Annotated in this window: 53 protein-coding genes, 1 tRNA gene and 2 pseudogenes (1 of these 56 only partly in view); 25 read left to right on the forward strand and 31 right to left on the reverse strand. The window is 63.2% G+C overall.

Annotated features, from left to right (window positions below):
- Window positions 1–273: 273 nt before the first annotated feature.
- Window positions 274–642 carry a hypothetical protein gene (locus P9217_RS03995; RefSeq protein ID WP_067320909.1) on the reverse strand — a complete coding sequence of 123 codons (369 nt, stop codon included), beginning with the start codon at window positions 640–642 and terminating at the stop codon, window positions 274–276.
- Between the two features lie 120 nt (window positions 643–762).
- Between P9217_RS03995 and P9217_RS04000 the strand changes: the two genes are divergently transcribed.
- Complete coding sequence (locus P9217_RS04000; RefSeq protein ID WP_278086612.1) at window positions 763–2862, forward strand: S9 family peptidase; 2100 nt, start codon at window positions 763–765, stop codon at window positions 2860–2862.
- Window positions 2863–2962: 100 nt separating this feature from the next.
- Window positions 2963–3352, forward strand: coding sequence for an SET domain-containing protein-lysine N-methyltransferase (locus P9217_RS04005; protein ID WP_066998147.1), 390 nt, complete (start codon window positions 2963–2965; stop codon window positions 3350–3352).
- 25 nt (window positions 3353–3377) lie between these two features.
- On the opposite strand, the gene P9217_RS04010 is transcribed toward P9217_RS04005, so the two are convergent.
- From P9217_RS04010 to P9217_RS04030, 5 genes are all read right to left on the reverse strand, one after another.
- Window positions 3378–5975: an AMP-binding protein gene (locus P9217_RS04010; RefSeq protein ID WP_278086611.1), complete on the reverse strand. Its 2598-nt coding sequence runs from the start codon at window positions 5973–5975 to the stop codon at window positions 3378–3380.
- Window positions 5976–6106: 131 nt separating this feature from the next.
- Window positions 6107–7051: a cytochrome c gene (locus P9217_RS04015; protein ID WP_278086610.1), complete on the reverse strand. Its 945-nt coding sequence runs from the start codon at window positions 7049–7051 to the stop codon at window positions 6107–6109.
- 9 nt (window positions 7052–7060) lie between these two features.
- A complete protein-coding gene (locus P9217_RS04020) occupies window positions 7061–7498 on the reverse strand; it encodes a cytochrome c (RefSeq protein ID WP_067320896.1) in 438 nt (145 codons plus the stop codon).
- Window positions 7499–7658: 160 nt separating this feature from the next.
- Entirely contained in the window at window positions 7659–8261 is a 603-nt protein-coding gene (locus P9217_RS04025) for a superoxide dismutase (protein WP_066997682.1), read from the reverse strand.
- Between the two features lie 106 nt (window positions 8262–8367).
- Entirely contained in the window at window positions 8368–9246 is an 879-nt protein-coding gene (locus P9217_RS04030) for a branched-chain amino acid aminotransferase (protein WP_095800175.1), read from the reverse strand.
- A 251-nt stretch (window positions 9247–9497) separates the two neighbouring features.
- Here P9217_RS04030 and P9217_RS04035 point away from each other — a divergent pair, with 251 nt between their 5' ends.
- Both P9217_RS04035 and P9217_RS04040 read left to right on the forward strand, forming a co-directional pair.
- Window positions 9498–10160 (forward strand): haloacid dehalogenase type II, encoded by a 663-nt coding sequence (locus P9217_RS04035; RefSeq protein WP_067320889.1) that lies wholly within the window; start codon window positions 9498–9500, stop codon window positions 10158–10160.
- Between the two features lie 172 nt (window positions 10161–10332).
- Entirely contained in the window at window positions 10333–11151 is an 819-nt protein-coding gene (locus P9217_RS04040; protein ID WP_127215443.1) for a L,D-transpeptidase, read from the forward strand.
- 11 nt (window positions 11152–11162) lie between these two features.
- Here P9217_RS04040 and P9217_RS04045 read toward each other — a convergent pair.
- Window positions 11163–12590, reverse strand: a pseudogene (locus tag P9217_RS04045) (PLP-dependent aminotransferase family protein).
- Between the two features lie 77 nt (window positions 12591–12667).
- On the opposite strand from P9217_RS04045, the gene P9217_RS04050 reads away from it, so the two are divergent.
- Window positions 12668–13291, forward strand: a complete 624-nt coding sequence (locus P9217_RS04050) for an FMN-binding negative transcriptional regulator (RefSeq protein ID WP_278086609.1) — start codon at window positions 12668–12670, stop codon at window positions 13289–13291.
- 34 nt (window positions 13292–13325) lie between these two features.
- Entirely contained in the window at window positions 13326–13976 is a 651-nt protein-coding gene (locus P9217_RS04055; protein WP_127241929.1) for a LysE family translocator, read from the forward strand.
- Between the two features lie 21 nt (window positions 13977–13997).
- Here the strand turns inward: P9217_RS04055 and P9217_RS04060 are convergent, their stop codons facing one another.
- Window positions 13998–15521: a helicase HerA-like C-terminal domain-containing protein gene (locus P9217_RS04060; RefSeq protein WP_095800180.1), complete on the reverse strand. Its 1524-nt coding sequence runs from the start codon at window positions 15519–15521 to the stop codon at window positions 13998–14000.
- Window positions 15522–15789: 268 nt separating this feature from the next.
- On the opposite strand from P9217_RS04060, the gene P9217_RS04065 reads away from it, so the two are divergent.
- From P9217_RS04065 to P9217_RS04080, 4 genes are all read left to right on the forward strand, one after another.
- Window positions 15790–17232 carry a methylmalonyl-CoA mutase family protein gene (locus tag P9217_RS04065; protein ID WP_278086608.1) on the forward strand — a complete coding sequence of 481 codons (1443 nt, stop codon included), beginning with the start codon at window positions 15790–15792 and terminating at the stop codon, window positions 17230–17232.
- A complete protein-coding gene (gene scpA / locus P9217_RS04070) occupies window positions 17229–19352 on the forward strand; it encodes a methylmalonyl-CoA mutase (RefSeq protein WP_278086607.1) in 2124 nt (707 codons plus the stop codon). Before P9217_RS04065 ends, scpA begins: the two co-directional genes overlap by 4 nt.
- Window positions 19353–19572: 220 nt before the next feature.
- Window positions 19573–19791 (forward strand): AbrB/MazE/SpoVT family DNA-binding domain-containing protein, encoded by a 219-nt coding sequence (locus P9217_RS04075; protein ID WP_278086954.1) that lies wholly within the window; start codon window positions 19573–19575, stop codon window positions 19789–19791.
- Window positions 19788–20174 carry a type II toxin-antitoxin system death-on-curing family toxin gene (locus P9217_RS04080; RefSeq protein WP_278086606.1) on the forward strand — a complete coding sequence of 129 codons (387 nt, stop codon included), beginning with the start codon at window positions 19788–19790 and terminating at the stop codon, window positions 20172–20174. Before P9217_RS04075 ends, P9217_RS04080 begins: the two co-directional genes overlap by 4 nt.
- Here the strand turns inward: P9217_RS04080 and greA are convergent.
- Entirely contained in the window at window positions 20171–20653 is a 483-nt protein-coding gene (gene greA, locus P9217_RS04085) for a transcription elongation factor GreA (protein ID WP_066997710.1), read from the reverse strand. The genes P9217_RS04080 and greA overlap by 4 nt on opposite strands.
- A 106-nt stretch (window positions 20654–20759) precedes the next feature.
- Here greA and P9217_RS04090 point away from each other — a divergent pair, with 106 nt between their 5' ends.
- Window positions 20760–22136, forward strand: coding sequence for a TIGR03808 family TAT-translocated repetitive protein (locus tag P9217_RS04090; RefSeq protein ID WP_127240179.1), 1377 nt, complete (start codon window positions 20760–20762; stop codon window positions 22134–22136).
- Here the strand turns inward: P9217_RS04090 and P9217_RS04095 are convergent.
- Together P9217_RS04095 and P9217_RS04100 are read right to left on the reverse strand one after the other, a co-directional pair.
- Window positions 22133–23137, reverse strand: a complete 1005-nt coding sequence (locus tag P9217_RS04095; protein WP_278055079.1) for an asparaginase — start codon at window positions 23135–23137, stop codon at window positions 22133–22135. The genes P9217_RS04090 and P9217_RS04095 overlap by 4 nt on opposite strands.
- Window positions 23138–23188: 51 nt before the next feature.
- Complete coding sequence (locus tag P9217_RS04100; protein WP_278086605.1) at window positions 23189–24355, reverse strand: acetyl-CoA acetyltransferase; 1167 nt, start codon at window positions 24353–24355, stop codon at window positions 23189–23191.
- A 188-nt stretch (window positions 24356–24543) separates the two neighbouring features.
- Between P9217_RS04100 and betI the strand changes: the two genes are divergently transcribed.
- The 5 genes from betI to betB are packed head-to-tail and all read left to right on the forward strand — an operon-like array spanning window position 24544 to window position 30824.
- Window positions 24544–25134 (forward strand): transcriptional regulator BetI, encoded by a 591-nt coding sequence (gene betI / locus P9217_RS04105; RefSeq protein WP_095800185.1) that lies wholly within the window; start codon window positions 24544–24546, stop codon window positions 25132–25134.
- A complete protein-coding gene (gene betC, locus P9217_RS04110) occupies window positions 25131–26660 on the forward strand; it encodes a choline-sulfatase (RefSeq protein WP_278086604.1) in 1530 nt (509 codons plus the stop codon). The genes betI and betC overlap by 4 nt, the downstream gene beginning before the upstream one ends.
- Entirely contained in the window at window positions 26657–27661 is a 1005-nt protein-coding gene (locus tag P9217_RS04115; protein ID WP_278086603.1) for a threonine/serine dehydratase, read from the forward strand. Before betC ends, P9217_RS04115 begins: the two co-directional genes overlap by 4 nt.
- A complete protein-coding gene (gene betA, locus P9217_RS04120) occupies window positions 27654–29306 on the forward strand; it encodes a choline dehydrogenase (RefSeq protein ID WP_278086602.1) in 1653 nt (550 codons plus the stop codon). The genes P9217_RS04115 and betA overlap by 8 nt, the downstream gene beginning before the upstream one ends.
- 54 nt (window positions 29307–29360) lie before the next feature.
- On the forward strand, window positions 29361–30824 hold the full coding sequence (gene betB, locus P9217_RS04125; RefSeq protein ID WP_278086601.1) for a betaine-aldehyde dehydrogenase: 1464 nt from the start codon (window positions 29361–29363) through the stop codon (window positions 30822–30824).
- A gap of 24 nt (window positions 30825–30848) precedes the next feature.
- Here the strand turns inward: betB and P9217_RS04130 are convergent, their stop codons facing one another.
- The 3 genes and pseudogenes from P9217_RS04130 to P9217_RS04140 form a co-directional block, all read right to left on the reverse strand.
- Window positions 30849–31499 carry a hypothetical protein gene (locus P9217_RS04130; RefSeq protein ID WP_127335512.1) on the reverse strand — a complete coding sequence of 217 codons (651 nt, stop codon included), beginning with the start codon at window positions 31497–31499 and terminating at the stop codon, window positions 30849–30851.
- A gap of 3 nt (window positions 31500–31502) precedes the next feature.
- Window positions 31503–33739: pseudogene (locus tag P9217_RS04135) on the reverse strand (AGE family epimerase/isomerase).
- Between the two features lie 10 nt (window positions 33740–33749).
- Window positions 33750–35270, reverse strand: a complete 1521-nt coding sequence (locus P9217_RS04140) for a phosphomannomutase/phosphoglucomutase (RefSeq protein WP_278086600.1) — start codon at window positions 35268–35270, stop codon at window positions 33750–33752.
- A gap of 200 nt (window positions 35271–35470) precedes the next feature.
- Here P9217_RS04140 and P9217_RS04145 point away from each other — a divergent pair.
- Window positions 35471–35547 (forward strand) — tRNA-Pro (locus P9217_RS04145).
- A gap of 99 nt (window positions 35548–35646) precedes the next feature.
- Here the strand turns inward: P9217_RS04145 and P9217_RS04150 are convergent.
- On the reverse strand, window positions 35647–35832 hold the full coding sequence (locus P9217_RS04150; protein WP_278086599.1) for a hypothetical protein: 186 nt from the start codon (window positions 35830–35832) through the stop codon (window positions 35647–35649).
- Window positions 35833–37001: 1169 nt separating this feature from the next.
- Here P9217_RS04150 and P9217_RS04155 point away from each other — a divergent pair.
- Window positions 37002–39659 (forward strand): RTX toxin, encoded by a 2658-nt coding sequence (locus P9217_RS04155; RefSeq protein ID WP_278088268.1) that lies wholly within the window; start codon window positions 37002–37004, stop codon window positions 39657–39659.
- A 17-nt stretch (window positions 39660–39676) separates the two neighbouring features.
- Here P9217_RS04155 and P9217_RS04160 read toward each other — a convergent pair whose 3' ends face one another.
- Entirely contained in the window at window positions 39677–39817 is a 141-nt protein-coding gene (locus P9217_RS04160; protein WP_278086597.1) for a hypothetical protein, read from the reverse strand.
- A 162-nt stretch (window positions 39818–39979) separates the two neighbouring features.
- Between P9217_RS04160 and P9217_RS04165 the strand changes: the two genes are divergently transcribed.
- Window positions 39980–40225 (forward strand): hypothetical protein, encoded by a 246-nt coding sequence (locus P9217_RS04165; RefSeq protein WP_278086596.1) that lies wholly within the window; start codon window positions 39980–39982, stop codon window positions 40223–40225.
- 646 nt (window positions 40226–40871) lie between these two features.
- The gene (locus P9217_RS04170) at window positions 40872–41204 is read left to right on the forward strand and encodes a hypothetical protein (RefSeq protein ID WP_278086595.1); all 333 of its coding nucleotides are present in this window, start codon (window positions 40872–40874) and stop codon (window positions 41202–41204) included.
- Window positions 41205–41648: 444 nt separating this feature from the next.
- Here the strand turns inward: P9217_RS04170 and P9217_RS04175 are convergent, their stop codons facing one another.
- Entirely contained in the window at window positions 41649–41870 is a 222-nt protein-coding gene (locus tag P9217_RS04175) for a hypothetical protein (RefSeq protein ID WP_278086594.1), read from the reverse strand.
- A 389-nt stretch (window positions 41871–42259) separates the two neighbouring features.
- Here P9217_RS04175 and P9217_RS04180 point away from each other — a divergent pair, with 389 nt between their 5' ends.
- Together P9217_RS04180 and P9217_RS04185 are read left to right on the forward strand one after the other, a co-directional pair.
- Window positions 42260–43459 (forward strand): pilus assembly protein TadG-related protein, encoded by a 1200-nt coding sequence (locus P9217_RS04180; protein WP_278088269.1) that lies wholly within the window; start codon window positions 42260–42262, stop codon window positions 43457–43459.
- A gap of 233 nt (window positions 43460–43692) precedes the next feature.
- Window positions 43693–43992: a helix-turn-helix transcriptional regulator gene (locus P9217_RS04185; RefSeq protein ID WP_278086592.1), complete on the forward strand. Its 300-nt coding sequence runs from the start codon at window positions 43693–43695 to the stop codon at window positions 43990–43992.
- Between the two features lie 579 nt (window positions 43993–44571).
- Here P9217_RS04185 and P9217_RS04190 read toward each other — a convergent pair.
- From P9217_RS04190 to P9217_RS04200, 3 genes are all read right to left on the reverse strand, one after another.
- Entirely contained in the window at window positions 44572–44952 is a 381-nt protein-coding gene (locus tag P9217_RS04190; RefSeq protein ID WP_278086591.1) for a cytochrome c family protein, read from the reverse strand.
- A gap of 69 nt (window positions 44953–45021) precedes the next feature.
- Window positions 45022–46062 carry an RNA ligase family protein gene (locus tag P9217_RS04195; RefSeq protein WP_278086590.1) on the reverse strand — a complete coding sequence of 347 codons (1041 nt, stop codon included), beginning with the start codon at window positions 46060–46062 and terminating at the stop codon, window positions 45022–45024.
- Between the two features lie 254 nt (window positions 46063–46316).
- Entirely contained in the window at window positions 46317–46520 is a 204-nt protein-coding gene (locus P9217_RS04200; protein ID WP_278056265.1) for a hypothetical protein, read from the reverse strand.
- A 621-nt stretch (window positions 46521–47141) separates the two neighbouring features.
- Between P9217_RS04200 and P9217_RS04205 the strand changes: the two genes are divergently transcribed.
- Both P9217_RS04205 and P9217_RS04210 read left to right on the forward strand, forming a co-directional pair.
- Window positions 47142–47345 carry a hypothetical protein gene (locus tag P9217_RS04205; RefSeq protein ID WP_278086589.1) on the forward strand — a complete coding sequence of 68 codons (204 nt, stop codon included), beginning with the start codon at window positions 47142–47144 and terminating at the stop codon, window positions 47343–47345.
- An 82-nt stretch (window positions 47346–47427) separates the two neighbouring features.
- Window positions 47428–47697 carry a hypothetical protein gene (locus tag P9217_RS04210; protein ID WP_278086588.1) on the forward strand — a complete coding sequence of 90 codons (270 nt, stop codon included), beginning with the start codon at window positions 47428–47430 and terminating at the stop codon, window positions 47695–47697.
- Window positions 47698–47716: 19 nt separating this feature from the next.
- Here P9217_RS04210 and P9217_RS04215 read toward each other — a convergent pair whose 3' ends face one another.
- The 3 genes from P9217_RS04215 to P9217_RS04225 form a co-directional block, all read right to left on the reverse strand.
- Window positions 47717–48127 (reverse strand): hypothetical protein, encoded by a 411-nt coding sequence (locus P9217_RS04215; RefSeq protein ID WP_278086587.1) that lies wholly within the window; start codon window positions 48125–48127, stop codon window positions 47717–47719.
- Window positions 48128–48306: 179 nt separating this feature from the next.
- Window positions 48307–48600, reverse strand: coding sequence for a hypothetical protein (locus tag P9217_RS04220; protein ID WP_278086586.1), 294 nt, complete (start codon window positions 48598–48600; stop codon window positions 48307–48309).
- Between the two features lie 116 nt (window positions 48601–48716).
- A complete protein-coding gene (locus tag P9217_RS04225) occupies window positions 48717–49565 on the reverse strand; it encodes a glycoside hydrolase family 108 protein (RefSeq protein WP_278086585.1) in 849 nt (282 codons plus the stop codon).
- A 69-nt stretch (window positions 49566–49634) separates the two neighbouring features.
- Here P9217_RS04225 and P9217_RS04230 point away from each other — a divergent pair, with 69 nt between their 5' ends.
- Window positions 49635–49880, forward strand: coding sequence for a hypothetical protein (locus tag P9217_RS04230; protein WP_278086584.1), 246 nt, complete (start codon window positions 49635–49637; stop codon window positions 49878–49880).
- On the opposite strand, the gene P9217_RS04235 is transcribed toward P9217_RS04230, so the two are convergent.
- The 8 genes from P9217_RS04235 to P9217_RS04270 all read right to left on the reverse strand — a co-directional run.
- The gene (locus P9217_RS04235) at window positions 49877–50893 is read right to left on the reverse strand and encodes a contractile injection system protein, VgrG/Pvc8 family (RefSeq protein WP_278086583.1); all 1017 of its coding nucleotides are present in this window, start codon (window positions 50891–50893) and stop codon (window positions 49877–49879) included. The genes P9217_RS04230 and P9217_RS04235 overlap by 4 nt on opposite strands.
- Window positions 50890–51120 carry a tail protein X gene (locus P9217_RS04240; protein WP_278086582.1) on the reverse strand — a complete coding sequence of 77 codons (231 nt, stop codon included), beginning with the start codon at window positions 51118–51120 and terminating at the stop codon, window positions 50890–50892. Before P9217_RS04240 ends, P9217_RS04235 begins: the two co-directional genes overlap by 4 nt.
- Before the next feature lie 29 nt (window positions 51121–51149).
- Window positions 51150–51539 carry a response regulator gene (locus P9217_RS04245; protein WP_278086581.1) on the reverse strand — a complete coding sequence of 130 codons (390 nt, stop codon included), beginning with the start codon at window positions 51537–51539 and terminating at the stop codon, window positions 51150–51152.
- 78 nt (window positions 51540–51617) lie between these two features.
- A complete protein-coding gene (locus P9217_RS04250; RefSeq protein ID WP_278056248.1) occupies window positions 51618–52037 on the reverse strand; it encodes a phage tail protein in 420 nt (139 codons plus the stop codon).
- A complete protein-coding gene (locus P9217_RS04255; RefSeq protein ID WP_278086580.1) occupies window positions 52037–53989 on the reverse strand; it encodes a phage tail tape measure protein in 1953 nt (650 codons plus the stop codon). The genes P9217_RS04250 and P9217_RS04255 overlap by 1 nt, the downstream gene beginning before the upstream one ends.
- On the reverse strand, window positions 53989–54375 hold the full coding sequence (locus tag P9217_RS04260; protein ID WP_278086579.1) for a phage tail assembly protein: 387 nt from the start codon (window positions 54373–54375) through the stop codon (window positions 53989–53991). Before P9217_RS04260 ends, P9217_RS04255 begins: the two co-directional genes overlap by 1 nt.
- Window positions 54375–54908 (reverse strand): phage major tail tube protein, encoded by a 534-nt coding sequence (locus tag P9217_RS04265; RefSeq protein WP_278086578.1) that lies wholly within the window; start codon window positions 54906–54908, stop codon window positions 54375–54377. The genes P9217_RS04260 and P9217_RS04265 overlap by 1 nt, the downstream gene beginning before the upstream one ends.
- A gap of 60 nt (window positions 54909–54968) precedes the next feature.
- Window positions 54969–56196: the 3' portion of a phage tail protein gene (locus P9217_RS04270; protein ID WP_278086577.1), read on the reverse strand. 305 nt of this gene lie beyond the right edge of the window; only the last 1228 of its 1533 coding nucleotides appear in the window; its start codon lies beyond the right edge, outside the window — the gene reads right to left on this strand; the stop codon is at window positions 54969–54971.

Genomic DNA, 56196 nt, shown 5'->3' on the forward strand with positions numbered 1-56196 from the left:
TCACCTACTGAATTATATTCGGCGATATTCATCAAATATTGCCGATTCAGCTTCAAAAATTCGTGTGCCGTGTAACTTAGCGAGATTTTTCTGGCCGGACCAGTGCAGCCTGACGTGGCGCCAAGCACGCTTTTACACCTCTGGTCGCGTCAAAACAGGTTCTTTATGCTTGGCTAAACTAATGTTTGGCCGCCCGGTGAGCGAAGAATCCTATGGATCATGGCGCGGACATTCATCCTCGCGTCGAACAGCCAAGTCGCCTCGACGAACCTCTCAGTGGGGTTTGATGTACTTGCCGTAGACCCAGCTGGTAACAAAATGACCGTTCTGCGCCGGATCGTGCCAGACCTCGCACCAGCGGTAGCGGATCGCCTGCCGCTGCTTCCAGTGCGGTTGGCCGGCAATGTCGAGCAGATCTATCCCGCCCGTGCAACGGCCGGTCATCTGCAAGACGGTGCCATTCGGATAGGCCGCCTGTCTTTGCGATGTGTTTGACGGATACTTGCGCGCGTTGAGCGTGTCGCCGAACGGCACGCCAGCCACTTGCCAGGCCGCGAACACGGTTGCATGAGACTGGCCGGAAAAGGCCAGGACCGCCGAAGCGACAGCGAAAGCCACGGCGGCTCGAACATAGGATTTCATCTTTTCCCCTTTCGACTTACTTTGTGTAGACCACCTTGAACCCCGCCCTTTGAACCGCTGCTGAGCGACGCGTTCATTCGCCATTCAAGCAAATTTCAGGCAATTCCACAGCGAGACGCAATGACCAGAACCTCCGTCTTCCCGACCGCCATCCCGCCGCGGCCCGAGAAACGCCCCATCTTCGACGTTCATCACGGCATCACCCGCACCGACGACTACGCCTGGATGCGGGCCGCCAACTGGCAGGCGATGTTCAGGGACCCTGCACTGCTCGACGGCGCGATCCGCGCTCATCTCGAGGCCGAGAATGCCTACCAGGCAACGCTGATGGCCGACACGGCCGAGCTGCGCCGCAAATTGTTCGCCGAGATGAAGGGGCGCATCAAGGAGGACGACTCCACCGTGCCGATGAAGGACGGTCCCTACGCCTATGGCTCGTCGTTCAAGCTCGGCGGCGAGCAACCGCGCTACTTCCGCACGCCGCGTGATGGCGGCATTGAGGAGATCCTGCTCGACGGCGATGCGGAAGCCGAAGGCAAGCCCTATTTCCGTCTTGGCGGATTCGACCATTCGGCTGACCATCGCAAGCTGCTCTGGGCTTTCGACGACAAGGGCTCGGAGTTCTTCGCGCTGCGCGTGCGGGACATCGCCAGCGGAAAGGAACTCACCGATCAGATTCCGGATACAGGTGGCGGCGGCGTGTGGAATGCCGGAGACGACGGCTTTTTCTACACCCGCCTCGACGACAGCCACCGCCCGTCAAAAGTGTTCTTCCACGCGCTTGGCGACAATCCGGAGAACGATCGGCTGATTTACGAAGAGACGGATGCCGGCTTCTTCATGGACGTCAGCGGCACGCGTTCCAACGACTGGATCATGATCGGCATCAACGATCATGAAACCTCCGAATACCGGCTTCTGCGCGCCGACGAGCCGTTCGCCGAGCCGAAGCTGGTGGCGGCGCGCGAGACCGGCCTGCAATATGACCTGGAGGAAGGTGGTGACGTCTTTTTCATCCTCACCAATGCCGACGGCGCCAAGGACTTCAAGATCATGACCGCGCCGGTCGAAGATCCGGTGCAGGCCAACTGGAAGGAACTGGTGCCGCACGAGCCCGGCCGGCTGATCCTGTCGGTGCTCGGCTTCAGGCACCACATGGTCAGGCTGGAACGCAAGGAGGGCCTGCCGCGCATCGTGGTGCGCGATCGGGCAAACGGCGAGGAGCACCTCATTGCCTTCGACGAGGAGGCCTTCTCGCTCGGCCTTTCCGGCTCCTACGAATACGACACCGAAGTCATGCGCTTCACCTATTCGTCGATGACGACACCGGCACAGGTGTTCGACTACAACATGCGCAGCCGCGAGCGCGTTCTCTTGAAGACGCAGGAGGTGCCATCGGGCCACGATCCGGAGCATTATGTCACGCGCCGGCTGATGGCGCCGGCTGCCGACGGCGAGCTGGTGCCGATCTCGCTGATCCACCATCGCGACACGCCGCTTGATGGGTCGGCGCCCTGCCTGCTCTACGGCTACGGCTCCTATGGCATCACGGTTCCCGCCGCATTCAACACCAATTGCCTGTCGCTGGTCGACCGCGGCTTCGTCTACGCCATTGCCCATGTGCGCGGCGGCAAGGACAAGGGCTACGGCTGGTATGACGACGGCAAGCGTCGGCACAAGATGAACACCTTCACCGATTTCATCGCCTCAGCGCGCCATCTCGTGGCCGAGCGCTACACGTCGCACGATCGCATCGTCGCGCAGGGCGGCTCGGCCGGCGGCATGCTGATGGGGGCGATCGCCAACATGGCACCCGAAAGCTTCGGCGCCATCGTCGCCGAGGTGCCGTTCGTCGACGTGCTCACCACCATGCTCGACGCCAGCCTGCCGCTGACGCCGCCGGAATGGCCCGAATGGGGCAATCCGATCGCCTCGGCCGAGGACTACGAGACGATCGCTGCCTATTCGCCCTACGACAATGTCGCGGCGCTCGACTATCCGCCGATCCTGGCGCTGGCAGGTCTGACCGACCCACGCGTCACTTATTGGGAGCCGGCCAAATGGGTGGCGCGGCTGCGCGACCGCAAGGCGGGCGACAATCCGGTGCTGTTCAAGATCAACATGGAGTCCGGCCATGCCGGCGCCTCGGGCCGGTTCTCGCGCCTGGAGGAGATCGCGTATATCTACGCCTTTGCGTTGAAAGTGACCGGCAAGGCCTGATTTTTCCCTCGCAATCGCGAGCACCTCGCGCTACGCAATGCGCCTCGTTTTTGGTCGCGGCCGGTTCGGGCCGCGCCATCCGTCATTCGCAGGGTTCGTCATGCTGCTCGTCGACGTCTATCTCGACAAATCGCCCATCCAGGGCATCGGTGTCTTCGCCAAACACCGCATTCCAAAGGGCACGTTGATCTGGAAGCTCGATCCAAGATTCGACCGCCGCATTTCGGTCGACACCTATGAGAACGAAAGCGGCCCGGTGAAGTCCTACCTCGATCGGTACTCCTATCCGGACAGGCGCGACCGGAATTATATCGTCTTCGAGGCGGACGATGCGCGCTACATGAACCATGCCGACGAGCCGAACTGCGACGTCTCCTCGCCGGAGGAAACCTACGCGCTGCGCGACATCGCGCCCGGCGAGGAACTGACCTGCGACTACAACCACTTCTTCGAAAACGGCTTCGATTTTTTGGGCGACCGCCACGCGTAATCGGAGCGACCGCGGTCGAAGCGTCTCACGCCGAGAGCAATTCCGGCAAGCGCTCCATGGCCAATCTGCCGCGCAGGTGTCGAATGGCGGCCAAGGTTTTGCCGGCGATGACGCCTAAAGCGGCGCCGCCGGCGATCGCAAGCAGTTGGAAGCCTGGAGCCGGCAGCCAGCCTGCGACAGGTGCCATCAAAAGCTCCGGGACGAAGCGATGGACCAAGTAGATCGGGAAAGCCGCGACGGCGACCTGCGTAACCGCCCGCCCCACCCCAGCAGGCAGGCGAACACGCGGCAGGTAAAGAAGAGCCGAGAGCGCCGCGAAGATCGTCAAATACTTGACCGTCGTCCCCAGCCAGACCGACTCCCAAAAGGCTAGATACCCCAATACGGCAGTGGCAAATGCGGTCACGAGGAGTTTTCTGGCGGGAGTGTCGGCCAAACCGGCGCACCAGCCGAAGACCGCAAGGTGGAAGACCCAGTAGATCGCGAAGATCTGGCGGCTGCCTAAGTCCACGAACAATGGAACTGCAAAGCGCGCAGCGGCGGCAAACGCCAATAGTCCGATCGAGAAGGCAAAGGGTCGAGCCTGGGCGAGCTTGCGTAGAACCGGAACGGCAAAGGCGAGGGCGAAGACAAACAGCGTCTGCGCATAGGCCTCGATGAACCAGTAGAGATACGGGATCATCTCGTGACGTTCCGGTTCGGCATAGCCGAAGTTGCCGGTAAGGGTCATCGAGGCCCAAGGGATCGCCTGCCAGGCGAGGGAGTAAGCGGCGACTATGAGAAAATAAGGGATCAGGACGCTAATCGCAGGTTTCAGCGCGTGCCGGATCCGACCGGCAAGCAAATGGACCGACTGAAAACGCGCAAGGCTGTAGCCGACAAGCAGCATCATGATGCCGGAGCCGCCCGGGATAGGCCACAGCGTCTCGTGATGCACGACCACCAGCAGGATGGCGAAGGCCCTCAGCACGATATCGACAGGCGTCTCGTTTGCCTGGTCCCGCATGAAAGACCGTTTCGCCGTATGAAGATTTGTCAGGTCTCCAACGCTTAGCCGTTCCCAGCCGTCAGGCAGTTCCAAGCCGAGCCGTTCGAGTTCCAGAGCCAATTGCAAAAAGCGAAGGGAATCTCCGCCGAGGGAGACAAAGCTGTCAGCGCGGCCGACCGGAAGCGGATAGAACACGCGGGCATAGGCTCCAGGCACGCCGCCACGTTCGGAGCGGATTTCCGCCCGTCCCAGCAACATCTCGCGTTGCAGGCAGCTATAGTCGATCTTGCCCGAGGCTAGCCTGGGAAAGTCGCCGCGCGTCGAAACTCGAACCAGATTGGCGGGCAAGCGGCTGACTTCGGCCAGGATACGCTGTGCCCTGCCTGCCGAGCCGGGGCCGGTCACATAGGCCTGTAGGCCTCGATCGTCGCCGAGCACCGCGGCCGCAATGCCCGCCCGCTCCAGGGCCTGCTCCATGATATCGAAGCCGATCCTGAGGCCGGCAATCTTGGAAAAGCGGCTCTTGCGCCCGACGATGCGGAAGAAACCTTGCTCGTCCTGGACGGCAATATCGCCGGTGTTCAGTGTCTCGACCTCAGCCCCGCGCGCCAGATCACAACGCTGCTCGGCGTAACCCATCATGACGTTCGGGCCGCGATAGACAAGTTCTCCCGGGATGCCCGAGCGGCTGACCGGCTCCCCCTTGTCGTCGACAAGGCCGAGGCTGCCGCCTGGGATCGCGACGCCGATCCGCTCCTCCCGGTCGGACAGGCTCTCCGGCGGCACGAAAGCGATACGCGCCGTCGCCTCGGTTTGACCATACATGACGAAGAAACGCCCGCCCACGGCGCGCAAATGATCCCTGTACAGGCGGATGACGTCGGGGCTGAGCTGTCCACCCGCCACCGTCATCATGCGCAAACCCTTGAGCTTAGCGTCGCGGAAACGCATCCGTTCCAGGAGTTCGTAGGAATACGGGACGCCGGACAGATTGGTGCAGCCACCGTCGGCGATTATCTGGAGGAAATCGCCGTCCATGGCGGAAACACCGGGGAAGAGGATGCTGCCGCCGGCAATCAGATGCGAATTGAGAACCGACAGTCCGTAGGAATAATGCAGCGGCAGCATGAGAGCGGCCCGGTCGGCGGACAAGAGTTCGAGATAGGTCGTTATCGCGCGCGCATTGGCTTCGAGATTGGCATAGGAGAGCCTGACCGCCTTGGCGGCGCCCGAGCTGCCGGACGTCATCAGCAGCAGCGCGAGATCGGGATGCAGCGGCTCAATGTCCCTCGCGGGCCAAGCTTCCTTCACGAGACGCCAGCGGCCATCGGCTCGGCGATAGGTGAAATCCGGCTGGAAGGCCGCCAGGAAGTCGTCCCAGACCCTTTTGTCGCAAGGCGGCAGCATGGCCACCGCATGACCCGCCCGCAGGGCTCCAAGATAGGCGACGACCGCATGCTCGGAGGGTTCCGCTGAGATAGCGACGAGCTGCTTTCCCTCATCCCCCAGCCGTGTGGCGAAGTGCTGCGCAAGGTCGTCGAGCTCCGCATAAGACAGGCTGCGCCCATCGGCGAAGAGAAGTGCTGCGCGCTGCTCGCCACAGGCGAATTCAGACACAAGGTCGAGAGAGTGCATGGGCAAGGCTTCGGTCCGCCTGGAAACTGGCCGAAGCGCGTATGATACATGACTATTAAAGTCAACTAATATGGACTTGAGACATCACAGGCAGATCGCATCGATGGTGTCGCGCAGCCGATATGCATCGGTCAGCTCGCCGGCTTGCGCGCCGGATAGCCGTTGGGATGCGGCGGGACGGCCTTCAGATAGGCCGCGATCGCGGCGCGGTCATCGGCCGTCAACTGAGCTATGTTGCGCTGCACGTCGACCATGGCACCGCCGACGGAATCGAAATCCGGCGTGAAGCCGGTTTCGAGATAGTTGGCGATGTCGGCCTCCGACCAGTCCTTCGTGCCGCCCTGCGGGGTGATATTGGGCACCACGCCCGAGCCCTCGGCGGCCACGGCTCCCGCCAGCCATTCGGCCTTCTTGACGCCGCCGGCAAAGTCGCGCGGCGTGTGGCATTCGCCGCAATGCCCGGGGCCCTCGACCAGATAGCGGCCGGCCAGCACCTTGTCGGGCGCGCCCCCGGGCAAGGCAATGACCGGTTCAGGGCTGACATAGAGCCGCTTCCAAAGACCAATGCCGCGACGGATGTTGAAGGGGAAGGAGAGTTTGTGGCCGGGCGCCTTGCCGGCGACCGCCGGCAGCGTCTTCATAAAAGCATAGAGGTCGGCGATATCGGCCGGCTTCATGCGAGCATAAGAGGCATAAGGGAAGGCCGGATAAAAATGCTCGCCGGAGGGCGAAACGCCTTTCAGCATCGCATTGGCGAAGTCCTCCTCGCTCCAGGCGCCGATGCCGTCCTTTTGATCCTGCGAGATGTTGGGCGGTACGAAGGTGCCGAACGGCGTCTTCAGCTCCAGCCCGCCGGCAAGCTCCAGGCGGGCATCACCCTTGGATCCCGGTTTGGCGTGGCAGGATGTGCAGCCGCCAGCAAAGAAGATGCGCTTGCCTTTCGCAGCATCACCGGGGCCAAGCTGCGCGACCGTCGCGGCATCAAGCCTGACGGGCGCTGACAACGCCCAGCCGGCGACCGCGCCGGCGCCGCCCAGCACGATGACAGCGCCGACGAGCTTCTTCAGCCACGCCATATCAGGCGATCAGCCCTTCTTGATCCTGTAGGTCTCATGACAGGTGCCGCAGTCGCCGCCGATGGTGTTGAGCTGCGCCTTGAGCGCATCGACATCGGCCGGCGGCGAAGCCACTGCCGCCTTGACGTCGGCCAGGAACTTGTCCCCGGCCGCCTTGAAGCCTGGCATGTCTTCCCAGATCTTCGGCGCCGCCGTGGTGTCGCCCTTGTCGCTGCCGGCCGGGAAAAGTTTCTCGGCATCGAATTTTTCGGCGTTCGCCTCCAGCGCCTTTAGCGCCGTCAGCACAGCGGCGGCGTCGAAAGCCTCCTCGCCTTTGACGACCTTGGACAACTGGCCGGCGAGCTTGCCGCGTTCCTTCATCAGGGCCTGGCGATCCTTGATCGGGTCGGCATAAGCGGCCGAGCCGGCAAAAGCGAGCAAAGAGATGGCGATGACAAGCTTTCTCATTCAATTGGCTCCATGGTGAAGAGAGTTCGCGACTAGACGTTAACGGGCGATGCAGTGGAATTATTCCCTCCGCGCCGCAACGATTTTCTTGACTGGAATTGCCCTCCTGCGCCGGCAAAAGAAAAGCCCCGGTCATGCCGGGGCTTTTCGGAAGGGTCGATCAAGCTTTCGCCTTCTCGTAGAGTTCCAGGACATAATCCCAGTTGATCAGGCTGTCGACGAAGGCTTCGAGATATTTCGGCCGCGCGTTGCGGTAGTCGATGTAATAGGAGTGCTCCCACACGTCGACGCCGAGGATCGGCGAAGCGCCATGAACCAGCGGGTTCTCGCCATTGGGGGTCTTCGAGATCGCGAGCTTGCCGTCCTTGACCGAAAGCCATGCCCAGCCGGAGCCGAACTGGGTCGTGCCGGCGGCGACGAAGTCCGCCTTGAACTTGTCGTAGCCGCCGAGATCGGCATCGACGGCCTTCTGCAGCGCGCCCGGCAGCTTGTTGCCGCCGCCGCCCTTCTTCATCCATTTCCAGAAATGGATATGGTTGTAGTGCTGGGCGGCATTGTTGAAGAGCCCGGCATTCTTGCCGAAGGACTGTTTCACGACCTCTTCGACCGACAGGTCGCCCATTCCGGCCTCGGCGGCCAGCTTGTTGCCGTTGTCGACATAGGCTTTGTGGTGCTTGTCGTGGTGATACTCCAGCGTCTCCTTCGACATGTAAGGCTGCAAGGCCTCGTAGTCGTAGGGCAAAGCGGGCAACTCAAAAGCCATGGATGGTACTCCCTCAGGAAAAGTCCGGTGAAACTACCGGACTAAGATAGGTCTGGAATGGGTTGGGACAACTCCGGAACGAAGCGCCGAACGCCTTTTTATCCGCTCAGGCGGCGGAAGTCGAATGCGCCCAATCCCAATAGAGCTCGCGCGCCTTCTTGGCGACCGGTCCAGGCTGAATGCTACGGTCCTCGATGCGCGTGATCGGCACCACCTTCGAATGGTTGCCGGTCGAGAAGATCTCGTCCGCCTCGAGGAAATCGCGGATCGACAGCGTCTTCTCGGTGGTCCTGAAACCATAGTCGCCGAGCAGGTTGATCGTGCGCGAGCGGGTGATGCCGGAGAGGAAGGTGCCGTTCGCGGCGGGCGTCATCACATGGCCGTCCTTGACCAGGAAGATGTTGGAGGTGCCAGTCTCGGCGACATTGCCCAGCATATCGAGCACCAGCGCGTTGTCGAAGCCGCGCATCTTGGCCTCGAGGATGGCGCGGCCGTTGTTGGGATAGAGGCAGCCTGCCTTGGCGTTGGTCGGCATGGTCTCGATCGTCGGCCGCCGGAACGGCGAGACGCCGATCGAAAAGCCCGAAGGCGGAATCATCGGCGCTTCGTAGAGGCAGAGACAGAAGCGGGTCGAGGACGGGTCGGCCGGCACGCCCATATAGCCGCCATGCTCGGCCCAGTACATCGGCCTGATATAGACGGCGGTCTTGCCGTCGAATTTCTTCAGGCCGTCCCATGTCAGCCCGACGATCTGCTCCGTCGTCATGGAAGGCTTCAGGCCGAGCGCGATCGCCGAGGCGTTGACGCGCGCGGCGTGACGATCGAGATCGGGCGCCACGCCTTCGAACCAGCGGGCGCCGTCGAAGACGCTGGTGCCCAGCCACATGGCGTGGCTGCGCGGTCCCAGAATGGCAACATTGCCCTCGTACCAGTCGCCGTCCACATAGGTCCATGTCGCGGACTGCGCCGCCGCCGCCAGTGTCATCGTTTGCCGTCCGTATGGATGAGTTCCGGCCTCCATAGGACGACGCTTTGACGGCCGGCGTCAACCGACATCGGAAAAAATCCTTGAGGCCAGAGGCACTTAAAGCACGGCGCACGGAAAGGGATGGGCCATGTGTGTTGGGTTTTTGTGTTATGCGATCCTTTCCGAAAACCGCTGCCCACTTTTGGGCGACATGCATTAACCGCAATCAGCGCTTGCGCGGCAGGGCCGGGCGCCGCAAAACTCTTCCTATGCACCATGCAGCCTATGTCTTCGACGCCTATGGCACGTTGTTCGACGTGCACGCCGCGGTGCGCCGCCATGCGGGCGAGATCGGGCCGGACGGCCAGCTTCTCTCCGAAATCTGGCGCGCCAAGCAGCTCGAATATTCCTGGGTGCGGACGCTGATGGGCGCCTATGCCGATTTCTGGCAACTGACCGAGCAGGCGCTGGACTTCGCGCTGCGCAAGGTGCCGTCGGCCGATCCGGCGCTCAGGGCAAGGCTGCTGGAAGCGTACTGGCGGCTCGACTGCTATCCGGAAGTGCCGGCGGTATTGAAGGCGCTGAAAGCAGCGGGAGCGAAGCTCGCGATCCTGTCCAACGGCTCGCCGGAAATGCTGCGGGCGGCGGTGAAATCGGCCGCCCTCGACCAGATCCTGGACGACGTCTTCTCGGTCGACGAGATCAAGCGCTTCAAGACCGATCCTTCGGTCTACGACATGGTGGTCACTGGCTGGCGGCTCTATCCGGGGGCGGTGTCGTTCCAGTCCTCCAACCGCTGGGACGTCGCGGGCGCCGCCAGGTTCGGCTTCCGCACCGTCTGGATCAATCGCGCCAATCAGCCCGACGAATACCGGGATTTTCCGCCGGGGCTGATCCTGCCCTCGCTCGAAGGCCTTCTGGCAGGGGTTTGAGGGTGCTGTTGCTGCAGCGCAACAGATGTGTCGGGGTCACAGCTTGGCCATTGTTTGTCCACCCTGAGGCCAGAATTGGAACCGCCTATCACCGCCGACTGTTATTGCAGCTGTCGGCGCCGGCCAGCGGATTCATGCATTCTTGCGAATTCAAGACCTAGAAAAGGCAACCATGTCAGACGCTTCCTTCCGCATCAGCCGCCGTGGCTTCCTCAATCTCACGGCCCTTGGCGCTGCTTCGGCGATTTCCGCCTGCTCCACCACCGGTCCTCGCCCGGCAGCCGTGCAGCCGCCACCGCCGGCCTCCGTCGAGCCGCCGCTCGGCGACTACGCCACCATGTATGGGCCGATGTCCGACAACGGCTTCGACCTGCCGGCCATCCCGGTAAACAAGATCGATCACAGATATTTGCGCCAGATCGTTCCAGATCCGACCGGACAGCGCCCGGGCACCATCGTCGTCGATACCACCAACCACTTCCTCTATCTGGTGCGTGAGGGTGGCCAGGCGATCCGCTACGGCGTCGGTCTCGGCCGCGCCGGCTTCGAATGGTCGGGCGATGCGGTGGTGCAATGGAAGCAGAAGTGGCCGAAATGGACGCCGCCGGACGAGATGGTCGCGCGCCAGCCGGAACTGACGGAATACAGCGCCAAGAACGGCGGTATGCCCGGCGGGCTCAAGAACCCGCTCGGGGCGCGTGCGCTCTACCTCTTCAAAGGCAACCAGGATACGCTCTATCGTCTGCACGGGTCGCCGGAGTGGTGGTCGATCGGCAAGTCGGTCTCGTCGGGCTGCGTGCGCCTGATCAATCAGGACATCATCGACCTCTATGACCGCGTGCCCAACAAGACGCCGGTCGTGGTCACAGCAGATGTTGGCCAGCCGATGGCCGATATGCCCGAGCGCCGGGCCATTCCGATCGACAACGGCGTGCCGGACGACTCTGTCCTGCTGGGGCCGGTGCCGCAGGAGAGTGACGAGATCTTTTGATCCGGCGTTCGTCAGCGGTGCTTGGCGAGGATGTCCGCCAGCACCGCAACGCCGCGGCGCAACGCCTCCGCGTCGAGACCAGCATATCCCATGATGAAGCCCGCCGTTTCGGGCCGCGGCTCGGCCGGATCATAGAGCGGCGATACCGGATAGAGGCCGATCCCCGCAGCGCGTGCGTCGGCGATGATCGCCGGCTCGCATCCAGAATCGATGCCGTTCAACCAGGCCACGACGTGCAGGCCCGTGTCGGCCCCAGCAACAGTCACCTTTGGCCCGATATGATCGGCGAGCGCCCGCAGCAGGACTTCTCGGCGCTCGGCATTTTTCCTGCGGATGCTGCGGACGTGGCGCTCGTAAGCGCCGCTCGTCAGCAGGTCGGCCAACACGTCCTGCTCCAGCATCGGAGCATGCCGGTCGGTCAGGCGCTTTGCCTCGCTGAAGGCCCGACGCAGGCCGGCGGGGACGACCAGATAACCGAGCCGCAAGGTGGGCGAGAGCGTTTTGGACAGCGTGCCGACATAAATGACGGAGCCTGGATCGAGCGTCTGCAGAGGCGGGATGGGGGCGATGTCGTGGCGGTATTCGCCGTCGTAATCGTCTTCGACGACATAGGCGCCTGATGCCGTGGCCCAGGCCAGGAGGGAATGCCGCCGCGTCGCCGAAAGCACGCCGCCGAGCGGAAACTGGTGCGATGGCGTGACGTAAGCCAGACGGGCCGGCGGCAGCGCATCCGTCCTTAGCCCGTCAGCGTCGACCGCAACTGGCACGGCGACGCCGCCCGCGGCCGTGAAGGCATGGCGGGCCAGCAGATAGCCCGGATTCTCGATCACGAACGGGTCGCCGGAGTCGAGCAGCAGCCGCGCGCAGAGGTCGAGCCCTTGCTGGGAGCCGTTGACGATGGCGATCTGGTCCGGCGCGCAGTTGATGCCGCGTGCGCGCCAGAGATAGGTTTACAGGGCGCTGCGAAGAGCAAGCGAGCCCTGTGGGTCGCCATAGCGCAACCGTGCGCCGCGCCGCAGAATGGCTTTGTTCGAGGCCCGTCGCCAAGCCAGCACCGGGAAGTCCGCCCCGGACAGGTCGCCATAGCGGAAATCCGCGACCTTGGCCGGCTGCTGTTCCGCCGGCGGAGGCAAAGCCAGCAGCCTGCGCGCGAACGTCGATAGGTTGCGTGGCGAGGCAGCCGCGATGGGGGCCGCCCCCGACGGCCGCTCCAGTCCCGGAGCCACAGTGGCACGCGAGCCCTGCCGGATGATCAGATAACCTTCGGCGTCGAGCTGGTTGTAGGCCGCCGTCACCGTGGTTCGCGACGCGCCCCATTCGGCGGCAAAGGCCCGCGACGACGGCAGGCGATCGCCGGGCCGGTAAACGCCGCTGTGGATCTGCGCCTTGATCGCCGCGATGATCCGGCGCGCCACACCTTCCTGCTCCAACTGGACCATCGAAAACCTGCAAAACTGGATGTTCCAAGCAAGCCAGCTTTCCTGCATCTTTCCATGCAATGCAAGGAGTTTTCGCCATGTACATTCCGCCCGCCTTCCGCGATGACGACAGGGAGAGCCTCATGGCGACGATCCGCGCGGCACGGCTGGCGACGCTGGTCACCGCCACGGCGGAAGGACCGCAGGCGACGCCATTGCCGCTTTTGCTAAACGAGAGCGAGGGCGAGCATGGCACGATCTACGGCCATGTCGCGAAGGCAAATCCGCAGTGGCGCGCACCGGTTCTGGGCGATGGCCTGGCGATCTTCATGGGGCCCGACGCCTATGTGGCGCCGGCTTGGTATCAGACCAAGCAGGAGACCGGAAAGGTAGTGCCGACTTGGAACTACCTGGCCGTTCATGCCTATGGGCCGATCGAATTCTTCGAGGACGCCGACAGGCTGCTCGAGATCGTCACGCGCCTGACCAATCTCCACGAAGGCGGACGCCCCTCGCCTTGGTCCGTATCGGATGCGCCGCCGGATTTCATCCAGGCGCAACTCAAAGGCATTGTCGGCTTGCGCATGCCGATCACGCGGCTCCAAGGCAAGCGCAAGATGAGCCAGAACCGCAACGCGGCCGATCGCGCCGGTGTTGTCACTGGTCTAGCAGCGAGCGACCGGCCTTCGGATCGCGACGTCGCCCAACTGATCCCGTCTTGACATCCGACCCAGTCCAATTGCCAGCGAGCCGATCATGCCGGACCTGACACTATTCGCCTTGTACTTCGCCGCGGCGCTGCTGCTTGCCATCACGCCCGGACCGGGCATCTTCTATGTCGCCGCGCGCACCCTGGCCGGAGGCCGCGCTGAAGGCGTCGCCTCCAGTTTCGGGACGGGCCTGGGCGGCATGGTTCATGTGCTTGCCGGAAGCCTGGGCGTTTCAGCCCTCGTGCTCGCGAGCGCCGAACTCTTTACGGCGCTGAAGTTGATCGGCGCCGTCTACCTCGTCTGGCTCGGCTTGCGCACCTTCCAGTCCGCCCGCCGCGAGGCAAAGACAAAACTGGAAGGTGGCGCGCCGACGCCTGCGGTCGGCGTTGGCCGCGCGTTTCGCGAAGGGGTGCTGGTCGAGGCGTTGAATCCGAAGACGGCCGCCTTCTTCCTGGCCTTCATTCCGCAATTCCTGGATCTCGGCGCCGGCCACGTCGCCTTGCAGTTCATGGTGCTCGGCTTCGTGTCGGTGACGCTCAACACGCTGGCCGATGTCGTGGTGGCATTCGCGGCCGGCCGCATCAGGGAAGGCGCGGCAGGCCGGTCCGGCATGATACGTCGGCTCCGGGAGGCGTCCGGCGGCGCGATGATCGCGCTGGGCATCGGCCTTGCCGTAGCCAAGCGCCCTGCCCTCTGATTGCCGCGCCTCAGTTGGGCGCTACCGCCCGCGCGCCAGGCTGCCTAGTATCCCGCGCACTATCGCGCGGCCGACGGAAGAGCCCACCGAACGCACCACCGACTTGATCGCGGCTTCGGCCACTGTCTGACGGTTGGAGGACCGGCGGCCCGACCCTCCCAACACATCGTCGAAGCCCGGAATTGTCCAGCGCGAGCCGCCGGTGCCCGCCTGCTGCGCCTGCGCTTCGGCTTCCTGCGCCTCCCTGGTCTTCTTCTGCAGTATCTCGAAGGCCGAGTCGCGATCGACCGCTTGATCGTACTGCCCGGCGACCGGGCTCTCGGCAAGGACCTTGCGGCGCTCGTCGGGTGTGATCGGCCCGAGCCGCGACGACGGCGGGCGAATCAATGTGCGCTGTACCATGGCCGGCACGCCCTTATCCTCCAGCATCGAGACCAGCGCCTCGCCGGTGGCGAGCTGGGTAATCGCGGTGGCGCAGTCGAAATCCGGGTTGGGCCGGAAGGTATCGGCCGCCGTCCGCACCGCCTGCTGCTCGCGCGGCGTATAGGCGCGCAACGCGTGCTGCACGCGGTTGCCGAGCTGGGCCAAAACCTTTTCCGGAATGTCGAGCGGGTTCTGGGTGACGAAATAGACGCCGACACCCTTGGAGCGGATCAGCCGCACCACCTGCTCGACGCGATCAACCAGCACCTTCGGCGCGTCCTCGAACAAAAGATGCGCCTCGTCGAAGAAGAAGACCAGCTTCGGCCGCTCGAGATCGCCGACCTCGGGCAGTTCCTCAAACAGCTCCGACATCAGCCAGAGCAGGAAAGTGGCGTAGAGCCTGGGATTCATCATCAGCTTGTCGGCGGCCAGAACACTGATCGCGCCGCGGCCGTCGCGGGTGGTGCGCATCAAATCGGCGATGCGCAGCGCCGGCTCGCCGAAGAAGTTCGCGGCGCCCTGCTGCTCAAGCACCAGAAGCGTGCGCTGGATGGCGCCGACGGAAGGCTTGGTGACATTGCCGTAGCGTGCGCTGAGCTCGTCGGCTCGCTCGGCGATGTTGGCGAGCAGCGCCTGAAGATCTTTGAGATCAAGCAGCAGCAGGCCCTCTTCGTCAGCGATGCGGAAGGCGATGTTCATGACACCTTCCTGCGCTTCGGTGAGGTTCATCAGCCGCGACAAAAGCAGCGGCCCCATTTCCGAGATGGTGGCACGGATCGGGTGACCCTGCTCGCCGAACAGATCCCAGAAGATGACCGGGTATTCCTGAAACTGATAGGGATCGAGCTTCACCTGCTCTGCACGCTTGACAAGGAAATCCTTGGCCTCGCCCATCATGGCGATGCCGGAAAGGTCGCCCTTGATGTCGGCGCAGAAGACCGGGACGCCGGCATTTGAAAAGCCCTCGGCCAAGACCTGCAGGCTGACCGTCTTGCCGGTGCCTGTGGCGCCGGTAATCAGGCCGTGGCGGTTGCCGTAGCGCAGCAGGAGTTCCTCGGCGCGCTGGTAGGAATCATCAGGCTTGCGGCTGGCGCCGATGAAGATGCTGGTGTGGTCAGCCATATGTCCGGTCTCCGCAATCTCTTCCGCCAAAAACGCCCGGTCTCATGGAGGATAATAACGCGATCGGCGGGCGACAATGCCCACCATCAAATTTGGCGCTATTCGAATTTGACCCTGGCAGCGAAACCACCTTACTTAGCTTGCGGATTTTGCGCATGTTTGGCAATCGGTTAGCGGCTGCCGGAACAACCGCGACGGATGTCGCATTGTGATATGCGGCGGGGGACCATAGACTGGTGGCTGATGCGGCCGAGAGACGAGGAGTGCGATGGGCGCCGGCGCCTTGACTAGGGATGTCGACCTTCCCAACCCGGAAACCAAGCGCTGGCTGGCGCTGGCGGAAAAAGTGCTTGCCGGCGGCGCTTTCGAACAGAAGCTTGTTTCGCACACCGATGACGGCATCCGCATCGAGCCGCTCAGCGAGCGTTCGACGACAGCCGAGCCGCTGGTGCGCACCAATCCGAAGTCGCCATGGATCGTCAGCCAGCGCATCGACGATCCCGATATCGCCCGCGCCAGCGCCCAGGCGCTGCAGGACATCGCTGAGGGCGCGACCGGCCTGTCGCTGGTTTTCGAGGGTGCGCCGAATGCGTTCGGCTACGGGCTGCCGAGAACCGCGGAGGCGCTGGAAACGGTGCTCGACGGCGTGCCGCTCAACCGGGTCCAGGTGCGCATCGATGCGCATCCGTGGAGCCGCGCCGTGGCGGATTGGCTGCTCGCCTTCCTGACCCGGCGCCGCTCCGATCCGGCGAAGCTCAACCTTTCCTTCGGCATCGACCCGGCGGCGATCTTCGCCGGCACCGGACGGCTGCGCACCTCGATCGAGGCGCTGCAGGAGTCAATGCCGCAATCGCTGGCGCATTTCTTCTCGATGGGCGTGCCCGGCGTGCTGCTCGAAGCGGACGGCCGCGTCTTCCACAATGCCGGCGCCACCGAGGCGCAGGAGCTCGGCACGATGATGGCTTCCGCCGTGTCCTATCTCAGGATGTTCGAGAAGGCGCGTCAGCCGCTGGTCTATGCCGCGCCCTATATCGGCTTTGCCCTCAGCGTCGACCAGGACCAGTTCCTGTCGATGGCCAAGGTGCGGGCGTTGCGCAAGCTCTGGGCGCGGATCCAGGAAGCCTGCTCGATCCCGGCCTCGACGGCGAACGTCCACGCCGAGACCTCCTATCGCATGATGGCGATGGCGGATCCGGAAACCAACATTCTGCGCACCGCGATTGCCGCTTTTGCCGCCGCGACCGGCGGCGCTGATTCCGTCTCGATCCTGCCGCATACCATCGCGCATGGACTGCCGGCCGGTTTTGCGCGCCGCGTCGCCCGCAACGCGCAGCTGATCCTGGCGCATGAGAGCCATCTCCATCACGTGGCCGATCCGGCCAGCGGCTCCGGAGCGGTCGAGGCGCTGACCGACGGTCTTTGCGCGGCGGCCTGGGAAGAATTTCAGCGCATCGAGGCCGAGGGCGGCGTGCTCAACAGCCTGCAGCAGGGCTATATCCAGAACCGTGTGCAGACGGCCGCCGCGAAGCGCAATGTCGCCTATCGGGCCGGTGAACGCGGCATCATCGGCACCACCTTGTTCCGCACCGGCAGCGAGCGCCGCGTCGAGACATTGAAAGCCGAACGCCGGCCCGCGCTGACAGAGGGCGTGGCGACCTGTGAGCCGCTGTTTCCAGTTCGCATCGATCAGTCGATCGGAGCCGGCTCATGATCCCGGATTTCAGCCAGATCGGCTGGTCGGCGCCGCGCCGCGGGCCGGTCGAGCTCAAGGGCCAGCGGATGACGCCGGAAGGCATCGCCGTGAAACACCTCTACACGCAGGGCGACCTCAAGGGCCTGGCCAATCTCGACACCTATCCGGGCCTGCCGCCCTTCGTGCGCGGCCCCTACCCGACCATGTATGTCCAGCAGCCCTGGACGATCCGGCAATATGCCGGCTTCTCGACGGCGGAGGAATCCAACGCTTTCTACCGGCGCAACCTCGCGGCCGGCCAGAAGGGCCTGTCGGTCGCCTTCGACCTCGCGACCCATCGCGGCTATGACAGCGACCATCCGCGCGTCGCCGGCGATGTCGGCATGGCGGGCGTGGCGATCGATTCCATCCTCGACATGCGCCAGCTGTTCGACGGCATTCCGCTCAACGAGATGACGGTGTCGATGACCATGAACGGCGCCGTGCTGCCGATCATGGCGCTCTATATCGTGGCGGCGGAGGAACAGGGTGTCGCGCAGAAGGACCTCGCCGGGACCATTCAGAACGATATTCTGAAGGAGTTCATGGTCCGCAACACCTACATCTATCCGCCGAAGCCTTCGATGCGGATCGTGTCGGACATCTTCGCCTATACCTCGCGGCACATGCCGAAATTCAATTCAATCTCGATCTCCGGCTATCATATGCAGGAGGCGGGCGCGACGGCCGACCTCGAACTCGCCTACACGATTGCCGACGGTATCGAATATGCGCGCGCCGGCGTCGCCGCGGGTCTCGATATCGACCGGTTCGCGCCGCGCCTTTCCTTCTTTTGGGCGATCGGCATGAACTTCTTCATGGAGGTCGCCAAGCTCAGGGCCGCGCGGCTGCTCTGGTCGAGCCTGATGAAGAAGAATTTTGCGCCGAAGGACGAGCGCTCGCTGTCGCTGCGCACCCATTGCCAGACATCGGGCTGGTCGCTGACGGCGCAGGATCCCTACAACAACATCACGCGCACGATGATCGAGGCGATGGCGGCAACGCAGGGGCATACGCAGTCGCTGCACACCAATTCCTTCGACGAGGCGATGGCGCTGCCGACCGACCATTCGGCCCGCATTGCCCGCAACACGCAGCTCATCCTGCAAAAGGAATCCGGCACCACGCGCATGATCGACCCGTGGGGCGGCTCGGCCTATGTCGAGCGGCTGACACATGATCTGGCGGCCCGCGCGCTCGCCCATATCGAGGAGGTCGAAAACCTCGGCGGCATGGCGGCGGCGATCGAGAAAGGCATTCCGAAGCTGCGCATCGAGGAAGCGGCGGCGCGCACCCAGGCACGCATCGATTCCGGCGAGCAGGTGCTGGTCGGAGTCAATGCGCATCGCCCGGAAGCCGACATCGAGGTCGATGTGCTGAAGATCGATAATGCCGAGGTCAAGGCCCGGCAATTGGCGAAGCTGCAGCGGCTCAAAGGCACGCGCGACGTCGCGGCCCTGGAGGATGCGCTAACCGCCCTCACCCGCGCGGCTGAAAGCGGCGAGAACCTGCTCGAATTCGCGATCCGCGCGGCGCGGGCCAATGCGACCGTCGGCGAGATCTCGCTGGCGTTGGAGAAAGTGTTCGGGCGCCATGCAGCCACCGTGCAGACCATCTCCGGCGTCTATCGCGACGCGCTCGGCGACAATCCGGCGGTCGATCGGCTCAAGGACAAGCTCGAAACCTTCGAAAAGAAATCCGGTGCAAAGCCGCGCATCCTGGTCGCCAAGATGGGCCAGGACGGCCATGATCGCGGCCAGAAGGTGATCGCCAGCGCCTTTGCCGATCTCGGCTTCGAGGTCACCGTCGGACCGATGTTCCAGACGCCGGAGGAGATCGCAAAGCTGGCGGTGCAGCATGATGTCGACATCATCGGCGCGTCCTCGCTCGCGGCCGGACATCTGACGCTGATCCCCGAGCTCAAGGAGGCGCTGAGGAAGCTCGGCCATGGCGACATGCTGATCGTCGCCGGCGGCGTCATCCCGCCACAGGATTACGACGCGGTGCTGAAGGCTGGGGCGGCCGAAATCTTCCCGCCGGGGACCGTCATCCCGCAAGCGGCGGACAGGCTGATGGACAGGCTGCTGTCGGTTGAGTGAACAGCCTGTGTCGGGAACTGGTCAAACGCAACTCGTTGCTAAGGCTTATCGGCACAGCTAATGCGCCAATCGAGAGAGGAAGAGGATCCCGTCCTCAACCCGCTTCTTGATGGCGACCATGTCAGTAGTTCCCAATCGGTTGTTATAATTTCCGTTGCGACAACAGGCCCTCCAGTTATAATTGCCGTTGCAACAGGACGACCTACCATGAACATCAACCATTCGAAAGATTGGCAACTCCGAAGGTCTGATTTTGCCGAAAGAGCTTCTCGACCGGCTAAACCTGAAGGCGGGCGACAACGTCATCGTCGTTCAGGAGGGCCAGGAGCTGCGCTTGCGCCGTCTTGAAGACTCTGCCGAAGAATTCGAGCGTAAGATGAAGATCGCGCGCGAACGGATGAAGAAATACGAGGTTGCCTACCGCGCGCTCGCTAAATGACCGAGCATCATTCGCGAGAATTCGTGGAGGCGATGCACGCTGAGCAGTTGCGCCTCCACGGCGGAGCCTCCGGTATACGCGACCAGGGCATGCTGGAATCTGCCCTCGCCCGCCCCCAACAGAAGGAAGCGTGCGGTGAGCCCGATCTTTGTGAACTCGCGGCGGCCTACCTCTTCGGCAGTGCGAAGAACCACCCCTTCGTTGACGGGAACAAGCGCACGGCTTTTGCCGCGGCCGATTTGTTTCTCTATTTCAACGGGTTAAGCGTAGAAGCCGAACAGCAGGATGTTATCCAGTTGGTGATGATGGTCGCCGCAGGTGAAATCGATGAGATCGGAGCCGCGGCGTTTTTCCGCGACCATACGGTCAAGCCTAAGACCTAGTTCTCGGCCTTGTCCGAAAGCTTGACGATCTCCCACTCCTTGCCGTTGACGGCAACGACCTCGCCGACCTTCTTGCCGAACAGGGCCATCGCCATCGGCGAGACATGGGAGATGCTGCCTTTCGAGGGGTTGGCCTCGTCCTCGCCGACGATGCGCCAGTGGACCTTCTTGCCGTCGCCGTTTTCCAGCGTGACGCCCATGCCGAAGCGGACCACATTGCTGCCGGACTCCGGCACCGAAAGCTCCGCGCTCTCGCGCCGCGCGGTCCAGTAGCGCAGGTCGCGGGACACTATTGCGAGGCGCTCGCGATCGCCGCGTCTTTCGGCCTTGGCCATCTGATCTCGCAATTCGGAGAGATTCTCTTCGATCATCGCGAGTCCCCGCTCCGTTACCAGATTGCGGTGCGGACTGATCGGCCGTTCGCCGACACCGGCAATGGCGTTTTCGCTGTCTTCCTCGCGGGTGAAAGCTCTACTCATAACATGAACTTAAGCTTGGTGAGGCAACTGCACAAGCTGTTTGCCTGCGAGCCTGCCTTGGCACGAATCCTGCGACGGAGCGGTTGAAACGCCAGGACCTGTGCCGATGTTGAACAGACGAACGCTGCTTGCCCGCACCACCGGCCTCGCCGCTGCCGGCCTCCTTGCCGGCAAGGCGTCGGCGAAGATGCTGCCCGGCATCGAGAAGGCCACGATGCGCGGCTCGATCAACGCCATCGAAATCGGCGTGCAGCCGGGCGCGCTGGACGACCAGAGCAAGGCCTTCGCCAAGATGCTCAGCGACGCCAGCGACCGCGATGCGCCGGTGTTTCTGCCGCCCGGCACCTATCTTGTCTCCAACCTGAAACTGCCTGCCCGCGTGCGCCTTTCGGGCGTCCCGGGGGCGACCCGCATCGTCTATGGCGGCAACGGCCACCTGATGATGGCGGAACAGGCCGAGCATATCGAACTCAGCGGGCTGGTGCTGGACGGCAGCAACCGCTGGCTGGCCGACTATACGCAAGGGCTGCTCGATCTGCGCCGCGTCGCGCATCTCGCCATCGACAATTGCCAGGTCACAGGCAGCGGCAAGAACGGGCTGGCGCTGGAACATGTTTCAGGCCGCATCGGGCGCTGCGATTTTTCGGGTGCGGCAGACGCCGGCATCTATTCGGTCGAGGCCGGCGGGCTGGAGATCTCGGGCAATACCATCTCAGATTGCGCCAATGGCGGCATTCTGGTGCATCGCTGGCAACAGGCGGAGGACGGCACCATCGTCAGCGGCAACCGCGTGCAGCGCATCGGCGCGAGGAGCGGCGGCACCGGCCAGAACGGCAACGGTATCAACGCCTTCCGCGCCGGCAATGTCATTATCTCCGCCAACGTCGTGTCGGACTGCGCCTTCTCGGCGATCCGCGCCAACAGCTCCAGCAATTTGCAGATCACCGGCAACACCTGCTCGCGCTCGGGCGAGACGGGGATTTATTCGGAATTCTCCTTCGAGGGCGCGATCCTCAGCAACAATCTGGTCGACGGTGCCGCCAACGGCATCTCGATCGTAAACTTCAACGAAGGCGGCCGCATGGCCGTGTGCTCGAACAATATCGTGCGCAACCTCTCGACGGTCGGCCCCTACACCGCCGACCCGCCGGGCTTCGGCGTCGGCATCAGCGCCGAGGCCGAAACCTCCGTCTGCGGCAATGTCGTGGAGAACGCGCCCCTCTACGGCATGCAGCTCGGCTGGGGACCTTATCTGCGCAATGTGGTTGCAACGGGCAACATCATCCGCAAGTCCGGCACGGGCATCGTCGTCAGCGTCGTCGAGGGTTCCGGCAGCGCCGTCATTTCGGACAATATCATCGACGCCGCGCAGAACGGCGCCATCATCGGCCAGCGCTGGGCCAATCCGGTGACGGGCGATCTGGCAAGATCAACCTTTACCGGCTACGCGCATCTGACCGTCGAGCGGAACAAGGTCAGTTAGGCCAGCGCCGCCGTCGGCCGCAGCAAGCCCACCTTGGCGCCGATACGGCTTTCGACCGGCGGATTGGCGAGTTCGGCAAGCTTTGCCGCGAGCGCTTCGTCGCTGCGAAGCAGCTTGGCCAGCACGGCGGCGATCATCACCTCGGAGGCGCGGCTGGCGCCGTCATCGCATTTCAAGGCGATGCCGAGACCGAGCTCGGGCAAGGCCGCGCAATAGACGCCCTCGGCGCCGGTCTTGGCGAAGATGCGGCCGGGCGCGGCCCGCATCAGCGCGAGGTCCGCCTTACCGGTGCCGGCCACCAGGAACGGTTCGGCCATGCAGGCCGAGAGCAGGCGCTTCGCCGCCTTGGCGCGTTCGGGCGCAAAGCCCCTGCCCGTCGCCATACGCGCAAAGCCCAGCGCAAAGCTCTTCAGCGGCACGGCATAGGTCGGGATCGAGCAGCCGTCGGTGCCGCAATGGTCGACATCATGCGCGGCGCCGGTCACCGATTGCATCGCGTCGCGCACCATCTCCTGCAGCGCATGGCCGGCCTTGACGTAGCCGCCATGGGCAATGCCGGAATGCACGCAGGTACAGAGGAAACCGGCATGCTTGCCGGAGCAATTGTTGTGGAGCGGGTTGGGCGCGCTGCCGGCGCGGGCCAGCGCGATCGTCGCAACGTGGCTCGACGGCCAGTGCGCGCCGCATTCGAGCGCCGTCTTATCGAGACCGGCCTTGGCGAGCATTGCTTGCGCCAGTTCGACATGCGCCGGCTCGCCTGAATGCGAGGCGCAGGCCAGCGCCAATTCGCGATCGCCGAAGCCGTAGGCGTCGGCAGCACCGGATTCGAGCAGCGGCAGCGCCTGGATCGCCTTCAACGCCGAGCGTGGAAACACCGGTCGCGCCGTATCGCCGATCTCCCAGACAGGCTTGCCGTCGGCGTCGAAGACAGAAACCGCGCCGCGATGAGCGCTTTCGACCACCGCGCCCCGCGTGACTTCGACCAGAACCGGATTTGCCATGCTGCCTCCCGCACGCGCGCGCCGGCGGCGTCGCTTTGATGCGGGTCGCTTCTACCTGATCCGATCGAGGATGGAAACGTAGTTGGCCACCGCAGCACCGCCCATGTTGAAGATGCCGCCGAGTTTTGCCCCAGGCACCTGAATGCCGCCGGCCTCGCCGGTCAGCTGCATGGCGGTGAGGACATGCATGGAGACGCCGGTGGCGCCGATCGGATGGCCCTTGGCCTTCAGCCCGCCGGACGGATTGACCGGCAGCCGGCCGTCCTTGGCCGTGACGCCTTCCAGGGCGAGCTTCGCGCCCTCGCCGGGCTTCGCCAGGCCCATCGCCTCGTATTCGATAAGCTCGGCGATGGTGAAGCAGTCATGCGTCTCGACGAAGGAGAGGTCGTCGAGCGTGACGCCGGCCTTCTTCAGCGCCTGGCCCCAAGCTCGCTCGCAGCCCTCGAAGGAAAGGATGTCGCGCTTCGACATCGGCAGGAAATCCTGGACGTGCTCATTGGCGCGGAAGGTCACGGCGCGGCGCATCTTCAGCGCCGTCGCGGTGTCGGTGAGCACGAGCGCGGCGGCGCCATCCGAGACCAGCGAGCAGTCGGTGCGCTTCAGCGGACCGGCGACGAAGGGGTTCTTCTCACTTTCCTGACGGCAGAACTCGTAGCCGAAATCCTTGCGCATTTGGGCATAGGGATTGTCGACGCCGTTTTTGTGGTTCTTGGCGGCAATCATGGCGAGCGCATCCGACTGGTCGCCATAGCGCTGAAAATAGGCCTGCGCGATCTTGCCGAAGACGCCGGCAAAGCCGGCCGGCGTTTCGCCATCCTCGGGCAGGTAGGAGGCTTTCAGCAGGTTCTTGCCGATCTCGGGCCCAGGCGTGGTGGTCATCTGCTCGGCGCCGACCACCAACACGACGCGGGCGGCGTTGGAATCGATGGCGCGGACGCCTTGTCTCACCGCAGCCGAACCGGTGGCGCAGGCATTCTCCACGCGCGTCGCCGGCTTGAAGCGCAGCCGGTCGTCGGCCTGCAGCACCAGGCTCGCGGTGAAATCCTGCGGTGAGAAGCCGGCGTTGAAATGGCCGAGCACGATCTCGTCGACATCGTCAGGGCCGATGCCGGCATGATCGAGCGCGTCCACGGCGACCCTGGTGATCAAGCCCTCCAGCGTCTCGCCTTCGAGCTTGCCGAAACGCGAATGCGCCCAGCCGACGATGCATGCGGTCATGACAGCCTCCATCTGCCGCGCAGCCTAGCACGTCCGATCGCGGCATGACATTCAATATTGTTCAATAGTGAACCGTTTTCCAGCCGAAGGGATGGGGCCAGAGCGATACGATCGATTGATCCGATGCCGATTTTTTATTGATTGATGCGTCAATAAAAAATAATCTCGCTTCGAACCGGACCCCTCGCATGCCGAAAATCGGAATGGAACGGCTGCGCCGCAAGGCGCTGATCGACGCGACGATCTCGGCAATCGGCGAGCGCGGTTCGCTGGACGTCACCATGTCGGAGATCGCCGGCCGCGCCGGCGTGTCGTCGGCGCTCGCCCATCACTATTTCGGCGCCAAGGACGAGCTGCTCTTCGCCACGATGCGGCACATCCTTGCCGAGCTCAACATCGATACAAGACGAGCGCTTCGCGTCGCCGCGACACCGCGCCAGCGCGTCTCGGCCGTCGTTGCGGTCAGTTTCTCCGACGAGCAGTTCCAGCCGGAGATCATCGCGGCCTGGCTCGCCTTCTATGTCGAGGCGCAGAAATCGACCGAGTTGCGGCGGCTGCTTCGTATCTATGCGCGGCGGCTCAATTCCAACCTGATGAGCGGGCTGACCGGCATTCTGCCGAGGGCCGAAGCGGACCGCGCTGCGGAAGCGACGGCGGCGCTGATCGACGGACTCTACATTCGGCGCGCGCTGAAGGACGGCGTGCCCGATGCGCAGACAGCGATCGCGCTCGTCGAAGATTATCTCGAAACCAAGCTCAGCGGACGGAGCCTGCCTTGACCACCGAACGACCCAATTTCCTGATCGTCATGGTCGATCAGCTCAACGGCACGCTCTTCCCCGACGGCCCGGCGGATTTCCTGCACGTGCCGCATCTCAAGGCGCTCGCCGCCCGCTCGGCGCGTTTCGCCAACAACTACACCGCCTCGCCGCTTTGCGCGCCCGGCCGGGCCTCGTTCATGAGCGGCCAGCTGCCGTCGCGCACCGGGGTCTATGACAACGCCGCCGAATTCTCCTCCTCGATCCCGACCTTCGCGCATCATCTGCGCTCCGCCGGCTATTACACCTGCCTGTCCGGCAAGATGCATTTCGTCGGACCGGACCAGTTGCACGGCTTCGAGGAGCGGCTGACCACCGATATCTATCCGGCCGATTTCGGCTGGACGCCGGATTACCGCAAGCCCGGCGAGCGCATCGACTGGTGGTATCACAATCTCGGCTCGGTCACCGGCGCCGGCGTTGCCGAGACCACCAACCAGATGGAGTATGACGACGAGGTGGTGTTTCTGGCCGAGCAAAAGCTGTACCAGCTTTCGCGCGAGCAGGACGATGCGGGACATCGGCCCTGGTGCCTTACCGTTTCGCTATCGCACCCGCACGATCCCTATGTCGCGCGCAGGCAGTACTGGGATCTTTACGAGAACTGCCAGACGCTCGATCCCGAGACGCCGTTCATCCCGCATGACGAACAGGACACGCATTCGCAGCGCCTTTACCGGGCAAGCGACTATCAGTCCTTCGAGATCACGCTCGAGCAGGTGCGCCGTTCCCGGCGCGGCTATTTCGCCAACATTTCCTATGTCGACGATAAGCTCGGCGAGCTTCTGGACGTCCTCAAGCGCACTCGCATGCTTGACGACACCATCATCCTGTTCTGCTCGGATCACGGCGACATGCTGGGCGAGCGCGGCCTGTGGTTCAAAATGAGCTTCTTCGAGGGCTCGGCGCGCGTGCCGCTGATGATCGCCGGCAACGGCGTGCCAGCCGGCCTCATCGAGGCGCCCGTCTCCAATCTCGACGTGACGCCGACGCTCTGTGACCTCGCCGGCATTGATATCGCTGCAATCGCGCCGTGGACCGACGGCCAGTCGCTGCTGCCGCTGCTCGGCGGCAAGCCGCGCACCGCACCCGTTGTCATGGAATATGCCGCCGAAGGCTCCTATGCGCCGCTGGCCGCGATCCGCGACGGCAAATACAAATTCGTCCATTGCGAGCTCGACGCGCCGCAGCTGTTCGACCTGGAGGCCGACCCGCTCGAACGGAACAACCTCGCTGACGAGCCGGCGAACGCTGCCCTGGTGGCGGCGTTCATGGAAAAGGTCCGGGCGCGCTGGGACATGGCCGCGTTCGATGCCGCGGTGCGCGAAAGCCAGGCACGCCGCTGGGTCGTCTACCCGGCGCTGCGCAACGGCGCCTATTACCCCTGGGATTTCCAGCCGCTGCAGAAAGCCTCGGAGCGCTACATGCGCAATCACATGAATCTCGACAACCTCGAAGAGAGCAAACGATATCCGCGAGGCGAATGATGGCAGACGTTCTGGTTCCCACCCTCGACCGCCTGAAGCAGGCCTATGCGGTGACCTCGACGGCGACGCAAGTCACGCCGCTGTTGGACTCGGCCGCACTTGCGAGGGAAGCCGGCGCCGCGCGGGTGTTCGTCAAGCCGGAATCGCTGCAATGGGCGGGGTCCTTCAAGGTGCGCGGCGCCTATTGGCGCCTTAAGCGGCTGTCACCGGACGAAGCGAGGAAGGGCGTGGTCGCCTATTCCTCCGGCAATTTCGCGCAAGGGCTTGCGGCTGCCGGCCAGGCGCTCGGCATTCCCGTCACCATCGTCATGCCGATCGACGCGCCTGCCGCCAAGCGCGACGCGACCGCCGGCTATGGCGCGCGCGTGGTGCTGACCGATCATGGCGAGCGTGCCCGCGAGGAAGTCGCCGCCGCCAAGGCGCGCGAGATCGCCGAGACCGAGCAGCTCACCTTGCTGCATCCCTTCGACGATCCCGAGATCGTCGCCGGCCAGGCAGGGGCCGGGCTGGAAGCGCTCGACCAGTTGGCAGCGAAGAAGGCCCACGCCGACCTGGTGTTCTGCTCGGCCGGCGGCGGCGGCCTGATCGGCGGCGTGTCGCTCGCCTTCCATTATCTGTCGCCGAAAACCGAGATCATCGCCGTCGAGCCGGAAGGCTTCAACGGCATGGGCTCGTCGCTGGCGCATGGCGCCATCGAGACGATGCCGATCGGACCGAGATCGATCTGCGACGGGCTGATGGCGCGCAAGCCAGGCGAGGCGCCCTTCGCGGCGGTGAGTGCTGCCGGCGTTCGCGGCGTCACCGTCGAGGATGCCGCGGTGCGGAATGCAATGAAGATCGCCTTCGAGCGGCTGAAGCTGGTGCTGGAGCCTTCGGGCGCGGCCTCGCTTGCCGCGCTGCTCGGCGGCAAGGTGGATGTGGCGGGCAAAACCGTCCTTGTGGTGGCTACCGGCGGCAATGTCTCGCTCGCCGACTTTATGGCGCATATGAACAATGCTTGAAGCGGATTTCGTCATCATCGGATCGGGCTCCGCCGGCTCGGCCATGGCCTACCGGCTGTCGGAAGACGGCAAGCATTCGGTGATCGTCATCGAGTTCGGCGGCACCGATATGGGGCCGCTGATCCAGATGCCGTCGGCGCTGTCGATCCCGCTCAATATGAGCCTTTACGACTGGGGCTTCGCCAGCGAGCCGGAGCCGCATCTCGGCGGCCGCGTCCTCGCCACCCCGCGCGGCAAGGTGATCGGCGGTTCGTCCTCCATCAACGGCATGGTCTATGTTCGCGGCCATGCGCGCGACTTCGACCATTGGGCCGAACAGGGTGCTGCCGGATGGGGCTTCGCCGACGTGCTTCCCTATTTCAAGCGCATGGAGGATTCCGACGGCGGCGAGGACGGCTGGCGCGGTCAGGGCGGCCCGCTGCATGTGCAGCGCGGCACGCGCAAGAACCCGCTTTACGGCGCCTTCCTCGAGGCGGGCCGGCAGGCCGGCTTCGAGCTCACCGACGACTATAACGGATCGAAGCAGGAAGGCTTCGGGCCGATGGAGCAGACCATCTGGCGCGGCCGCCGCTGGTCCGCGGCCAATGCCTATCTGAAGCCGGCGCTCAAACGAAAAAATGTTAGCCTGCTCAAAGGTTTCGCGCGGCGCGTGGTGATCGAGAATCAACGTGCCGTCGGCGTCGAGATCGAAGCTCACAAACAGATTCAGGTCGTTAAGGCGCGACGTGAGGTGATCGTCGCGGCCTCGTCGATCAATTCGCCGAAGATCCTTATGCTGTCCGGCATCGGTCCGGGCGCACATCTGCAGGAAAACGGCATAAAGGTGATCGCCGACCGGGCGGGCGTCGGGGCCAATCTGCAGGACCATCTGGAGCTCTATATCCAGCAGGAAGCGACCAAGCCGATCACGCTGAACTCGGTGCTCAACCCCTTCTCCAAGGCGATGATCGGCGCGCAGTGGCTGTTCTTCAAGACCGGCCTCGGCGCCACCAACCATTTCGAAGCCGCGGCCTTCGTGCGCTCGCAGGCCGGCGTCGACTACCCAGATATCCAGTACCACTTCATCCCGGCGGCGGTGCGTTACGACGGCAAGGCGGCGGCGAAGTCGCATGGCTTCCAGGCGCATGTCGGGCCGATGCGCTCCAAGTCGCGCGGCTCGGTAACTTTGCGCTCCCCCGACCCGAAGGCGAAGCCGGTGATCCGCTTCAACTACATGTCGCATCCCGACGACTGGAGCGAGTTCCGCCACTGCATCCGGCTGACGCGCGAGATTTTTGGCCAGAAGGCCTTCGACGGCTTCCGCGGCAAGGAGATTTCGCCGGGCGCCCATGTGCGGACCGACGACGAGCTCGACGCATTCATCCGCGAGCACGCCGAGAGCGCCTATCACCCTTGCGGCACCTGCAGGATGGGCCGCGCCGACGATCTGACCGCCGTCGTCGATCCGGAATGCCGGGTCATCGGCGTCGAGGGCCTGCGCGTCGCCGACTCCTCGATCTTCCCGCGGGTGACCAACGGCAATCTCAACGCGCCTTCGATCATGACAGGCGAGAAGGCGTCCGACCACATCCTTGGCCGCACGCCGCTGGCGCCTTCCAACCAGGAACCCTGGATCAATCCGCGCTGGCAGGTGGCAGACAGATAGCGCATGATCCGGCGGGCGCCCTCCCCGCCCCGGCGATTACGAACGGAGAAGACCATGCGCGCCCAGCCAACGGCATCGCACTACGTCAACGGCCGCTACATCGAGGATGAAGGCGGCGCGCCACTGCCGGTGATCTATCCGGCGACGGGCGAGACCATCGCCTCGCTGCATTCGGCGACGCCGAACGTGCTGGAGTTGGCGATCGAGGCCGCGCGCGCGGCGCAGCCGGCCTGGGCACGGATGAAGCCGGTCGAGCGCGGCCGCGTCCTGCGCCGCGCCGCTGACATCCTGCGCGCCCGCAATGCCGACCTGGCGCGCATCGAGACCCTGGACACCGGCAAGGCGATCCAGGAGACGCTGGTGGCGGACGCGCCTTCGGCCGCCGATTGCCTCGAATATTTCGCCGGCGCAGTGGCGGCCTTCAACGGCGAGATGATCGATCTCGGCGGACCGTTTGCCTATACAAGGCGCGAGCCGCTCGGCGTGTGCGTCGGCATCGGCGCCTGGAACTATCCGATCCAGATCGCCGGCTGGAAGTCGGCGCCGGCTTTAGCCATGGGCAACGCCATGGTGTTCAAACCGTCGGAGAACACGCCGCTTTCGGCCCTGGCGCTGGCCGAGATCTACAGCGAGGCCGGGCTGCCCGACGGACTGTTCAACGTCGTGCAGGGCTATGGCGACGTCGGCGCCGGCCTCGTCGGCCATGATGTCGTGGCAAAGGTTTCGGTGACCGGCTCGGTACCGACCGGCCGCAAGGTGCTGTCGCTTGCCGGCTCGAAGATGAAGCACGCCACGATGGAGCTCGGCGGCAAGTCGCCGCTGATCGTCTTCGACGATGCCGATCTCGAAAATGCCATCGGCGGCGCCATGCTCGGGAATTTCTATTCGACCGGCCAGATCTGCTCCAACGGCACGCGCGTCTTCGTGCAGAGGGGCCTGCATGACCGCTTCGTCGAGCGGCTGGTCGAGCGCACCAAAAAGATCCGCATCGGCGATCCGCTCGATCCGGAAACGCAGATGGGGCCGCTGGTCAACAAGGCGCAGCAGGACAAGGTCGTTTCCTACATCGCCGCCGGCAGAGAGGAAGGGGCGACGCTCGCCAGCGGCGGCAATGTGCCCTCGCTGCAAGGCTTCGAAGGCGGCTTCTTCATCGAGCCGACGGTGTTCACCGGCGTGACCGACGGCATGCGGATCGCGCGCGAGGAGATCTTCGGGCCGGTGATGAGCGTGCTCAAATTCGACAGCGAGGACGAGGTGATCGAACGCGCCAACGACACCGACTTCGGCCTGGCGGCGGGCGTGTTCACCCGCGACCTGCCGCGCGCGCATCGTGTGATCGCCGAGCTGCAAGCCGGCACCTGCTGGATCAACGCCTACAATCTGACGCCGGTGGAAATGCCCTTCGGCGGCGTCAAGCAGTCCGGCATCGGGCGGGAAAACTCGCTGGCGGCGCTGGCGCACTATTCGCAGCTGAAGGCTGTCTATGTCGAGACCGGGGATGTGGCGGCGCCTTACTGAAGTCGGCTTTCGATCGTGAAAGATTCATGGCTGGTAGGATGCGTAAGCTGAATATCCTTCGACCTTTCCGCCATTCTTCCTGACAAGAGCGGCAAGCACTTTGGCAATGGTTTCGTCGTTCTGATCGAGGTGAGAAATCAACACTCGAATATTTGATTTCAACCCGCCTCTCAGCGCCCCGCCCAGTCGAAACAGTCCGCTTCTAACTGGCACAGGTTGCGCAAGTCGCAGGTAAACTAGGAGCGTACCCCTGAATGATTGGACCCTAATGGATTCAATTGCGCTCCACGGCACCGGCTCATGCAATTGACGCCTATCCCACAACGTTTCCCTGGTGAGAATGAGCAATGGGACCGGATTCGCCGCATCCAAAACCACCCTTACAAACATTCCGACGAACAGGACGCTGACAAAGAGGCATCCGAATACTTCAGCAGCCCACGCCACTCGATCGAGCGAATTTCCAGCTTGCCAGTTTTGGACGGCAGAAGAATAGTACTTCACTGAGGAAGACAGTGCCAACGCGGCGGCGATCCCGAAAAGGGGAGCGTACCAACTAAAGCGGCCACGGGCCTCTAAGGGAAGGTCTATCCTTCGCGGCGCAACGCCCTGCGTCTTCCAGAGAGTTGTATCGCCCGGAACTTCTACAAATTCGCCGGTGTCCGCTTCTCTCAAGCCTCACCTCTTCTCCGCCGTCCCATCCAGATACTGCATCAGCGCGCAAACGAGGTGATAAAAAATGCTGGCCGGCACATCGGTCGCCATCGAGCGGCCGCGCTCGTCGATGCGGTCGATCCAGAGGCCGAGCGGCGCCGGGTCGATGTGCCAGCGGAACAGCCGGCCGACGCGCGCCTCGATCTCGGGCTTGAGGTCGGGCCCTCCCGCGCCATTGAGCGCGATCGCCGCCTTCACCGCTTCGGCCTGCGGCCAGCTGCGCGAGACCGTGTCGAGCGGGAGGCCCTGGCGCGAGACCGCGCCATAGGAAAGACCGGTGGCACGGTTGAGGCCGTTGGCGACGGCCGATGCATAAAGCTTGCGGGCGAAACCATTGAGGTCGGTCTGGCCGCTGCGCGCGGCGAAATCGATCAGCAGCGAGGCCCATTCGAAATGATGGCCGGGCTCGGTCCAGCTGCCCTTCTCGCCCGCCACTGGCTTCCAGCTATCGTCGAAATATTCACCCAGCGTCCAGCTCTCGGCGTCGAAGAAATGGCTGCGGAAGAGGTCGATGATGCGCGAGGCGCGGCGCAGATAGGCGCGCTCCCCGGTCGCCTGGTGCCAGGCCAGAAAAGCCTCGAGCAGATGCATGTGCGGATTGGAGCGCCGCTCGCCTTCGCCGCCAGACGTGTCGAGGAAGCCGGTCATGCGGCTGTCCTCGAGATGGGCGTCGAGGAAGGCAAAGGTCTCCTCGCCGAGCCGCAAGGCGTCGGAATGGCCCGAAATATGGGCGTGCGCCAGCGCTAGAAGCACGCAGGAATGGTCGTAGGCGTCCTCGACCGGATCGGCGACCGAGCCGTCGACATTGAGCGTGCGCACCCAGCCGCCTTTGTCGGTGCGGCCCCGGCCTGCCATGAAGTCAAGGCCATGAGCGATCAGCCGATCCGCCGGGCCGTCCCAGCCGCGCTCCTTGGCGACGGCGAAGGCATAGATCTGGCGCGCCTGGGTGCGCATGCGTTTCGGCTTCATCAACGGCGCGGCGTCGAAGCCCAGCGCCTCGTGGAAGCCGCCATGGCGCTCATCGACGCATGACCTCGACCACAGCGGCAGCGTCTCCTCGAACAGCCAGCGCCGAACGCGGCGCCGCCAGGCGCCGCTCTCGATGACGCGGTCATGCGCCGGCGTGAACCTCGTCTCCAGCCGGCCGGATTTCTCCAGCTGCTCGACGATCTTCTTGACGTGCTGGCTGTGGCTGACCGGCGCCACGAAGGTGGCGTCTGCCGTCGAGACGATGGCCACGTCCTTCATGCCGATGGCCGACAGCAGCCGGCCGTCGCCGCGGATGTAGGAGTTCTCGCAATCGATGGCGACGACATCGCCGAGGATGACGTTACCGTGGCTGTCGGACGGGCCGACATCGAGCAGCGACTGCCACGAACCGAGATCGTTCCAGCGGAATCCGGCCGCCACCATGGCGATGTCCTTGGCCCGCTCCATGATAGCGTAGTCGATCGAGGTCGACGGGATCGCCGAGTAAAGTTCCAGCGGCATGTAGAGCCCGGAAAGATCGTTGGTCGCCGCGTGATAAGCGGCTTCCGTCGCCTGCCAGATCCTGGGCTCGAAGGCGGCGAAGGCAGCGCGCATGGCGCTGGCGCGAAACAGGAAAATGCCGGTATTCCAATAGAAGCTGCCGGCGTCGAGATAAGCCCGCGCGGTGGCGAGGTCGGGCTTCTCGACGAAGCGCGAGACGTCGAACATGCCGTCGCGGTCGGCCGCGACCTCGATATAGCCGTAGCCGGTTTCGGGCTGCGTCGGCCTGATCCCGAACACCACCAGGCGACCGGCTCTCGCCGCCGCAGCACCCGCCTCAACGCTCTGCCAGAACTGCCGCGCGGTGGAGATTTCGTGGTCGGAAGGCACCACGAGAACAAGCTCATCGCCAAATTCGGACAGGGTGCACAGGCTGGCAAGCGCCACGCAGCGGCGGTGTTGCGCCCCGTGGGCTCGAACAATGCGCCGCCGCCGGCGAGATCAATGCCGGCAAGATCGGCATGGACGCGGTCGGCATGGCGCTCCGATGCGATGGGAAAGATCGGCGTCTGCCCTTCAGGCCGCGCGGCCAGCCGGCGCAAGGTCTTGGCCAGCATCGAGCCGTCGCCGGAAAGGTCGTGGAATTGCTTGGGATTGTCCTCGCGCGACAGGGGCCATAACCGCGAGCCGACGCCGCCGCTCATGACGAAACTGACGATGCGCTGGCTCATGGCTGCCCTGTCAGAAGGTCTGGTTGTAGGCGCCGACTTCGGGACTGCGGCGCAGCACGGCGTCGACGGCTTCGAACATCTGCCGGCGCCGCTCGGACGATACCGGGCTCTCCACCACCACGACAAGCTCGGGCTTGTTCGAGGAGGCGCGCACAAGGCCCCAGGTGCCGTCCTCCGCAACGACGCGCACACCGTTGACGGTGATGAGCGTTACGATCTTCTGGCCGGCAAAGTCAGCACCTTCGCGGTGCATCGTCTGAAAATCCGCCACGACGCGGTCGACCACGCCGTACTTCACCTCGTCGGGGCATTGCGATGACATGGTCGGCGTACCGTAGGTCAGCGGCAACGCGCGGCAGAGATCGGCCATCGAGCTCCGCGGATTGCGGTCGAGCATCTGGCAGACGACGATCGCGGTGATCAGCCCGTCGTCATAGCCGCGGCCGATAGGCGGGTTGAAGAAGAAATGCCCGGATTTCTCGAAGCCGGCGACGGCACCGAGCCCGGCAACGCGGCGCTTGATATAGGAATGGCCGGTCTTCCAATAGTCAGTTGTGGCGCCGTTCGCCCTGAGCACATGATCGGTGGCAAAAAGCCCCGTCGACTTGACGTCGACGACGAAGGCCGAGCCCGGATGGAACGATGAAGTATCGCGCGCGAGCATAAGCCCGACCTTGTCGGCGAAGATCTCGTTGCCCTCGTTGTCGACGACGCCGCAGCGGTCGCCGTCGCCATCGAAGCCCAGTCCGACATCTGCGCCCGTCTCCAGCACCTTCTCGCTGATGGCACGCAGCATCTGCATGTCCTCGGGATTGGGATTGTAGCGCGGGAACGTATGGTCGAGCTCGACGTCGAGCGGGATCACCTCGCAGCCGACACGCGCCAGCGCTTCCGGCGCGAAGGCGCCAGCCGTGCCGTTGCCGCAGGCGCAAACGACCTTGAGTTTTCTCGAGATGTGTTTGCCCTTGGTAAGATCATCGACATAGAGCTCCCGGAAACCGGACATGAACTCGTAGGCACCGTCGCCGCGGAGGTCGAAGTCGGCTTCGAGCACGATCTTCTTCAACGCGCCCATCTCTTCCGGACCGAAGGTGAGCGGCCGCGCCGCCCCCATCTTGACGCCGGTCCAGCCATTCTCGTTATGCGAGGCGGTGACCATGGCGACCGAGGGTGTATCGAGCGCGAACTGCGCGAAATAGGCCATGGGGGACAAAGCCAGGCCGATATCCTTCACCCGGGCGCCCGCCGCCATCAGGCCGGAGACCAGCGCCAGCTTGATCGACAGCGAATAGGAGCGGAAATCATGGCCGGTGACGATATCCGGCCCAACGCCCAAGCGCCGGATCAGCGTGCCCAGACCCATGCCGAGCGCCTGGACGCCGATCAAATTGAGCTCCGGCGCCTTGGTCGAGCCGGGATGGCCGACCCACCAGCGCGCGTCGTACTCGCGAAAGCCCGACGCCTTGATCAGCGCCGAGGTCTCGAATTCGAAGCTGTTGGGCCGGGCTTCGCCAACAATGGTGAAGGTCAATGGTCGAAACTCCAGAGAGCCGGAATGCCGATCTGTAAAGGGCGCGGCTTATCACGAAAGCCTTTAAGCCGGTCTTTATCCGACGGCTAAATCGCATGCCATCCGGGCAAGCTGGGTGAAAGCCGAGAAATGCGACACAAGTGCAGCCATTGACGCTTGCAGGATCGGAAAGTGGCGGCTATAAGCCCGCCGTCTGGTCACGGAGTGTAGCGCAGTCTGGTAGCGCACATCGTTCGGGACGATGGGGTCGCAGGTTCAAATCCTGCCACTCCGACCAGAAAAAACAATGCGTTAGCTTCCTCCCGATTTTACCTCCCACCTGATATCCCACCTGAAACTCAGGGTCAGGCCGATGACGGTCGTCGCCCCGCTGGCTTCAGAGGTCAAAGCGTATCGCCCTGCGGCGCTCGGCCGCGAACGTTCCGACCAGCGACTGCAGCTCGCCATCCGGCTCCTCGCTCCCGATCGCGCGCAGCGCGGCTACGCCGGCCTTGATCGACACCGGCCCGGGGTCGGCCACGAGCAGAGCCTCAAGCGCGCGTTCGAATTGGTCGTTCGTCATTTCGGACCTTCCTCCTTCCAAATCGGCACCCGGTTGATCTTAATCGCCACCAGGCGCCGGATGCGCAAGCCGACGCCTTCGCGGCCGGGGGAAAGATGCGGGCTGGGGCTTTGCTCGCCCGAGACAGCCTTCGCACTGGTTTTGTTTCGAGCACCGCGGCGAAGGGGAGCGTCACCTGTAAGCGGCAAGGATCAAGGGTCAGACGCGCCGGGCACCGTTTTATGTTCGCCAGTCTGAAACCTAATCAGCGGTTTGGCGTTGCCTCGTCACCCTCGATATCACGGAAACGAAGATGCAAGGTTTGAAGCGGTCGTGTTGAGGAAGCCTACGACCTAGATGAGTTTGCGGGGAGACACGGTCTGACAATCAGACAGGCCGAAATTGTGATCCAGAGCAACGGCCCATCTAAGCACAAATGCGATCTCACTGCCGCGGCATTCAAGGTCGCGCTCGAACAGTGCAGGCACTTGCGTAAGAAGAGGCGCGAGGCTCCCGCGCGGATCCGAGAACCATAAAAGCCCCTTAGCCTGTTATCCTGACGACGGATAGCTGCCATGAGGGGGCCGTGCTTGGACGAATTATGAGCTCTCGGGTCGAATGGTCTCAACTGAGAACTACACCACAGGAAGTTGCTTATCCGGCGACAGCGCGCGTTTCTAAGCCCTTTGTCTGACCAGTTAGCCCTTGTGATGGGGCAGACTCGCCTGAATTAATACTCGAAATATGCAGCATTTTAGCTGAAGTCGTGCCATCCTTATATCACTCCAAGGAGCGCCCGAGGCCCCAGACCTCGGTGCGGCAGCTTCGAATAGGTCGGGGTCATTGGCCGGCAGGACGGAGCAGGTTCGGAGCTCATGGTTTTGTCAGCTTTCCACGTACGCCGTCTTGGTCGAGGCTACTCGCGAGGCCAGTCCTGTGACCTATCAGACCGTGCCGAGGCTAGCAGCAATACCGGAAGGTGGCATTGAACGCGCGTTGGGTGGGACGCGGCTCCCGCCTTTGTATTTGGATGATTTCTCGTTCTTCGCTCGCTGTCGGCACGAGTCTTCCGCACCAATCTGTTCGGGTCATCGTGAATGGCGCAGGCGCGGTGGAATCCGACCGGTTCGAGGCTGCAGCGATTCAGGCTGAGGCTGGGGCCTTATCATGAGCGGTGAAGGAGACTTAATATGTCAGCGTTTACCGTGACCAGTGCCCTCGGGGCCGACCCAGTGTTCGAAACGAGGGTGGCGAGCGCCGGCGACGACGTCGAAGAGAAAGGCTCCGGTGCGATTTCGACCAACATCAGCGACCTGGAGTTGGGTTTTGACAGCAGCACCCGCCAGACAGTCGGCATCCGCTTCACCGGCATCGACATCCCGAAAGGCGCCATCATCACCAACGCATACATCCAGTTCCAGGCCAACGAGGTGAAGACCGGCGCGGCCTCGCTGCTGATCCAGGGCGACAATGTCGACGACGCCAGCCCTTTCACCACCGCCAACTTCAACGTGTCCTCGCTTCCCCGGACGAAGGCGTCGACGGCTTGGACGCCGGAGCCGTGGACCACGGTGGGCGAACACGGCTTGGCCGAGCGCACGCCAGACCTTACGGCTATCGTCCAGGAGATCGTCAACCGCTCGGGCTGGGCGGCGCTCAACGACATAGCGTTCCTGATCACCGGCACCGGAACCCGCACGGCCGATTCCTACGAGTACAATCCCGCCAGCGCGCCGCTGCTGCACATCGAATATATCTTGCCGGGATCCGGCAATCCGGTGGCCTTCAACACACCCGCCGATGCCGATCCCACTGCCAACCAGATCGCCGAGCTCGCCGCGGCGGGTGCCCCTACCGGCATCACCGCTTCGGCCACGGATCCCGATGCCGGCTCGACCGTCACCTACAGCCTCAACGATGCACGCTTCGCCATCTCCAATGCCGGCGTCATCACGCGCTCGGCCGTCGGCACGCTCGACTTCGAGACCCAGTCGTCCATCAACCTGACGGTGACAGCGACCTCTTCCGACGGCAGCACCGCCAACCAGGGCTTCACTCTCGCTGTCCTCGACAGCCCGGAGCCGATCGCGTTCAACACGCCGCCGGATGCCAACTCCGCGGCCAACCAGATCGGCCAGAACGCTGCCGCCGGTACTGCCGTCGGCATCACCGCCTCGGCCAAGGATCCCGATGCCGGCTCGACGGTCACCTACACGATCGACGACCCGCGCTTTGCCATCAATTCCAGCACCGGAGTCATCACCCGCTCGGGCAACGGCACGCTCAACGCCCAGTCCGAACCGACGATCAATCTCCAGGTGACAGCGACGTCGTCCGACGGCAGCAGCGCCACGAGCACCTTCACTGTCGGCGTCACGGCCGGCCAACAGCCGGTGGCTTTCAACACACCCGCCGATAACAATTCAGCCGCCAACCAGATCGCCGAGCTCGCCGCGGCGGGGGCACCGACAGGGATCACCGCTTCGGCCTCGGATCCCGATGCCGGCTCGATGGTCACCTACAGCATCAACGACACGCGCTTTGCCATCAATTCCAGCACGGGCGTCATCACGCGCTCTGGCACCGGCACGCTCGACTTCGAAACCCAGCCATCGATCAACTTGACGGTGACGGCAACCTCCTCCGACGGCAGCACCGCCAACAAGAGCTTCACTCTCGCCGTCCTCGACAGCCCGGAGCCGGTAAAATTCAGCACTTCGCCCGATGCCAACACCGCGGCCAATCAGATTTTCCAGAACGCTGCCGCCGGTACTGCCGTCGGCATCACCGCCTCGGCCAAGGATCCCGATGCCGGTTCGACGGTCACCTACACGATCGACGACTCGCGCTTTGCCATCAATTCCAGCACCGGCGTCATCACCCGCTCGGGGACCGGCACGCTCAACGCTCAGTCCGAACCGACGGTCGATCTCCACGTGACAGCGACCTCGTCCGACGGCAGCACCGACACTCATGCCTTCACCGTCGCCGTCACGGCCACCCAGTTGCCGACATCGGTGACCTTGGCGCACACCATCCTGACTTCGCAGTGGTCGCCGCCGAGCCCCGACCCAACCGATATCGTCTATATCTCCCACCTCGGCACGCTGCTGGTGGCCGATAGTGAGGTCGAGGAGATGTCGATTTTCACCGGCAAGAATCTCTTCCAGATGAATCTGAACGGCACCCTGACGGGCACGCTCACCACCATCAATTTCTCGGATGAGCCGGCCGGGGTCACCTATAATCCGGCGAACCACCATCTCTTCTTCTCGGACGATACCGGCACGAAGAGCGTCTACGAGTTGAACCCGGGCAACGATGGGCTTTACAACACGTCCGACGATATCGTGACCTCATTCAGGACCGCCGCGTTCGGCAGTACGGATTCGGAGAGTATCGCCTACGACACAAACCGCGGCGTGCTCTATCTCTTGGACGGCTCAACGCACAGCATTTACACCATCGCTCCGGGCCAGAACGGCAAATTCGACGGCGTCCCAAGCACGGGCGGCGATGATGTCGTGACGAGTTTTTCTGTAGCATCGCTCGGAGCCCCTTCTGACGGGGGCATCGCGTATGATCCGACCCACGACCTGCTTTATGTCCTCGTGTCACGCACCTCCGTGGCAATGGTGACGCCAACCGGGAATCTGCTGGGCACGCTCGACATCTCCGCCGCCAACTCGAAAAAGCCGGCGGGACTTGCCCTGGCGCCGAGCAGCGACGATCCGAGCCACCAAATGAGCCTCTATGTGGTCGATCGCGGCGTGGACAACGACTCGAATCCAACCGAGAACGACGGCAAGATCTATGAATTTCATGTGAATGACTGGCTGCTTGCCTGATCTGCCGGGTGCGCCATTCAAGCTCCTAGGACCGTTTCCTCCTGCTCGGAAAGAACCGCGGCAGCCTCGGCCTTGCGATAGCTGTAGATGCGCTCCGCAGGCCTAAGCCCGAGCAGCCGGTGCGGTAAGTTCATGCTCCAGCCGAGGTGGATGGCCACGATCTCCGGTCGCAGGTTCTCGACGAAGCAGCGCCCTGCGGATCGCGTGGCCAGCTTGTTTGCCTCCGTGGGCCGCTCTGGTGGCAGAATTCGTAGGCGCACGTTAGGCTGAATTTTGACTGGCGACGATGTTCAATGAGGCGCGGACGAATGGGGGTTGTGATGAAAAAACAATGGTGGAAGTGGTCGGTTGAGATCGAGGAACTTGCACATAAGAATTATGTGCGGGTCATCGAGGACGGTGTGGTTAGCATCAAGGGTTTCGATTCTGAGGCAGATGCAAAAGCCTTCGCCAACAGCGAACGCGGGAGGCTCGGGCTTGAGCTTGATACGCCACAGGACAATGAACCCGGCCGAACGCCCGGCAAGCAGTCGGGTCGCTCCATCGCGCAAGGCTACGTGAGGTAGCCGGAACGTTTTAGCGACATCGTTCAACCCGTTATGCAGAGCCGAGACCTACTGTCAGGGGAACAATCAAAAGCCGCACGAGCATTGTTGAAATGGTCGCGAGTGCGGCTCGCCGCCAGGGCCAATATTAGCGAACCGACAATTATCGAATTTGAGAAGGGGTTCGGGCGATCGAATCCCCGCTTGGTCGCCGCCATACGCCAGGCTTTGGAGGACGCGGGGATTGTCTTTACTGTTGAAGGGCCAGCGCTACCTCGCTCTCAAGGTCAAAAGAGTGGTCGCCGGAAGGACAATAGAACGTGGCGGCGCCGGCAGACAAAACACTCGCCGTGAACCCCTACGCGCTTTTGCGGTGAAGGGCTTTCGGGCTGGTGTCTGGCGAATACGTCAGCGTGATGCGCCTGAGCTTTTTCCTTATGGGTGCGTTTCGGCCATATCGGCAGGGGTATATGCTCCGCGGTCAGCCGGTGCCGTGTTTCGATTCCGAGCCCCCGCCGGTTAGGCCCGCCTCAACGCTGGCCTCTGTCTCGGCCAGGAAGCCGGGCCGCTCCCGAGCTCCGCACATTCGGCGCGACATGTACGCCTTTTGGCGAACTACTTTCTTTGCATCCCGCAACTAGGGTATTCTCTAGGAAGGAGTGCTGATATGGCAAATGAGAGCACAAGGCCTACGGAAAACGGTTCCGAAAAGCTTGTTTCAGAGGCCCAGGCGCGCCGCGATTTTCTCAAGCAGGCTGGACGCTTTGCGGCGGTGACGCCACCGGCCATTACGATACTGCTCGGTACAAGCTTGAACTCCAGGGCAATTGCCAAATCGGGAGGAACACGCCCGGGCAATGGCTGGGGCGACAAGAACCACATTCACCTCGGCTCCGGCTCGGGTTACAAGCCAAAGCTTTTTAAATCCGGTAACGGAAAGCTTTTTAAATCCGACAACGGGAACGGCTATGGCGGCGGACCCCACGGGGGCTCGAAGTAGGCGATCCCAATTAGTGCTGGCGAGGAACGAGCCTGACTGCGCGGCCTCGTCCTAGCACGGCTCTTCGCGCCGGCAACTGTGGCTGGATCTGTTCCAACGCACCAGATCGGCCGCCGGCGCTCATTTTTGCATTAGGGCCGTCTACGAACTTCGCCCCGGAAGATCTTGTCCAGCGAGGGCACCAGGGCTCGCTTCAGCCTACCTTATCTTCAATAGCTGGTCAGCGTTAGTTACACCGGTGGGTGCCCGGCCTGCGGCGAGGCGGGGGACGTTGGCGCTACAGGCCGGGCCTTTTTGCCCCAAGTGAGCAAGGGGGCAAGTCTTTACTATGCGCCACCTTTAGGGCGGTCTGGCATCGGGACTTTAGGCGTAGCTAATGAAGTGCCGTCCTACGTCTCCGGTGTTGGGTTCCAAACCAGCCTTGGGCAGCCGCACGGGCCAAGCTTAACGCCTTCTCTTGAAGGCTTCCGCTAGCCAGTTGTCCAAACCATCGGCAAGCTCGGCGGGCTTGATGATGCCTTCCATAAATAGAGTCATAATATGTTTGGCGATTTCGTCGCGCTCGTTGCCGTCGGCTATCCCGTGCTTTTTGCAGTAATCGTTGAGAGCTTTGGTGAGGACGACCAGTTCGTCCGAATCTGCCACACCTTGCCGATGCGCTAGCATGCCAACCTCCCTTGTCGGGGCGAAAGCATGATAATCGCTTCCAAACGTCCGCTTGCCTCAACTCGGTACGGACGACGCTTGCGATCTTACGCCTTTTGAAGAATGGCGCTATTCAAAATGAGTCCGCCGTTGTTTGGTTCGGCCCCAATGCCCGCCCAAACTTAGCGCTCGGGCGGGCTGTCAGGTTTACCCCAACGGCGGCACGCCAAGTAATTGTTCCAGTCTTACCATGTGCCGCGACCTCCAACGGAAATGCTCTGCTAATGTTCCTGGGTGATACGCGCCGGCTGGCCGGTGCCGGGTATCTGCCCGACTACATTTTCACGTTTCGTTCATATATGCGCGCGTACTAATGCTTCGTGGCAACAAAAAAAGACATTTGGGACTCAGTGCGCGAATTCGGCCGGGACGCCGGGGCGAACGTCGCCACTATCTTTGCGCTTAGCCTGCCCATTATCGTCGGCGCTGCCGGACTCGGCGTCGAGACGTCCTATTGGTACTATGAGGACCTGAAACTCCAGGCGACAGCCGACGCCGCCGCCTATGCAGGCGCGCTGGAGAAGATCGCTGGATCCGACACGGCGACGATCACGGCGGCCGCCACCCAGTCGGCGACCGACAACAGCCTCGCCAATGTAACAATCACCGTCCACACGCCGCCCACCTCGGGGTCGCACATGACCAACAAGGCGGTCGAGGTGATCCTCAATCAGAGCCTCGACCGGATGTTCACGGCGATCTTCTCCGAGAGCAAAGTGCCGGAGCGGGCCAGGGCGGTGGCGCTGATCACTGACACCTCCAAGGCATGCGTATTGGCGCTCAATCCGTCGGCCTATCAGGCAGCGCTCTTCTCCGGCAACACCAGCGTCAAGCTGACGGGCTGCTCGGTCATGTCGAATTCGGTGCAGTCCGATGCCGTCAAGGTGCAGGGGTCGGCGGCGCTTCAGGCCGATTGCCTGATCGCGGTCGGCGGCATTTCGCTCAGCAACCCGGTGACCACCGTCTGCAAGTCTCCGATCACCCAGGCTTTGCCCGCGTCGGACCCCTTCTCCAGCCTTCCGGCACCTGCGGCTGGCAACCCGTGCAAGACAGTCAACGGCAGCAAAACGTCGCAAACACTGCAGCCCGGAACTTACTGCAGCGGCATGGACCTCAAGGGCAATGTCACGCTCCAGCCCGGCACCTATGTCGTCCAGGGCAGTCTGAAGATCAACGCCAATGCGGCCGTCTCCGGAACCGGTGTGACCATCTTCATGTCCGGCAGCAACACCGTCAGCATGAATGGCAACGCCACTGTGACGAGCGCGCCGACCTCGGGCACCTATTCCGGCGTGCTGTTCTACGGCGACCGGACCGGCACCAGCACATCAAGTACCTTTAACGGCACTGCGAGCTCGCTTTTGACCGGTGCCATCTATTTCCCCAAGCAGCAGGTCAACTATCTAGGCAACTTCTCCGGGAGCGGCGGCTGCACCCAGGTCGTCGCCGACAAGATACAGTGGTCCGGCAGCACGACCATCAAACAGAACTGCTCGAGTCTCGGGATGAAGGACATCCCGTCGGCGCAGTCGGTTGCTATTGTCGAATAATCAGGAAATCGCAAATCAACGCAGAGCCGCCGCCATTTCATTGAACGCACTTAAAGCCCTACATATCAGCCGCTCGTTCACCACATCGCGCATCGACATTGGAGGCCCACCCAATCTGATCCACACCTAGGGTGACCCGCCCCGCCCGCGAACTGAGTTCCGGGCTCACGAACATTTGAGGACCCCTTACGAAGCCGACGGCATATTTTAGGGACGTTGAATGCTCAACGCCTATGCCCAGACGAGCCCTACTGTCGGGGGAACAATCAAAAGCCGCACGAGCTCTGTTGAGCTGGTCGCGAGTGCGGCTCGCTGCCAGAGCGCATATTAGCGAACCAACGATCCTCGATTTTGAGAACGGGTCGAGGAGCCCGAATCCACGCCATGTTGCCGCTATCCGCCAGGCCCTGGAGGACGCGGGAATCTTCTTTAGCGCTGAAGGGCCAGTGCTACCTCGCTCCGAAGGTTCGAATGATCATCGCCAGACGGACAATCGAATGTGGCGGCGGCGGCAGACGAAACGCACGCTCTAGCAACCTCACACTCCTTTGCGGTGAAGGCCTTTTGGGCTAGTATCTGGCGAATAGGTGAGCGTGATACGCTTGCCGCCGCAAACGGCGCATTTCATCTTCGGCCGGAGATCCCATTCCATAGCAGGAGCATCGGCGCCGAAGCGATCGCGGCAGCCGAAATTTCAACGGCAAAAGCCCGCCCGCCTTGAGGGGGGACGAGCGGGCTCCGGGGCTGTGCAACCCAGCGGCGCGGGCCTCGCAAGCGTCGCGCCGCGAGCCCCAACCTGCCGATTTGTGGAATGTTCCCTTGCGCCGATGCGACCGAAGTCGGAGGAGCTAACGCTTTGGTCCCTGCACTGAAACCTTCGCCGCGCTCGATCATTTGATAGAGCCGGCGAGCAATGTCCCTTCATCGTCGGCAGTGCCGAGTGAATAGATGCCCGCCATCCCGTTGCCTGGGGTGACGGGCATCGTCTTATCGGGACGACGCGCCGTTCGCGAGACGACGCCTCGCGGCGGTAAATTGTATGGAGTGTGGCGTGCGAATCGGAGTGCGTGACGAAAGCCCGCCGCAGCTCATGAGCGTGAAGCCGACGGGCCTTACTTGGAAAACTGTTTCAGGTAAGCGATGACGTTGGCTACGTCCTGATCGTTCTTGAGGCCGGGAAACGCCATCTTCGTCCCTTTGACCATCCCCCTGGGGTCTTGAAGATACTTCGTCAGCGTGGGTTCATCCCATTTGATGCCGGATTTTCCGGCCTCGGTCATGGCCATGGAATAGGTGAAACCGGGATGCGTGCCCGCCGTGCGCCCGATGACGCCGTGCAGAGACGGGCCGACCTTGTTCTGGTCCTGGTCTGCAATGTGGCAGACCTTGCACTTGGTGAAGACCTTCTCGCCTGCGGCTGCATCCTGCGCCCGCGAAGGGCTTGCAATGAAGATCGTGGCCGCCGAGGCGATGAAAAGTGCGATTGCGCGCATGGCATTCCTCCCTGATCGATCGTCATCTGCGCCGGACGATCCGCGCCTTAGTCAAGCTGGCCGGCTGTCTTAGGTTCCGTCCCCAAAATCCTGCAGCGTCGCATGGCGTAGCGTATGCTCCCCGCGAAGGAACTTAACCCTCCCCGTGATGCCGGGCTTAACCCACTCCACATCATCGGCGAAGGCGCTCGGCACCCGCTGCGCTGGCTTCGACGCCTTGGCCGCTTCGACACGCTTCCACAGCCGTTCCCTGAGGCCGCTGGGCAGCGTTATGAACGCGGTGCCGGCATATCGGCCACCGCGCGCCATGATCGCGGCAGCGGGCTTCCCTGGCTCTCGCTTGATGCCGAGAAGTTCGAAGTCGCCGACATCCCAGCACTTCGTCTTCACCCAGGAATCGACCTTCCCGCTTCGATAGGGACTTTCGCGTCGTTTCGAGACCATGCCTTCCAGGCCCATCCGCTCAACGGCTTCGAAGAATGCGGCGCCACCGCCCTCAACATGGTCGCTGTATTGGATGATGTCCCTGGCCGGCTTGACCAGATTCCAGAGCTTCGCCTTCCGCTCGATAACCGGCAACGAGCGCAGATCCTCGCCATCGATGTACAAGATGTCGAAGGCTACGAATGCTAGCTGCTCCGCGTTCCATGTCATGCGGGAGTGCATCCGCTGGAAGTTCGGCCGGCCATCCGTTTCCGGCGCGATCATCTCCCCGTCGAGAATGAAAGATTCAGCAGGAAGCTTTTCCGCCGCGGCGACTATCGGCCAATACCGCTTCGACCAATCGTGCCCATTCCGAGAGAATGCACGGGCGCCGGCCCAATCGAGGATCAGCTGGGTTCGGTAGCCGTCGTATTTGATCTCGTGCAGCCAATCATCGCTGACCGGCGGTGTTTCAACCTGGATCGGGTCCAGGGGCCTAATGAAGGATAGCCGGGCGCCGCCGGCAGGCTTACGCATACGAACCCCAACGCAACACTGGAAATTTGATTCAATATCGCACAGCCGGAAGCGTTCCGTTAGCGATTGCTGAAATGCGTACTGGAAACGATTCCTTCCGGCCGCTCTTCGAGCAATGCAGACGATCAGTGTAGGCAATAGCCGGAACAATGACCGTCGCCGTCAGAGCCGATTCGTGATGCTTCTGGACGCTTGCATTGACCTGTGCAGCCGCTCGGACCGGCCGCTCGGCTGTGGATAGTAACCTCTTATTCACCACATCAGGGCATCGTGATTGAAGGGGCGGCCAAAGCCCCTAGTCTACCCCTGCGTCATATGACGCGCCCCGCCAGCTGGCGGCCGACGCTTTCATGTAACCCCCGCCCCCCAGCAGTATGCGTCGGCCGCTGGCTCGTGGCGGCCTGCTATCTGCCCAGCGGCTTGCGGGAGAGCTCAATCAGCTCGCGCTCGTCGGTGATGCCCGCCATGTAGTTTGCGATAATGCGCGAGGCTCGGTGCTCCTTCTGCTCCTCTGTCTCGTTGGCTGCAGAGGTGGCCGCAAAAACTCGGCTCAGGACCTCTATTTCGTCGGGATTGAATACGCCCTTTGTCAACCGCCCCATAGGCATGACTTTGCCTCCGTCCGGACACCCCCGCTCAGAATAATCAAGTCCGCCGCCCGTGGGTAGTGATACGTGTGTTTCGCAGCCTGGCGCTCTCAACCGCATCTCTCATGGCGCGAAATGCCTGCCGGTCGGACTGCAGCCGTAGCCGAAATGTTCTGCAACGCCGGAACAACTTGCGATCCTTGCTGAAGCGCTGAATGAAGTCGGGGACACCTGACGCCAAGCAACCCGGACCCCGAAACCTGGGCAGTTCAGATCATGATGCTGTTGCAGCCTTCGAAACGCCGGGCGAAAGAAGGGGCTCTTGAGCCGAACGGGCCTTGTGGGATCCTACACTTACATTTGTTATATACGCCCCAGCCGAATCGATCACATGATGAGCTAGGGCCGCTCGCAGCGACAGTTTGCTGACTCTATGGCCCCTTGTCCTCCGACGACCGTCGACACACCCAGGTCCCCCGCCCCGCTCGGCGGTCGTCTTCTTCTTCCAGAGTGATACAACAAATGAGAGTGACCACGTCATGGTGCGGGTGTTAGGTACTGTCGTCGCCCGCACCTCTGACGGCAAACGGGCGCTTGGAAGTCAACTCAGGTGCTTTCGCCCAATTCCGCAGGGAGGAAGCCATGAGCAAGCGCTCTTTCATTTGCGCTTTTGATTTTGACGTCATCCGAGAAGCCTTCCGGCGTTCGGTCGTAGAGGATTGTCTCCCGCGAGAACAATGGGAAACCCGCGCAGGTGACCTTGTTCGCAGCTTCGTAGGCGTTGAAGCTCCGGCCGAAGTTCTCGCCGCATTGCTGGATTCGACAACAATCTCCCACGGGGCTTGATGCTGCGAACCCGCTCTGCTGGTCGGCCTTGGAAACAAATTCAGACTGTCATCGTTGAAGTAGGTTGTCAGGAGCCTACCGGATGCCCCGCTTCTTTTTCCATGTCGATAACGGTGAGTTCATTCCGGACGAGTCAGGAACCGAGTTGCCCGACCTAAACGCCGCGCGGCGAGAGGCCGTTCGAGCCGCCGGCGGAATGATAGACGACTCGCAGGAGTCGTTCTGGGAACACATGACCCCTTGGTACATGCACGTGACGGACGAGGAAAGCCGGCTCCTGTTCACGCTTCAGTTCGGTGCCAAGGTCCCATCCGGCGAAGCGCGATACATTCCTCGGTCCGATCAGAATTGACCCGATACCGCAGCGGATCTCAAGGGGGCTTTGCCTTCCGCTCATCGACCAGGCCCTGAAGCGTTGCAGTCAGCGCAGCAACGGCGTTGGACAGGCCGACAATCGAGTCCTGCACCCTGTCGAGCCGCGTGAGGGTAGCGCTCTGGAACTTGTCGCTGGACGCCGCATCCTGCGTCTGTTTCGTCTCTACGACATAGAGCCGCTCCGAAACCTTCGTGACCTTTGACGTCGCGTCGGAAGCTGATTGTTCCGCTTCCGCGATCTGACCTTGCATCGTCATCAGGCGCGTGTCCTGCCACTGGGAATAGAGCCAGAACAGCAGGCCGATCGTCGGCAGAGCCAACGCCGTCGAGAGCCTGGCGATCGCCAGCAACAAGACGTTTTTCGCAATCTGTTGAGAAGCGTTCCGCATACCGATGTCCTCGTCCATTGCCCCGCCGTTCAAGAACGTACTGCTAGGATGCTATTTCGGCTCGCCGATCAGCGCTCGCCTTGGTGTGGCGGTCGCATTCAATCGGCGTGTAGAGGCCGAGCGCGCAGCCCGGCGCGATCGTCTTGTCGATCTTGTTCTGATCGGCCAGTGTCTTGCCCTGAGCGCCCGCGAGGCTGTTACCGATGGCCGAGCGCAGCGCCGGCGCACCGCTGACGGCGGAAGTCGTACACGCCGCCAGCGTCGATGCAGTCGTCAAAAGACATGCGAGCATCAATGCCCTTTTGTAGCGCATGCTGGTTCTCCTTCTCGATTTGAGCGCGGACCTCGTCGGCGCCGCGGCGCTTGATGACCTCGTAGACGGTGAGAGCCGCGCCCGAGGCAAGGAGGGCGATGACAGCCCACAGGATCGCGCCGGCAGCCAGGCGCGAGACGCCCAGCCGGCCGACAATGAAGGTGATGAGGAGGCTCATAGGAAGATCCACCACACCAGCGCGCCGCCGACCGGCACGCCGGCCGCGAAGCCAGCGAGCGCCGGGAGCACCTGTTCGATCACCTGGGTGAGAACGGCTTTCAGGTTCTCCATGGGTCAGCTCGCCGTGCCGAGCGCGTCGGCGATGCGCGCCGCCTTGCGGCGGGCATACCAGCCGTAGGCGAGGCCGCCGATCGCCATGACCGCGCTCACAAGAGCGAGGATGACGACGACCTTGCCGATCCACTCGCTGGCGTAGGAGAAGGGCGAAAGCTGGTTCTGCAGCTCGGCCAGTGTGCCCGACACTCCAATGCCCGCCACACCCCCGCCTGCCGCGGCGTCGGCCGGAGCGATGGAGGGGGCGGCTTTTGCATCCTCGACGAAGGCTTTCGCTTGGCCGCCATCGACGAAGTTCGCGATCTGCGGCATCGCCCCGGTGGCCCACGCCTGGCCGATCGAGCGGACCTCGGCGACGCGAGAGCCCCAGCCGGTCCCGAACACCCGCCACGTCTTCAAATGCTGCAGGAATGCGAGCCTCTGGTCGCAGATGTGGTCGATCAGTGCATCGTGGTTGTTGCAGGCTTGCACGGCGGCGATGGTGCCGAGTCCCATGACGCCGTCCACACGGCCCTGATAGAGCGGCCCAAGGGCGCGCTGTAGCCACATGATGGACTGCTTCGGCCCTGAGTTCACGGCACCGTCGAAGAGGACATAGTCGACGCCGGCCGGCAGCTGGTCGCCCTTCACGGCGTCCCAATATTGCCGGTCGTAGATCTCGAAGAGCTCCTGGCTGGTGGTGCTCTTCACCGAACGCACAGCGAGACCCTTGCTGCGGCGGTAGGCATCATAGACCCGCTGGGTGACCCCCTTCATCGTGGCGCCGCCCGGGTCGGCCGGGTGATTGCTGTAGCCGCCCTCGTGCCCAAGCACGCGGGCGAGCGATTCCTGCTCGCGGGACGCGGTCATCGATTTTCCTTTCGGTTGGGAACTTTCCGGCTCGCCGGCGATTGAGGGCCGCGGCTGGGGATTTCAGAATTGGATTGCTTCACGAAGCTTGAGACGCTGATCGACGCGGGCGGCGCCAACCTCGTCGAAGAGGCGCGCGCGCTGCTCGCTCACATCAAAGGCAAATCTCACGAACTTGCCAAAGCCGTGGACGAATTCCTGCTCGACATGATGACACTCGATTTCCTGCTCGAAGCCGAGCGGGAAGCATTCCATGGTGCGGCCCGGAGGCTCGAACGCATGCGCCTGACGATGGTGAAGCTGCTCTCGGCCTAGCGGCTGTCCGCTCCGGCCGAGCCTTGCGGGTTGCCGAGCGAGATCTGCGTGGTGTAGCCGCTGCCTCGATCGAGCGTGTCGGTGATGGATGCGATTGTGTAGCTGCCGTCGACGCCGGCGCGCAGCTGGATGATGGCAGTGCCTTCCGGCTCGGCCGTCGGCTCGCCCTCAATCGTGACCGAGCCGGAGCCCTTGCTGCGCGCGCCGTCGACACGATCGGAATCGGCGCGTGTCTTCGCCGAGGCCTCGTCCGGCTCCATGAAGCGCAGCACGTCTTCCGGCTCGACATCGTCGCCGGTCTCGACCTCTTCGATGACCTGCTTTGCGCGCTTGATGTCGTACCAGCGGCCCTTCTTCTTCTTGAAACGCGGCCGGTCGGTCACCGGCGTCAAGCCGCTCGCCGATATCACCATGCCGCGGTTAATGACGATGGTCGGCAGCGGCTGGCCGGTCGCCGAGACGCCCTGGTTACGAGGCACGAAGCCAGCCTGCGATCCCTTGATGGCAAACGTCGCGCCGTGCTCGCGCGCAAGCCGGTCGGCGAAGGCGAGGAAGCTCTCATTGTCCTGCGCCTCATATTCCAGCTCGCGGCTGGCGAGGGACGGATGCACCTTGATCGACAGGCCGGCGTCGCCGGCAGCATCCTCGAGGACCTGCCGCAGCGTTTTCTTCTCCCAGTGCCGGTCGGCCGGCTGCTTGACCTTGCCCTTCAGGCTGGCCGAGCGCGCCGTGACCAACAGCACGCTGCCGGATCCGCGATCAAGCGACCAGTCGCAGGTGTCGACCTCGCCCTCGAAGCGGCGCATCGCGCCGCCTTCCCAGCCGAGCTCGATCGAGACAGGCGTGCCCGTCTTGGGAAACCGGACCGTCGCATCTTTATCGTCGAGCGTGAACGTCGCCGAATGCGTCGCCTCGGTGCCGCTCTTGGTGATGAACAGCGAGATCAGCAGCGGCACGAAACGGGAGGTGACATCCTGCCCACCGACCACGACGCGGAAATGACCTTTTCTCACGTGAAGAGATCGATCACTGGCCTGGCGGCCGCGCCCTCAGCCGCCATTTCTACCGGTGTCATCAGGGTCACGGTTCGACCCACGGGGAGATATGGACCGGACCGGGCGAGATCCTGGTTTAGGGCGAAGGTCTTCGCCACCATGCCGACGAAGACCATGCGATAGTGGCGTGCCAGCAACGTCGACAGACTGGTGCCCTCCGTCTTGACGGTGACGGTCTCTGTCATGACGATATCTTCCAAGATTGGTAGTTGCTCTAGTTCTTGGCTACCGGCGGCTGCTCATTAAGCAACGTAGCCAGAGCGGTTATGACCTGCGGCATGAAAAAAGGCTTAGCGATCATAATGCTGTTGGGAACGCCTTCTGCAGGCCAGTGAATGGCGCTGTCACCGCTCACATAAATTACTGGCATGGTTGGACTGGCTTCGCGAACGAGTCGCGCCAAATCCCACCCCGATTTGCCCGGTCCCAGCCGAATATCGGTGATGAGCGCCTTGAACCTTTCGGGCTTGGCATCTAAGGCGTTGAGAGCTTCTTCAGCATTCCTGCTGCTAAGCACGGTGAAGCCCGCTTCCTCCAATGCGGTTTCGATTTCCAAGAGGATGAGAGGTTCGTCCTCAACGACCAGAATCTTGCCGCCGCCCATAAGGTCCCTTCCCTCATTTGGTCTACTACGCTCTCGACAGCGGTTCGGTTCCAACGAAAGTAATCGTTTTCGTCGCCTTTAGCCGAGCAGCGAAAACAGCGATGCGAAGAAATCGCTCGCCGCCGGCGCCGCCGATTTCTGCATCTTGACTGTGATATCGACGATCTGGCCGACCCCGTCGCGATCGAGGAATGCGTGCTCGTCGCTGATCGACTGGACGACATAGAAGCCGAACACGCTGCCGTCGCCACGTGTGACCAGCTGCGGCGTGCCGGCGAGCTGCGCGTTGCGCAGGATGTTCAAGGTACCAAGGCCGCCGAGCTTCGAGGGAATCAGGCGGCCGGAGACGGTGAGCGTTTCCGACCCGACGCCCACATCCTCGAGGGGCGGCATCGCGCCGACCACCGGCTTTTCCGCATAGTCGTGCGTCGTCTCCCGGCCATGCGTATCGATGTTGAAGGAGAGATCGCACTCGACCAGACCGATCTTCATCAGCATCAGCGCGGCCCTCCGAAATCGATCGCCTGCCCGCGTGTATCGGCCTGCACCTGCTGGCCGGTCGTCCTGCCGCCGAGCGAGCCGACCGGCCGCATCAGATCGGCCCTGGCAGAAGACAGGAAGCCGCTGACGCCGGCGATGAAGGCAGCCGCGGCGTTCTTGCCGAACGACGATCCCGCGCCCGCGACGCCAGACGTAAAGGTCTGCGCGGCGTTTTGGCCCGCCTGCGTGCCGCCCTCGGCGATCTTGCTGCCGGCGTCGGCGCCGCCGGATTGCAGCCGACGCTCGAATTCGTCAGCATCGAAGCCGGCGACGTTCGGGCCGATGCCCGGGAGACCTGGTGCCGGCGGCACATAGGCCTGGCCACCCCTGGCAGCCGCATGACGCCCTTCGGCGTACACCTGGTACTGCCGCTCGGCAGGGGTCATCTCTGCCCAGTTCCTCGGACGTGGCGTGGGGATCGGCGTGCTCGAGGCCGGCATGCCGGTGTTCGGCTCGCGCGTCTGGCGATCTTCGAGGATCTTCGTCTGCAGCGCATCGAAGACACTCTTGATCTCGCCGCGGCCGAGCTGCGCCAGCGCATCGCGGAATGCCTTCTCGGCGGAGGCGCCTGTGAAGCGATCGAAGAACCCCAGATCGGAATGCTGCCTGTTGTAGCGGTCCTTGAATTCGGCGGCATAGGCCAGGGGGTCGCGACCGCTGCCGCGCAAAGCCTCGTAGCCCTTGTCGACGGCCATCATGTCGGACAGCCGGTCGTTCACCTTCTCGAGTGCCGGATTGAGCGCCCTGCCGGACAGATCGCCGAGCGCGGTCGCGGCCTTTTGGATGTTGTTGATCAGCTGCTGCCAGTTGCCTTCGGAATCGCCGGTGATCTGAGCGAAATCCTTCGCGACGGTGCCGGACGCACTGCCAAGCGCATCCAGATGCTTCTTCAGCTCCGGCATCTGCGTCAGCAGCGCGCGCATGCCTTGCTGCATCTGGATGTCGGTGAAGATCAGCGGCAGCTTCGACAGGTCGCGCTTGAGGGCTTTCTGCGTCGCTTCGACCAGCGTCATGATGACGTTGCCGCCCTCCTTCCGCGTCTGGTCCATCTCGCGGCGGATGTCGATATGATACTTCTTGAAGTTCTTGGCGACCTCGTTGCCATAGGCCTTCTGCAGGATGTTCGAAAAGTTTGTCGCCGCCTCAGACGAGGATCCTGTCTGGTTGCGCACGATCTCCAGCATCGCGGCAAGCTGCTTCAGGCCTTCCGTGCCTTTGTAACCGACCGCGGCGAAAGCGGGCGTGATTGCCGGAAGTTCCGCCGCCATGTCCCGCAGTTCGAATTTGCCGGCCTTGCCTTCGGCGGCGAGGATGTCAAAGGCCTCCTGCATCTTGTCGGCGGTTATGCCAAGCGAATTGGAGAGCGCATCGGCTGTGAGCGCGATGTCGGAGATCTCGGCGCCGGATGCCTGCGAGGTGCGGGCGACAGCCGGCAGGAATGCGAGGCCGTCCTCAAGCGACCGGCCGGAAGCAATAAGCGTCTCAAGCCCCTGCACGACATTGTCGAACGGCATCTTCGATTTATCGGCCAGCTCCTGCAGCACGGCGATCGTCGGCCTGATCGCGGTCGCCGGCTTGTCGGCATTGATGATGATGCGGCCAATCGTGCGCTCGAGCTGCGCGTAGTCGCGCGCCGTGCGGATCGCGACATAACCGGCAGCGGCGGTGGCAACGCCGGCTACCTTGCCGAAGGTCGCCCATTGCGCCAGCCGCTTCTGCCGTTCGGCATCTTGCGCCGCCAGCAGCCGCTCCTCGGCCACCTGCGTGCGCGTCAGGCGGGTGTTGTTGCGCGCCAGGTAGACATCGCGCTCGGCACGCTGCAGCGCCGTCAGGCTGGTGCGTGCCTTGGCGGCCGGGCCCGAAACGCGATCTAGCAGGCTGACGATGAGCTCCGCCGACATCCTCGCCATCAGGCATCATCCTTTGCAGCGGCGAAGACGAATTCCGGCACGACCTGGTGGAAAATTTCCATCAAGGCTTCGGCATCGTCCCAGGCGAGCTTCTTCAGAACCTCAGGCGGGAGATCACAGAGCCGGGCGAGCAGCTCGCGATTGCTGATCTCGGCATTCGACCAGTCGTCGATATCCTCGAGCATGGCCGGCCGCATCCTGATCCGCGCGATCTTCTCGCTGCCGCGCGTGATGGCGCGGCGCAGCGTCAGATACCGGTAATAGGCATCAGACAGGTCGAGCGAGACTTCATCGTCGGCGACGGCTTCCGCCGACGGCTCGGCGGCCGTGACGGGCGTTTCGTCGGCGCCCGTCATGAAGTCCTCTATCGCGTTCTTTCCAGGCATCATTCAATGCCCAGGAGGACGCGCGCCTTGGTCAACTCGTCAACGCCGAACTGCCGGCGCCGGGTGGTGAAATAGTCCCAGTAGAACCATTCCTCGTTGTCGACCGAAAGCTCGTAATGGGTCACCTCGCCGATCTGGTGATCGTGGCCGAAGGCCGAGGAGCGGTCGAAGGCATCCGGCGCGATGCGGCTGACGATGCCGCGGATGACCGTCTTCGCCTGGAAGGCGTCGCCGGTCTGCTTGTTCTTCAGAACGCCGTAGCCGGTGAAGTTCAGCGGCTGATTGGTGCCGACGCCCATGGCGCGATAGCTCGACTTGGCGAAGCCGGCGAATTTGAAGGTCGGCTGCAGCGCCTTGATAGCGTTCATGCCGAACTCAACCTCGCCCGGCGCGCCGCCGCCGAGATGGGCGACGGTCACCTGCTCCAGCGTCGGGAGCCCGAGCGACTGGAGCTTGATGTGGTTCGAATCTTCCGGGTCTTGGTCGCCGACGAAGAGGTTGACCTGTTCGAGCAGCAGCAGTTTCTCGGCCATGGCTGGCGTTCCTTTCAGGCAGGAGTTGAGGTGTGGGCCGGCGCCGACGCGCCGACGTGATCAGGAGATCAGGTTCTGGCGAGCAATCAGCTCGTCGATCGTCGCCTGGAGCGCAGGCGCGTAGGGACGGCTGGTCATGGTCAGGCGGCGGAACACCGGCGCTTCCTCGAATTGCGCGTCGATATAGATATGACCGGAGCGCAGATCCTGCGCGTTGTTCAGCTGCGGGTCGAAGCGGCATTTGAAGCCGAGTATGTCGCCGTTGGCTTCCGCCTTGGCGAGGATGTCGTGCACGGTGTTGACGACGGATTGGATGGTCTGCGTCGTCAGGTTGAACTTGCCCAGGAACTGGCGCAGCGTACGCAGGCAGGTGAGCTCGATGAAGTCGCGGCCGCGCACCTTGTGATATTGCTGCCAGATCGTCTGGTCCGACAGGTTGTCGGTGCCGATATAGACGAAGCCGCCATCGGCGATAGCGAAATCGTCGCCGCTGTCGCCGCGCACGATGATCCCGCCTTGGGCGGCCAAGATTTCCTGCCCCTCGGTCGAGCCGTCGGTGAGCGAGAAGCGATAGTTCTGCTCCGGCCCCACAATGCCGTAGAGCGCCTGGTTGGCCCAGGAGCGGAACGGCCGGCCGTCATTCTCATAGTCGCGGCGCACGGCAACGCCGGCGATACGAGGCGCGGCGGGGCGGGTGACGACATCGCCGGACGCGTCGAGGCGCTTGATGCCGGGCGTCACCGGGATCAGCCGGTCGGAGGACAGGGTCTCGCGCCACTGGGTGAAGTTCATCAGGCCGTTGGGGCCGTCGACGATCGCCACGGCGAGGATTTTGTGCAGCACCTCCGGCAGGGCCGCGCAGACGGCGTTGGCGAGTTCCTCGACCGTCGCGGTCGCGGTCGGCAGTACCTTGCCGGCATCGACCCCGCCGCCGCTGAAGGTGACGGTGAGCGCGCCGGACAGATAGTTTCCGGGCGTGTCGATGACCAGCGAGGCGACCTTCTGCGCGTCGGGGCCGGTGCCCATCACGGCATGCGCGGTCGGCAGCACCTTGTCCGGATCGGCACCGCCACCGGTGAACGCGACGGCCGGCGCCACCGTCATGTTGGTTCCTTGAGTGGTAAGCGTCAGGCCGGTCATGGCACCGAATTGCTGGGTCGTGTAGCCGGGCACCAGGATCAGGCGCGGATAGACGCCGAGATCGGCGCCGGCATTGACGAAGGCATTGATGCCGGTGCCGGCGACCGACGAGCCGATGATATTGGCCATCGTCTCGCCGATGTCCTCG

Origin of the sequence: Mesorhizobium sp. WSM4989 (assembly GCF_029625795.1) — a bacterium.
In the GTDB taxonomy this organism is placed as follows: Bacteria; Pseudomonadota; Alphaproteobacteria; order Rhizobiales; family Rhizobiaceae; genus Mesorhizobium.

Excerpts from the sequence above, each read along its gene's own strand:
- P9217_RS03995 (WP_067320909.1), bottom strand. The coding sequence starts at position 642 with ATGAAATCCTATGTTCGAGCCGCCGTGGCTTTCGCTGTCGCTTCGGCG.
- P9217_RS04000 (WP_278086612.1), top strand. The coding sequence starts at position 763 with ATGACCAGAACCTCCGTCTTCCCGACCGCCATCCCGCCGCGGCCCGAG.
- P9217_RS04005 (WP_066998147.1), top strand. The coding sequence starts at position 2,963 with ATGCTGCTCGTCGACGTCTATCTCGACAAATCGCCCATCCAGGGCATC.
- P9217_RS04010 (WP_278086611.1), bottom strand. The coding sequence starts at position 5,975 with ATGCACTCTCTCGACCTTGTGTCTGAATTCGCCTGTGGCGAGCAGCGC.
- P9217_RS04015 (WP_278086610.1), bottom strand. The coding sequence starts at position 7,051 with ATGGCGTGGCTGAAGAAGCTCGTCGGCGCTGTCATCGTGCTGGGCGGC.
- P9217_RS04020 (WP_067320896.1), bottom strand. The coding sequence starts at position 7,498 with ATGAGAAAGCTTGTCATCGCCATCTCTTTGCTCGCTTTTGCCGGCTCG.
- P9217_RS04025 (WP_066997682.1), bottom strand. The coding sequence starts at position 8,261 with ATGGCTTTTGAGTTGCCCGCTTTGCCCTACGACTACGAGGCCTTGCAG.
- P9217_RS04030 (WP_095800175.1), bottom strand. The coding sequence starts at position 9,246 with ATGACACTGGCGGCGGCGGCGCAGTCCGCGACATGGACCTATGTGGAC.
- P9217_RS04035 (WP_067320889.1), top strand. The coding sequence starts at position 9,498 with ATGCACCATGCAGCCTATGTCTTCGACGCCTATGGCACGTTGTTCGAC.
- P9217_RS04040 (WP_127215443.1), top strand. The coding sequence starts at position 10,333 with ATGTCAGACGCTTCCTTCCGCATCAGCCGCCGTGGCTTCCTCAATCTC.
- P9217_RS04050 (WP_278086609.1), top strand. The coding sequence starts at position 12,668 with ATGTACATTCCGCCCGCCTTCCGCGATGACGACAGGGAGAGCCTCATG.
- P9217_RS04055 (WP_127241929.1), top strand. The coding sequence starts at position 13,326 with ATGCCGGACCTGACACTATTCGCCTTGTACTTCGCCGCGGCGCTGCTG.
- P9217_RS04060 (WP_095800180.1), bottom strand. The coding sequence starts at position 15,521 with ATGGCTGACCACACCAGCATCTTCATCGGCGCCAGCCGCAAGCCTGAT.
- P9217_RS04065 (WP_278086608.1), top strand. The coding sequence starts at position 15,790 with ATGGGCGCCGGCGCCTTGACTAGGGATGTCGACCTTCCCAACCCGGAA.
- scpA (WP_278086607.1), top strand. The coding sequence starts at position 17,229 with ATGATCCCGGATTTCAGCCAGATCGGCTGGTCGGCGCCGCGCCGCGGG.
- P9217_RS04080 (WP_278086606.1), top strand. The coding sequence starts at position 19,788 with ATGACCGAGCATCATTCGCGAGAATTCGTGGAGGCGATGCACGCTGAG.
- greA (WP_066997710.1), bottom strand. The coding sequence starts at position 20,653 with ATGAGTAGAGCTTTCACCCGCGAGGAAGACAGCGAAAACGCCATTGCC.
- P9217_RS04090 (WP_127240179.1), top strand. The coding sequence starts at position 20,760 with ATGTTGAACAGACGAACGCTGCTTGCCCGCACCACCGGCCTCGCCGCT.
- P9217_RS04095 (WP_278055079.1), bottom strand. The coding sequence starts at position 23,137 with ATGGCAAATCCGGTTCTGGTCGAAGTCACGCGGGGCGCGGTGGTCGAA.
- P9217_RS04100 (WP_278086605.1), bottom strand. The coding sequence starts at position 24,355 with ATGACCGCATGCATCGTCGGCTGGGCGCATTCGCGTTTCGGCAAGCTC.
- betI (WP_095800185.1), top strand. The coding sequence starts at position 24,544 with ATGCCGAAAATCGGAATGGAACGGCTGCGCCGCAAGGCGCTGATCGAC.
- P9217_RS04115 (WP_278086603.1), top strand. The coding sequence starts at position 26,657 with ATGATGGCAGACGTTCTGGTTCCCACCCTCGACCGCCTGAAGCAGGCC.
- betA (WP_278086602.1), top strand. The coding sequence starts at position 27,654 with ATGCTTGAAGCGGATTTCGTCATCATCGGATCGGGCTCCGCCGGCTCG.
- betB (WP_278086601.1), top strand. The coding sequence starts at position 29,361 with ATGCGCGCCCAGCCAACGGCATCGCACTACGTCAACGGCCGCTACATC.
- P9217_RS04150 (WP_278086599.1), bottom strand. The coding sequence starts at position 35,832 with ATGACGAACGACCAATTCGAACGCGCGCTTGAGGCTCTGCTCGTGGCC.
- P9217_RS04155 (WP_278088268.1), top strand. The coding sequence starts at position 37,002 with ATGTCAGCGTTTACCGTGACCAGTGCCCTCGGGGCCGACCCAGTGTTC.
- P9217_RS04165 (WP_278086596.1), top strand. The coding sequence starts at position 39,980 with ATGAAAAAACAATGGTGGAAGTGGTCGGTTGAGATCGAGGAACTTGCA.
- P9217_RS04170 (WP_278086595.1), top strand. The coding sequence starts at position 40,872 with ATGGCAAATGAGAGCACAAGGCCTACGGAAAACGGTTCCGAAAAGCTT.
- P9217_RS04175 (WP_278086594.1), bottom strand. The coding sequence starts at position 41,870 with ATGCTAGCGCATCGGCAAGGTGTGGCAGATTCGGACGAACTGGTCGTC.
- P9217_RS04185 (WP_278086592.1), top strand. The coding sequence starts at position 43,693 with ATGCCCAGACGAGCCCTACTGTCGGGGGAACAATCAAAAGCCGCACGA.
- P9217_RS04190 (WP_278086591.1), bottom strand. The coding sequence starts at position 44,952 with ATGCGCGCAATCGCACTTTTCATCGCCTCGGCGGCCACGATCTTCATT.
- P9217_RS04200 (WP_278056265.1), bottom strand. The coding sequence starts at position 46,520 with ATGCCTATGGGGCGGTTGACAAAGGGCGTATTCAATCCCGACGAAATA.
- P9217_RS04205 (WP_278086589.1), top strand. The coding sequence starts at position 47,142 with ATGAGCAAGCGCTCTTTCATTTGCGCTTTTGATTTTGACGTCATCCGA.
- P9217_RS04210 (WP_278086588.1), top strand. The coding sequence starts at position 47,428 with ATGCCCCGCTTCTTTTTCCATGTCGATAACGGTGAGTTCATTCCGGAC.
- P9217_RS04215 (WP_278086587.1), bottom strand. The coding sequence starts at position 48,127 with ATGGACGAGGACATCGGTATGCGGAACGCTTCTCAACAGATTGCGAAA.
- P9217_RS04220 (WP_278086586.1), bottom strand. The coding sequence starts at position 48,600 with ATGAGCCTCCTCATCACCTTCATTGTCGGCCGGCTGGGCGTCTCGCGC.
- P9217_RS04225 (WP_278086585.1), bottom strand. The coding sequence starts at position 49,565 with ATGACCGCGTCCCGCGAGCAGGAATCGCTCGCCCGCGTGCTTGGGCAC.
- P9217_RS04240 (WP_278086582.1), bottom strand. The coding sequence starts at position 51,120 with ATGACAGAGACCGTCACCGTCAAGACGGAGGGCACCAGTCTGTCGACG.
- P9217_RS04245 (WP_278086581.1), bottom strand. The coding sequence starts at position 51,539 with ATGGGCGGCGGCAAGATTCTGGTCGTTGAGGACGAACCTCTCATCCTC.
- P9217_RS04250 (WP_278056248.1), bottom strand. The coding sequence starts at position 52,037 with ATGCTGATGAAGATCGGTCTGGTCGAGTGCGATCTCTCCTTCAACATC.
- P9217_RS04255 (WP_278086580.1), bottom strand. The coding sequence starts at position 53,989 with ATGGCGAGGATGTCGGCGGAGCTCATCGTCAGCCTGCTAGATCGCGTT.
- P9217_RS04260 (WP_278086579.1), bottom strand. The coding sequence starts at position 54,375 with ATGCCTGGAAAGAACGCGATAGAGGACTTCATGACGGGCGCCGACGAA.
- P9217_RS04265 (WP_278086578.1), bottom strand. The coding sequence starts at position 54,908 with ATGGCCGAGAAACTGCTGCTGCTCGAACAGGTCAACCTCTTCGTCGGC.